The 55,816-nt window shown below is 59.7% G+C and carries 55 protein-coding genes and 3 pseudogenes (1 of these 58 cut by a window edge); 29 read left to right on the forward strand and 29 right to left on the reverse strand.

The genetic code is table 11. The annotated features are described in order from the left end of the window. Positions 1 to 295: 295 nt before the first annotated feature. The gene (locus FHX10_RS30450) at positions 296 to 1,354 is read right to left on the reverse strand and encodes a LacI family DNA-binding transcriptional regulator (RefSeq protein ID WP_063473986.1); all 1,059 of its coding nucleotides are present in this window, start codon (positions 1,352 to 1,354) and stop codon (positions 296 to 298) included. 244 nt (positions 1,355 to 1,598) lie between these two features. On the opposite strand from FHX10_RS30450, the gene FHX10_RS30455 reads away from it, so the two are divergent. From FHX10_RS30455 to fhuB, 8 genes are all read left to right on the forward strand, one after another. After that, positions 1,599 to 2,582 (forward strand): autoinducer 2 ABC transporter substrate-binding protein, encoded by a 984-nt coding sequence (locus FHX10_RS30455; RefSeq protein ID WP_063473987.1) that lies wholly within the window; start codon positions 1,599 to 1,601, stop codon positions 2,580 to 2,582. A gap of 128 nt (positions 2,583 to 2,710) precedes the next feature. Further along, positions 2,711 to 4,225 carry a sugar ABC transporter ATP-binding protein gene (locus FHX10_RS30460; protein ID WP_063473988.1) on the forward strand — a complete coding sequence of 505 codons (1,515 nt, stop codon included), beginning with the start codon at positions 2,711 to 2,713 and terminating at the stop codon, positions 4,223 to 4,225. Continuing rightward, positions 4,218 to 5,246: an ABC transporter permease gene (locus FHX10_RS30465; protein WP_047613842.1), complete on the forward strand. Its 1,029-nt coding sequence runs from the start codon at positions 4,218 to 4,220 to the stop codon at positions 5,244 to 5,246. Before FHX10_RS30460 ends, FHX10_RS30465 begins: the two co-directional genes overlap by 8 nt. Then, the gene (locus tag FHX10_RS30470; RefSeq protein WP_063473989.1) at positions 5,246 to 6,232 is read left to right on the forward strand and encodes an ABC transporter permease; all 987 of its coding nucleotides are present in this window, start codon (positions 5,246 to 5,248) and stop codon (positions 6,230 to 6,232) included. Before FHX10_RS30465 ends, FHX10_RS30470 begins: the two co-directional genes overlap by 1 nt. An 11-nt stretch (positions 6,233 to 6,243) precedes the next feature. Continuing rightward, the gene (locus FHX10_RS30475; RefSeq protein WP_063473990.1) at positions 6,244 to 7,092 is read left to right on the forward strand and encodes a sugar phosphate isomerase/epimerase family protein; all 849 of its coding nucleotides are present in this window, start codon (positions 6,244 to 6,246) and stop codon (positions 7,090 to 7,092) included. A 292-nt stretch (positions 7,093 to 7,384) separates the two neighbouring features. Beyond that, on the forward strand, positions 7,385 to 8,179 hold the full coding sequence (locus tag FHX10_RS30480; protein ID WP_063473991.1) for an ABC transporter ATP-binding protein: 795 nt from the start codon (positions 7,385 to 7,387) through the stop codon (positions 8,177 to 8,179). A 13-nt stretch (positions 8,180 to 8,192) separates the two neighbouring features. Then, the gene (locus FHX10_RS30485; RefSeq protein ID WP_183845248.1) at positions 8,193 to 9,071 is read left to right on the forward strand and encodes an iron-siderophore ABC transporter substrate-binding protein; all 879 of its coding nucleotides are present in this window, start codon (positions 8,193 to 8,195) and stop codon (positions 9,069 to 9,071) included. Then, positions 9,071 to 11,041 carry a Fe(3+)-hydroxamate ABC transporter permease FhuB gene (fhuB, locus tag FHX10_RS30490; protein ID WP_183845281.1) on the forward strand — a complete coding sequence of 657 codons (1,971 nt, stop codon included), beginning with the start codon at positions 9,071 to 9,073 and terminating at the stop codon, positions 11,039 to 11,041. The genes FHX10_RS30485 and fhuB overlap by 1 nt, the downstream gene beginning before the upstream one ends. A 259-nt stretch (positions 11,042 to 11,300) precedes the next feature. Here fhuB and gcvA read toward each other — a convergent pair whose 3' ends face one another. Continuing rightward, positions 11,301 to 12,272: a transcriptional regulator GcvA gene (gene gcvA / locus FHX10_RS30495; RefSeq protein WP_183845249.1), complete on the reverse strand. Its 972-nt coding sequence runs from the start codon at positions 12,270 to 12,272 to the stop codon at positions 11,301 to 11,303. Between the two features lie 163 nt (positions 12,273 to 12,435). After that, positions 12,436 to 12,744 carry a hypothetical protein gene (locus FHX10_RS30500; RefSeq protein ID WP_183845250.1) on the reverse strand — a complete coding sequence of 103 codons (309 nt, stop codon included), beginning with the start codon at positions 12,742 to 12,744 and terminating at the stop codon, positions 12,436 to 12,438. 268 nt (positions 12,745 to 13,012) lie between these two features. On the opposite strand from FHX10_RS30500, the gene FHX10_RS30505 reads away from it, so the two are divergent. Further along, complete coding sequence (locus FHX10_RS30505; RefSeq protein ID WP_183845251.1) at positions 13,013 to 13,183, forward strand: hypothetical protein; 171 nt, start codon at positions 13,013 to 13,015, stop codon at positions 13,181 to 13,183. Positions 13,184 to 13,429: 246 nt separating this feature from the next. Here the strand turns inward: FHX10_RS30505 and FHX10_RS30510 are convergent, their stop codons facing one another. Further along, positions 13,430 to 15,574, reverse strand: coding sequence for a TonB-dependent siderophore receptor (locus tag FHX10_RS30510; protein WP_183845252.1), 2,145 nt, complete (start codon positions 15,572 to 15,574; stop codon positions 13,430 to 13,432). A gap of 264 nt (positions 15,575 to 15,838) precedes the next feature. Here FHX10_RS30510 and FHX10_RS30515 point away from each other — a divergent pair, with 264 nt between their 5' ends. Genes FHX10_RS30515 through FHX10_RS30535 form a run of 5 tightly spaced genes read left to right on the forward strand, consistent with a single transcriptional unit; the run spans position 15,839 to position 20,008 of the window. Further along, positions 15,839 to 16,744: a transketolase gene (locus tag FHX10_RS30515; RefSeq protein WP_244604821.1), complete on the forward strand. Its 906-nt coding sequence runs from the start codon at positions 15,839 to 15,841 to the stop codon at positions 16,742 to 16,744. Next, on the forward strand, positions 16,737 to 17,711 hold the full coding sequence (locus FHX10_RS30520) for a transketolase family protein (RefSeq protein WP_183845253.1): 975 nt from the start codon (positions 16,737 to 16,739) through the stop codon (positions 17,709 to 17,711). The genes FHX10_RS30515 and FHX10_RS30520 overlap by 8 nt, the downstream gene beginning before the upstream one ends. A gap of 11 nt (positions 17,712 to 17,722) precedes the next feature. After that, on the forward strand, positions 17,723 to 18,376 hold the full coding sequence (locus FHX10_RS30525; RefSeq protein WP_183845254.1) for an acyl-ACP--UDP-N- acetylglucosamine O-acyltransferase: 654 nt from the start codon (positions 17,723 to 17,725) through the stop codon (positions 18,374 to 18,376). A 9-nt stretch (positions 18,377 to 18,385) separates the two neighbouring features. Then, positions 18,386 to 18,625, forward strand: a complete 240-nt coding sequence (locus FHX10_RS30530) for a hypothetical protein (RefSeq protein ID WP_007637453.1) — start codon at positions 18,386 to 18,388, stop codon at positions 18,623 to 18,625. Next, positions 18,626 to 20,008, forward strand: coding sequence for an AMP-binding protein (locus tag FHX10_RS30535; RefSeq protein WP_183845255.1), 1,383 nt, complete (start codon positions 18,626 to 18,628; stop codon positions 20,006 to 20,008). It begins immediately after the preceding gene. A 60-nt stretch (positions 20,009 to 20,068) separates the two neighbouring features. On the opposite strand, the gene FHX10_RS30540 is transcribed toward FHX10_RS30535, so the two are convergent. Next, entirely contained in the window at positions 20,069 to 20,953 is an 885-nt protein-coding gene (locus FHX10_RS30540; protein ID WP_028758662.1) for a glycosyltransferase family 2 protein, read from the reverse strand. A 492-nt stretch (positions 20,954 to 21,445) separates the two neighbouring features. On the opposite strand from FHX10_RS30540, the gene FHX10_RS30545 reads away from it, so the two are divergent. From FHX10_RS30545 to FHX10_RS30555, 3 genes are read left to right on the forward strand one after another with little or no spacing between them, the layout of a single operon-like run. After that, entirely contained in the window at positions 21,446 to 22,642 is a 1,197-nt protein-coding gene (locus FHX10_RS30545; RefSeq protein WP_183845256.1) for a DegT/DnrJ/EryC1/StrS family aminotransferase, read from the forward strand. A gap of 6 nt (positions 22,643 to 22,648) precedes the next feature. Then, the gene (locus FHX10_RS30550) at positions 22,649 to 23,689 is read left to right on the forward strand and encodes a long-chain fatty acid--CoA ligase (protein WP_183845257.1); all 1,041 of its coding nucleotides are present in this window, start codon (positions 22,649 to 22,651) and stop codon (positions 23,687 to 23,689) included. Next, positions 23,673 to 24,926 carry an acyl-CoA reductase gene (locus tag FHX10_RS30555; protein WP_183845258.1) on the forward strand — a complete coding sequence of 418 codons (1,254 nt, stop codon included), beginning with the start codon at positions 23,673 to 23,675 and terminating at the stop codon, positions 24,924 to 24,926. The genes FHX10_RS30550 and FHX10_RS30555 overlap by 17 nt, the downstream gene beginning before the upstream one ends. A gap of 17 nt (positions 24,927 to 24,943) precedes the next feature. On the opposite strand, the gene FHX10_RS30560 is transcribed toward FHX10_RS30555, so the two are convergent. The 7 genes and pseudogenes from FHX10_RS30560 to FHX10_RS30585 form a co-directional block, all read right to left on the reverse strand. After that, positions 24,944 to 25,669, reverse strand: a complete 726-nt coding sequence (locus tag FHX10_RS30560; RefSeq protein ID WP_183845259.1) for an SDR family NAD(P)-dependent oxidoreductase — start codon at positions 25,667 to 25,669, stop codon at positions 24,944 to 24,946. After that, positions 25,653 to 25,958: a hypothetical protein gene (locus tag FHX10_RS30565; RefSeq protein ID WP_246781270.1), complete on the reverse strand. Its 306-nt coding sequence runs from the start codon at positions 25,956 to 25,958 to the stop codon at positions 25,653 to 25,655. Before FHX10_RS30565 ends, FHX10_RS30560 begins: the two co-directional genes overlap by 17 nt. Positions 25,959 to 26,031: 73 nt before the next feature. Further along, positions 26,032 to 27,300 (reverse strand): GMC oxidoreductase, encoded by a 1,269-nt coding sequence (locus tag FHX10_RS30570; RefSeq protein ID WP_244604824.1) that lies wholly within the window; start codon positions 27,298 to 27,300, stop codon positions 26,032 to 26,034. Positions 27,301 to 27,498: 198 nt separating this feature from the next. Continuing rightward, positions 27,499 to 27,624 (reverse strand): annotated as a pseudogene (locus FHX10_RS35515) (FAD-dependent oxidoreductase); the annotation flags it as partial. Next, the gene (fabZ, locus tag FHX10_RS30575; RefSeq protein ID WP_174824469.1) at positions 27,624 to 28,070 is read right to left on the reverse strand and encodes a 3-hydroxyacyl-ACP dehydratase FabZ; all 447 of its coding nucleotides are present in this window, start codon (positions 28,068 to 28,070) and stop codon (positions 27,624 to 27,626) included. The gene fabZ and the pseudogene FHX10_RS35515, both read right to left, overlap by 1 nt. Before the next feature lie 465 nt (positions 28,071 to 28,535). Then, positions 28,536 to 29,201: a class I SAM-dependent methyltransferase gene (locus FHX10_RS30580; RefSeq protein WP_063474007.1), complete on the reverse strand. Its 666-nt coding sequence runs from the start codon at positions 29,199 to 29,201 to the stop codon at positions 28,536 to 28,538. Positions 29,202 to 29,328: 127 nt separating this feature from the next. Then, positions 29,329 to 30,210, reverse strand: a complete 882-nt coding sequence (locus tag FHX10_RS30585) for an alpha/beta hydrolase (RefSeq protein ID WP_132574771.1) — start codon at positions 30,208 to 30,210, stop codon at positions 29,329 to 29,331. 48 nt (positions 30,211 to 30,258) lie between these two features. On the opposite strand from FHX10_RS30585, the gene FHX10_RS30590 reads away from it, so the two are divergent. After that, positions 30,259 to 30,432, forward strand: coding sequence for a hypothetical protein (locus tag FHX10_RS30590; protein WP_244604819.1), 174 nt, complete (start codon positions 30,259 to 30,261; stop codon positions 30,430 to 30,432). A 70-nt stretch (positions 30,433 to 30,502) separates the two neighbouring features. Here the strand turns inward: FHX10_RS30590 and FHX10_RS30595 are convergent, their stop codons facing one another. From FHX10_RS30595 to FHX10_RS30615, 5 genes are all read right to left on the reverse strand, one after another. Next, positions 30,503 to 31,228, reverse strand: a complete 726-nt coding sequence (locus FHX10_RS30595) for an amino acid ABC transporter ATP-binding protein (protein ID WP_047613813.1) — start codon at positions 31,226 to 31,228, stop codon at positions 30,503 to 30,505. Next, entirely contained in the window at positions 31,206 to 31,865 is a 660-nt protein-coding gene (locus FHX10_RS30600) for an amino acid ABC transporter permease (RefSeq protein WP_063474010.1), read from the reverse strand. Before FHX10_RS30600 ends, FHX10_RS30595 begins: the two co-directional genes overlap by 23 nt. Continuing rightward, positions 31,862 to 32,533: an amino acid ABC transporter permease gene (locus FHX10_RS30605; protein WP_047616948.1), complete on the reverse strand. Its 672-nt coding sequence runs from the start codon at positions 32,531 to 32,533 to the stop codon at positions 31,862 to 31,864. The genes FHX10_RS30600 and FHX10_RS30605 overlap by 4 nt, the downstream gene beginning before the upstream one ends. Positions 32,534 to 32,613: 80 nt before the next feature. Further along, entirely contained in the window at positions 32,614 to 33,399 is a 786-nt protein-coding gene (locus FHX10_RS30610) for a transporter substrate-binding domain-containing protein (RefSeq protein WP_132574773.1), read from the reverse strand. 3 nt (positions 33,400 to 33,402) lie between these two features. Further along, positions 33,403 to 34,146, reverse strand: coding sequence for a GntR family transcriptional regulator (locus FHX10_RS30615; RefSeq protein WP_063474012.1), 744 nt, complete (start codon positions 34,144 to 34,146; stop codon positions 33,403 to 33,405). 210 nt (positions 34,147 to 34,356) lie between these two features. Between FHX10_RS30615 and FHX10_RS35330 the strand changes: the two are divergent. Both FHX10_RS35330 and FHX10_RS30620 read left to right on the forward strand, forming a co-directional pair. Next, a pseudogene (locus FHX10_RS35330) lies at positions 34,357 to 34,488 on the forward strand (prevent-host-death protein); the annotation flags it as partial. After that, positions 34,485 to 34,915 (forward strand): annotated as a pseudogene (locus FHX10_RS30620) (type II toxin-antitoxin system VapC family toxin). The pseudogenes FHX10_RS35330 and FHX10_RS30620, both read left to right, overlap by 4 nt. A gap of 189 nt (positions 34,916 to 35,104) precedes the next feature. On the opposite strand, the gene FHX10_RS30625 reads toward FHX10_RS30620, so the two are convergent. From FHX10_RS30625 to FHX10_RS30645, 5 genes are all read right to left on the reverse strand, one after another. Continuing rightward, positions 35,105 to 35,875: an amino acid ABC transporter ATP-binding protein gene (locus tag FHX10_RS30625; RefSeq protein ID WP_132574775.1), complete on the reverse strand. Its 771-nt coding sequence runs from the start codon at positions 35,873 to 35,875 to the stop codon at positions 35,105 to 35,107. A 12-nt stretch (positions 35,876 to 35,887) separates the two neighbouring features. Continuing rightward, positions 35,888 to 36,547 carry an amino acid ABC transporter permease gene (locus FHX10_RS30630; protein WP_132574777.1) on the reverse strand — a complete coding sequence of 220 codons (660 nt, stop codon included), beginning with the start codon at positions 36,545 to 36,547 and terminating at the stop codon, positions 35,888 to 35,890. A 6-nt stretch (positions 36,548 to 36,553) separates the two neighbouring features. Next, entirely contained in the window at positions 36,554 to 37,216 is a 663-nt protein-coding gene (locus FHX10_RS30635; RefSeq protein WP_047613797.1) for an amino acid ABC transporter permease, read from the reverse strand. Between the two features lie 118 nt (positions 37,217 to 37,334). Beyond that, complete coding sequence (locus FHX10_RS30640) at positions 37,335 to 38,174, reverse strand: transporter substrate-binding domain-containing protein (protein WP_132574779.1); 840 nt, start codon at positions 38,172 to 38,174, stop codon at positions 37,335 to 37,337. Between the two features lie 490 nt (positions 38,175 to 38,664). Next, a complete protein-coding gene (locus FHX10_RS30645) occupies positions 38,665 to 40,089 on the reverse strand; it encodes an FAD/NAD(P)-binding protein (protein WP_246781271.1) in 1,425 nt (474 codons plus the stop codon). Positions 40,090 to 40,457: 368 nt separating this feature from the next. On the opposite strand from FHX10_RS30645, the gene cysE reads away from it, so the two are divergent. The 6 genes from cysE (at position 40,458) to FHX10_RS30675 (ending at position 47,960) form a co-directional block, all read left to right on the forward strand. Next, complete coding sequence (gene cysE, locus FHX10_RS30650; RefSeq protein WP_097543291.1) at positions 40,458 to 41,306, forward strand: serine O-acetyltransferase; 849 nt, start codon at positions 40,458 to 40,460, stop codon at positions 41,304 to 41,306. A gap of 394 nt (positions 41,307 to 41,700) precedes the next feature. Further along, positions 41,701 to 42,612, forward strand: a complete 912-nt coding sequence (locus FHX10_RS30655) for a protein-L-isoaspartate O-methyltransferase family protein (protein ID WP_063474017.1) — start codon at positions 41,701 to 41,703, stop codon at positions 42,610 to 42,612. A gap of 1,044 nt (positions 42,613 to 43,656) precedes the next feature. After that, entirely contained in the window at positions 43,657 to 43,926 is a 270-nt protein-coding gene (locus tag FHX10_RS30660) for a hypothetical protein (RefSeq protein WP_125853677.1), read from the forward strand. Positions 43,927 to 43,967: 41 nt separating this feature from the next. Beyond that, on the forward strand, positions 43,968 to 44,264 hold the full coding sequence (locus tag FHX10_RS30665) for a hypothetical protein (protein ID WP_125853679.1): 297 nt from the start codon (positions 43,968 to 43,970) through the stop codon (positions 44,262 to 44,264). A gap of 1,259 nt (positions 44,265 to 45,523) precedes the next feature. Continuing rightward, positions 45,524 to 46,603 carry a YihY/virulence factor BrkB family protein gene (locus tag FHX10_RS30670; protein WP_063474018.1) on the forward strand — a complete coding sequence of 360 codons (1,080 nt, stop codon included), beginning with the start codon at positions 45,524 to 45,526 and terminating at the stop codon, positions 46,601 to 46,603. 73 nt (positions 46,604 to 46,676) lie between these two features. Then, positions 46,677 to 47,960, forward strand: a complete 1,284-nt coding sequence (locus FHX10_RS30675) for a cystathionine gamma-synthase family protein (protein ID WP_063474019.1) — start codon at positions 46,677 to 46,679, stop codon at positions 47,958 to 47,960. A 49-nt stretch (positions 47,961 to 48,009) separates the two neighbouring features. Here FHX10_RS30675 and FHX10_RS30680 read toward each other — a convergent pair whose 3' ends face one another. Both FHX10_RS30680 and FHX10_RS30685 read right to left on the reverse strand, forming a co-directional pair. After that, positions 48,010 to 48,423: a cupin domain-containing protein gene (locus FHX10_RS30680; RefSeq protein ID WP_063474020.1), complete on the reverse strand. Its 414-nt coding sequence runs from the start codon at positions 48,421 to 48,423 to the stop codon at positions 48,010 to 48,012. A gap of 43 nt (positions 48,424 to 48,466) precedes the next feature. Then, positions 48,467 to 49,231: an SDR family oxidoreductase gene (locus tag FHX10_RS30685; protein WP_063474021.1), complete on the reverse strand. Its 765-nt coding sequence runs from the start codon at positions 49,229 to 49,231 to the stop codon at positions 48,467 to 48,469. Between the two features lie 397 nt (positions 49,232 to 49,628). Between FHX10_RS30685 and FHX10_RS30690 the strand changes: the two genes are divergently transcribed. Continuing rightward, positions 49,629 to 50,087: a carboxymuconolactone decarboxylase family protein gene (locus tag FHX10_RS30690; protein WP_047616642.1), complete on the forward strand. Its 459-nt coding sequence runs from the start codon at positions 49,629 to 49,631 to the stop codon at positions 50,085 to 50,087. A gap of 99 nt (positions 50,088 to 50,186) precedes the next feature. On the opposite strand, the gene FHX10_RS30695 is transcribed toward FHX10_RS30690, so the two are convergent. Genes FHX10_RS30695 through FHX10_RS30710 form a run of 4 tightly spaced genes read right to left on the reverse strand, consistent with a single transcriptional unit; the run spans position 50,187 to position 54,241 of the window. Further along, on the reverse strand, positions 50,187 to 51,110 hold the full coding sequence (locus tag FHX10_RS30695; RefSeq protein ID WP_245294545.1) for a sensor histidine kinase: 924 nt from the start codon (positions 51,108 to 51,110) through the stop codon (positions 50,187 to 50,189). Continuing rightward, positions 51,088 to 52,293 carry a thiolase family protein gene (locus FHX10_RS30700; protein ID WP_063474023.1) on the reverse strand — a complete coding sequence of 402 codons (1,206 nt, stop codon included), beginning with the start codon at positions 52,291 to 52,293 and terminating at the stop codon, positions 51,088 to 51,090. Before FHX10_RS30700 ends, FHX10_RS30695 begins: the two co-directional genes overlap by 23 nt. Further along, a complete protein-coding gene (locus FHX10_RS30705; RefSeq protein ID WP_063474024.1) occupies positions 52,271 to 53,794 on the reverse strand; it encodes a class I adenylate-forming enzyme family protein in 1,524 nt (507 codons plus the stop codon). The genes FHX10_RS30700 and FHX10_RS30705 overlap by 23 nt, the downstream gene beginning before the upstream one ends. 30 nt (positions 53,795 to 53,824) lie before the next feature. Next, the gene (locus FHX10_RS30710) at positions 53,825 to 54,241 is read right to left on the reverse strand and encodes an acyl-CoA thioesterase (RefSeq protein ID WP_047616650.1); all 417 of its coding nucleotides are present in this window, start codon (positions 54,239 to 54,241) and stop codon (positions 53,825 to 53,827) included. Positions 54,242 to 54,294: 53 nt separating this feature from the next. On the opposite strand from FHX10_RS30710, the gene FHX10_RS30715 reads away from it, so the two are divergent. Then, positions 54,295 to 55,263, forward strand: a complete 969-nt coding sequence (locus tag FHX10_RS30715) for a zinc-dependent alcohol dehydrogenase family protein (RefSeq protein ID WP_063474025.1) — start codon at positions 54,295 to 54,297, stop codon at positions 55,261 to 55,263. 13 nt (positions 55,264 to 55,276) lie between these two features. Here the strand turns inward: FHX10_RS30715 and FHX10_RS30720 are convergent, their stop codons facing one another. Further along, on the reverse strand, positions 55,277 to 55,648 hold the full coding sequence (locus FHX10_RS30720; protein ID WP_063474026.1) for a winged helix-turn-helix transcriptional regulator: 372 nt from the start codon (positions 55,646 to 55,648) through the stop codon (positions 55,277 to 55,279). A gap of 137 nt (positions 55,649 to 55,785) precedes the next feature. On the opposite strand from FHX10_RS30720, the gene FHX10_RS30725 reads away from it, so the two are divergent. Then, on the forward strand, positions 55,786 to 55,816 hold the 5' portion of the coding sequence (locus FHX10_RS30725; RefSeq protein WP_063474027.1) for a nuclear transport factor 2 family protein. 437 nt of this gene lie beyond the right edge of the window; 31 of the gene's 468 nt are visible here — the first part of the coding sequence; its start codon is at positions 55,786 to 55,788; its stop codon lies off the right edge, out of view.

Genomic DNA, 55,816 nt, shown 5'->3' on the forward strand with positions numbered 1-55,816 from the left:
CGGTCGGATCGGGGGCTGCCGTCAGCGCCAGCGGCAATGCTGAGTGTCGCATCTCTAAATGGCTGGCAACGTCGCGCCTCTAATCAGCTTTGACAATTGTTGTAGCCGGGGTGGGTTCAAGGATGAAGCGTCCTGTTTCTGCAAAAGTTGGAATGTCACTCTCCCCGAGTCTGAACGAGATCTGGGAGACGAGCGGATGGGATTGATAGCGACTTGAATACGTGATGACGGCGTCGTGTCTGGCGATCAGGCATCAAAGAATTCAGGGCCGTCACCTCGAACGAGACAGGACGCATTACTCGATATCCTTCAACGCATCGAGTGGGCCGATCAGCGCCGTGCGCGGCGGCACGAGTGTCGGCTGCACCAGATGCGTGATTGCCGGGCCGCGGTCCGCATCGAGGATCGCAAACCCCTTGGTGATCATCGCCTCGCTGTCCTGCCGGATCATGAAGACAGGGAAAGGCAGGAAGGAGCCGAAGGGATCGTAGTCGTAGCAGCCGACGATGATATCGGCGAAGGTCTCGTGCGGATGCAGCGCGAGGAAGCGCATCAGCCCTTCGAGATTGATCGAGGAATTGACGAAAAAAGTGCGCGGCAGCTTGCCGTGGCCTTCGTAGAAGGCTTCGAAGGCGCGGGCAGTCATGGCGGGGGAATAGCCGGTCGGCTGGATGCAGATGTCCGGATCCGCGCCCAGCAGGGCGCGCTTTACGTCGCGGAAACCGCGAATTCGCTCATGGCTGGCATGGTCGTTGCGGCCGCCGAACAGGTACAGATCGTCGGGCGAAAGCGGGCCATCCTCCTGCGCGCGCTCGATGATCGCCTGTGTCAGCATGCGCGCGCCTTCATAATTGTCGCTGATGATCGACGGCGCCAGCGTGCCCGGCAGATCGATGTTGACGTGCTTCAGCCCCGCCTTTTCGCAGACCTTGTGCACGCCATCCGGATCGGTCGCGCCGGCGATGAACAGCTCGTCGATAGAATAGGAGATCAGCGTCTCGACGACCTGGCGCTCCTCCTCTGGGTCGCGACAGGCGCTGACGACGAGCGGGCACTGGCCGCGGCTTCGGACCTGCGCCTCGAAAGACTGCGCCATAGAGGAGAAATAGCGGTTGTCGTGCACCGGCAGGAGAAGACCGACGAGGCCGGAGCGGGACGACCGCAGGCCACGCGCCTGCAGATTTGCCTTATAGCCGTGCTCGTTCGCCAGCTTCTGAATGAGCTGGGCTGTCGCCTCTTTGATACGCCGCTTCCGCCAGCTTCCGTTCAGCACGGCGCTCACGGTGGAAGGCGACGCGCCCGATAGGATCGAGAGATCGTAGATTGTCGCCTTTTTCTTGCTGATGTCCGTCATTCCCAGCCTTTCCTCTATCGTTCCCTTAGAAACAAACCCCTCTTGACGAAAGCCCCACCTTGATCGATAGTTATTGCACCATCGATTGTGCAAAAAAGAAAGATCGATTGTGCAGGATGGTTCGCCGGAGGAGGCGAGACGGGAGGCAAGGGTATTCCCTCGCCATAAAACAACCAGGAGCAACCTGCCGTGAAGCCGGCCGGTGGTCGTCGTTCGCATGAGCGACCTTTGAGGAGGAGTGAGGATGAGGAGCCTTATCGTAGCGGCATTTGCCGCATCGCTGTCGCTTGCCGGGGCGGTGGTCGCGGTTGCACAGGACGCGCCGAAGGTCGGCGTTGTCGTCAAGATCGGCGGCATTCCCTGGTTCAACGCGATGGAAGCCGGCATCAAGGAACAGGGCCAGAAGTTAGGGGTCGATGCCTTCATGATCGGCCCGACCAGTGCCGACCCGGCGCTGCAGGTGCGCGCCATCGAGGATCTGATCGCCCAGGGCGTCAAGGTCATCGGCGTGGTCCCGAACGATGCCAAGGTGCTCGAGCCCGTGCTCACCAAGGCGCAAGCCGCCGGCATCAAGGTCATTACGCATGAATCGCCCTCGCAGAAGGGCGCCGACTGGAATTTCGAGCTCGCATCGTCGACCGGATTTGGTGAGGCCCATGGCAAGCTGCTCGCCGAAAAGATGGGCGGCAAGGGCGAATATGCCGTCTTCGTCGGTTCGCTGACCGTCCCGCTGCACAATGCCTGGGCGGACGCCGCAATCGCCTATATCAAGGCGAACTATCCGGACATGAAACTCGTCGGCGATCGCTATGGCGTCGCGGAAGACGTCGACAAGAGCCGCTCGACGGCGCTCGACCTTATTGCCGCCCATCCGGATCTGAAAGGCTTCCTTGCCTTCGGCAGCCAGGGTCCAATCGGCGCCGGGCGCGCTGTCGAAGAACGCCGCAAGACGGGCAAAATCTTCGTGCTCGGTCCGTTCTCGCCCGGCCAGGGCCAGAAGCTGATCAAGTCCGACGCGATATCGGGCGGCTTCATGTGGAATCCGAAGCAGGCCGGCGAAGTCTTCGTCACGCTCGCCGATCGCCTGATCAAGGGCGAGAGCGTCAAGGAAGGTGATGACATTCCGGGTCTCGGCGTGATCAAGCCGGTTGGCAACGACATCATCGTCGATCAACTGCTGCCGATCAACAAGGATACGGTCGACGACCTGGCCGCAATGGGCCTCTGAAGAGGCCCCCTCCCCGGGTGTCGGGCCGGTCGACATGGACCGGCCCGACGTTCGGGAAAAGAGCGGTATCCGGCCATGGCTGGACCATTGACCTCCTTTCATGGCATTCGACTGGACAGGCAACCGGCATGAGCATGGCAACGGATGATGGTGTGAAGGCCCCGCCGCTTCTTTCGCTTCGCGGCATCAACATGACATTCGGCGGTGTGAAGGCGCTGAAAAACGTCTCCTTCGAAGTCTTGCCCGGCGAAGTGCATTGCCTGGCCGGCGAGAACGGTTCCGGCAAGAGCACCCTTATCAAGGTGATATCAGGCGTCTATCGGCCTGCAGACGGCGCCGAGATCGTCTTTGACGGCGAGACGATATCCCACATGAAGCCAGGCATGGCCCAGTCCCGCGGCATTCAGATCATCTGGCAGGACCTCGCGCTCTTTCCGGAAATGAGCGTGGCGGAAAACATCGCCTTCCAGACCCTTTCCGGTTCGCGCCCGCGCCTCGTCAACTATGCCGCGATCCGCAGGATCGCCGAGGACGCACTGGCGGGGCTCGGCGTCACCCTCGACGTCGACAGGCCGCTCAAGGACTTCGCCATCGCGCAGCGCCAGATCGTCGCCATTGCCCGCGCGCTGGTCGGAGAGGCCCGGATCGTCTTCATGGACGAGCCGACCGCCTCGCTCACCCAGTCTGAGACCGATCATCTGTTGGCGATCGTGCGCACGCTGTCGGCTTCGGGTGTTGCCGTGGTCTTCGTCAGCCATCGCCTTGCGGAAGTGCTGGATATCTCCTCGCGCATCACGGTGCTGCGCGATGGCGCGCTGGTCGGGGTCTATCCGGTGGAGGGCATGACCCAGTCTAAGATCACCGAGCTGATGACCGGGCGCACCTTCGACCAGAATGTTCTCGCCCGCGACGTATCGCAGAACCCGGTGGTGCTCTCGGTCAGCAAGCTTTCCCGGCCTGGCGAGTTCGACGACATCTCCTTTGATCTGCGCCGTGGCGAGACGCTCGGGATAACCGGCCTGCTTGGCTCGGGGCGCACCGAACTTGCGCTTACGCTGTTCGGCATGCGCCGGCCCGCTGCCGGAACGATCGTGTTGGAGGGAAAGCCGGTGCGCTTTGCCTCCAACCGCGAGGCGATCACATCAGGTGTCGCCTATCTCTCCGAAGACCGCCTTTCGCTCGGTCTCAACCAGCCGCAATCCATCGCCGACAATCTGGTCATGGCCTCGCTCAACCGCATCCTGGGCCGGCGGCTCATTTCGCCGGAAAAGAAGCGCTCGCTCGTCGCTCGCTGGATCGCTGATCTCGGCGTCAGGATCGGCAAGCATGACGATGCGATCTCGACGCTTTCGGGCGGCAACCAGCAGCGCGTCGCGATCGCCAAATGGCTCGCCACCGATCCCAAGGTGCTGATCCTCGATGCGCCCACGGTCGGCGTCGATGTCGGCGCACGCGCCGGTATCTTCGAAATCGTTGCGCGTCTCGCCGAGGCGGGGCTGGCGATCATCCTGATTTCGGACGAGGTGCCGGAGGTCTATTTCAACGCCGATCGGATCATCCATATGGAAAAGGGCCGCATCGCCGGCTGGCATGATCCGCGCGCGACCACACTGAAGGACCTGGAGGCGGCGGTCTATGCGTAAGCTGTTCCTGTCCCATACGACTGAATTCGTGCTCATCGCCGTCATCATCGCGATGAGCATTGTCCTGGCTTTCATGACCGACCGTTTCTTGACGCTCGGCAATGTCTTCGACCTGCTCAATATCAGCGCGGTCAACATTATCTTTGCCGTTGGCCTGCTCGTGGTGCTGATATCAGGCGGGATCGACATCTCCTTCGCCGTCGCCGCCTCGATCGTGCAATACGTCACTGCACTTGCGCTCGAGAGGATCGGCGGGGGTGGATGGATATCCGGCTTCCTGATTGCGGCCGGCATCGGCATCGTGCTCGGCGTGATCAACGCCTTCCTGATCCACCGCTTTCGCATCATCTCGATCGTCGCGACGATCGCAACCTTCAACGTCTATTTCGGCTTGCTGATGTTCTTCACCAAGGGTGTGTCGATCTACAATCTGCCCGACTGGCTGACGAGCCGCGTCATCATCTACGAGCGCGAAATGGCCGATGGGAGCTGGGCTGAGATCACGTTGCCTGTTGTGGTCATGGTCGTCTGCACGCTCGCCACCTGGTTCTTCATTACCCGCACGACGACCGGCCGGCAGCTCTATGCCTTCGGTGACAATCCGGAAGGCGCGCGCCGCTTCGGCATCAATATCGGCGCCATGCAGTTCATCGCCTTCGGCTGGCTTGGATTGATGGCAGGCATCGCCGGGCTGATGCAGGCGCATTATGCGCAGGAGGTCGTTCCGAACGCACTCTATGGCCGCGAGCTCGATGTCCTGGCCGCAGTGGTGCTCGGCGGTGCGCGGCTGGGCGGCGGCAAGGGCTCCGTGCTCGGTTGCGTGTTGGGCGTGCTGCTCGTCTCGATCACCCAGAACGGCCTCAACCTGATGGGCGTCTCGCCCTTCGCCTTCAAGATGATCGTCGGCGCGATCATCCTCGTTGCGATCACTTTGTCGAGCGCTCGCATCGGCAATCTGGTGCCGGTGTTTGCGACCCGCAAATCGACCGGTGACAGACCTGCGGAAAGGGGAGAGAGCTGATGAACGCGCTCGCCGCCCGCTTCAACGCCATCTTCGGCGCCGACATGGCCGGTCCCCTCGCCGCGCTGGCGGCGGTGCTTGTCGTCTTCGGTTTCGCTTCGCCCCATTTCCTGACGGGCGCGACCTTCGGATCGGTCGCCTTTCAGCTTCCGGAGCTGGGCGTCTTGACGCTTGCGATGCTGATGCCGATCCTGACCGGCGGCCTCAACCTTGCGATCACCTTCACCGCCAACATCGCCGGCCTGACGCTCGCCTGGACGCTGCAGGCCAATGGCGGCATCGACGCCGGTCCGGGCGCCTTTCTGCTCGGCTCGGTTCTGGCGCTTGCCGTCGGCGCGGCAAGCGGCCTGGTCATGGGCCTCGTCATCGCCTTTACCCGCGCCCATCCGATCCTCGTTTCGCTGTCGATGATGATCTTCCTGCGCGGCCTCGGTGAGTTCCTGACGCGCGGCGGCGATATCTCGGGCTTCCCCACCTTCATCGCTCCCATCGGCCACGGCAGCATTCTCGGCATCCCGGTACCTTTGTTGATCCTGATTGCCTGCGTGATCGCCAGCCACGTCCTGCTCTCGCGCTCCAAGCTCGGCTTTTCAACCTACATGATCGGCTCCAATATCGAGTCTGCCCGCTATTCCGGCATCAACACCCGCAAGATCCTGGTGCTGGTCTATATGCTCTCCGGGGTGATGGCTGCAGTTGCCGGCATCATCATGCTTGCGCGCTTCAATTCGGTGCGCGTCGGCCACGGCGAATCCTATCTGCTGATCACCGTGCTCGCCTGCTTCCTCGGCGGCATCAATCCCTTTGGCGGCTTCGGCCGAGTCCTGCCCGTCTTCGTGGCGCTCATCGTGCTGCAGCTTCTCTCTTCGGGGCTCAACCTGCTCGGCGCCAACCAGCATCTCACCACTGCCGTCTGGGGCATCCTGCTCATCGTCGTGATGGTGCTGCGGTGGTTCTCGGCCAAGTTCATCAGAATCATGAAATAGGAGATACGACCATGGAAGGTTTCGGCGTTCACACCAGCATGTGGACCATGAACTGGGACCGCGCAGGCGCCGAGAAGGCGATTGCCGGAGCCGTGCACTACAAGATGGATTTCATCGAGATCGCGCTGCTCAACGCGCCTGCCGTCGATGCCAAACACACCCGCGACCTGCTTGAAAAGAACAAGCTGCGCGCCGTCTGCTCGCTCGGCCTGCCGGAGCATGCCTGGGCCTCCATCCGCCCGGATGCAGCAATCGAGCATCTGAAGGTTGCGATCGAAAAGACCGCGGAAATGAGTGCCGAAGCCCTGTCCGGCGTCATCTTCGGCGGCATCGGCGAACGCACCGGCGTGCCGCCGACGCAGGGCGAATACGACAACATCGCCAAGGTGCTCGAGGCTGCGGCAAAACACGCCAGGAAGTACGGCATCCAGCTCGGCGTCGAGGCCGTGAACCGCTACGAGAACCACCTGATCAACTCGGCGCAGCAGGCCGTCGACATGGTGGAGCGTGTCGGCGCGGATAACATCTTCGTCCACCTCGACACCTACCACATGAATATCGAGGAGAAGGGCGCGGCCAACGGCATCCTCATCGCCCGCGATCACCTGAAGTACATCCATCTTTCCGAAAGCGACCGCGGCACGCCGGGTTACGGCAACATTCCGTGGGATGTGATCTATGCCGCGCTCGCTGCAATCGGTTTCAAGGGCGGACTTGCCATGGAGAGCTTCATCAATATGCCGCCTGAGGTAGCCTATGGCCTGGCTGTCTGGCGCCCAGTCGCCCGCGATATGGAGGAGGTCATGGGCAATGGCCTGCCATTCCTGCGCAACAAGGCGGAACAATACGGTCTGATCTGAGCGGAATTGCCGGGTCACTTGAACACTCCGATGGTGACCCTTACCGTTGTCGTAGCCCACCTGCCGTTCAAGTGCCGCGGACCCTTGCACGGCGTCGCAAAGGTCATCTTGTCAGCCTGGTTCTTCCCTCGAAAAACCGGCTGATCAAGTGGCGAAAAGCGTGCGGCCGCATGCTGGTGGCGAGCAGCAGGGCAGCCGCGTCGAAAGAAGCGAAAATAGTTGATTGCTGCTCTCATCTTTAGTACCGACCTATCACCCGGTTAAAGGATGTCACGTGGCCATACTCCCCCCGATGCAAGATCCGCCTCGAGCGGCCGAAACTTTTGTCGCCGAAAATATAGGTCTTTCGATCGAGGGGAACGCAATTCTCTCCGCCGTAAGCCTGACATTTCCGGCAGGAGAAGTCGTGGCCCTGGTCGGCCACAACGGCTCCGGCAAATCCAGCCTTCTCAAAATGCTGGCGCGCCAGCTCGTGCCGAGCGCCGGATCGATCTCTTACGGAAACCGCGATCTAAGGACGTATAGCGAACGCGCCTTCGCGCGTTCGGTCGCGTACCTGCCCCAGGACGTCACGACCGGAGCGGACATGACGGTCCGCGAGCTTGTGGGATGCGGCCGCTATCCGTGGCACGGCGCGCTTGGCCGCTTCACCAAGGACGATGAAGGGAAAGTCGAGGAGGCCCTTCAAGCAACGCATATCGAGAAGTTCGCCAACCGCATCGTGGGCACACTGTCGGGCGGTGAGCGGCAACGGGCCTGGATCGCCATGCTGATTGCTCAGGATGCCCGCTGCCTGTTGCTCGACGAACCGACTGCGGCACTCGATGTTGCCCACCAGATTGAGGTGCTCTCACTTGTGCGACGCTTGGCGCATGAGGGTGGAAGGAGTGTCGTCATCGTTCTTCACGACATCAACATGGCCGCGCGCTTCTGCGATCGGATCCACGCATTGAAACGCGGTGGCGTGGTTGCCAGCGGAACACCGAGCGCGATCCTCGCGCCGAAGACGCTGCAGGAGATCTATGGGATCGATATGGATGTGATCTCCGCGCCCACCCTGCCCTATCCGCTCGCCTATGTTTGCTGAGGTTGGGCGTTCAATGGGCGTTTCGCGGCGCTTCCTTCTGCAGTTCGCGGCGGCCTCGGCCATTCCGGCTCCGCTGTTTGCGCAGTCGATCGGCCAAAGGGTCGTCAGCCTCGACTACGGTCTTGCGTCCACGCTTTTATCCCTTGGATTGCCTCCGGTCGGGATCTCGGACCTCGCCGATTGGGACAGATGGGTTGTCGAGCCGCGAATGCCAGAATCCGTCGTCGATATCGGCAGTGCGTTCGAGGTCAATTTTGAAATTCTCGTTGCGCTGAAGCCCGATATCATATTGACCACACCCTACCTCGATGAGCTGTTACCCAAGCTGCAGTCGGTGGCGAAAGTCGTTCGGCTGGAAATCTTCGTGCCGGGCATTGGGCCTATTCTTCCCGCCGCCATTGCGGCGACGCGCAAATTGGCCGTTGAGCTTGGTCGTCAGAATGAGGCGGAGCAGTTCCTCGCGCGCGCCGACGCCTTCTTCGAGCGATGCCGCAGCCGCCTGGCGGACAAGAACCTGCCGCCGGTCGCCCTGGTGAATTTCATGGATGCCCGCCATGTCCGCATCTATTCGAGTCCCGGGCTGTTCCACAATGTGCTCGAGCGCATCGGTGTCCGGAACGCCTGGACCAGAGAGTCGAATTATTGGGGTTTTGAAACGATCGGCATTGAGGAGCTCTCCAAGATCACCGATCCAGATGCGCGTCTGATCGCCTTCGACCCCGTTCCTCCGGACGTTCTTCCGAAACTTGCTCAGAGCCCGCTGTGGAACAGGTTGGCCTTTGCGCGTCCCGGCCACCTGTCGATTCTGCCGCCGGCCCTGATGTTTGGCATGGTGAACGAGGCCATGCGCTTCGCGGGCCTTTTGACAGATCTTCTGGAAAAAGAAGCATGATGATATCCCGCCGCGACAATATCGGGCCAGCATTAGTCTTCCTCCTCCTGATTGGCGGTGGAGGCGTGGCTTCGTGGTTTCTTGCTGCTCCTGCGCTGTCTGAAATTGCGCTACCGAATTACGATGTCACACGAATGGTATTGTACTATTCGACGCTTCCCCGCCTTGCGACGGCGCTCATTGCCGGCGCTATGCTTGCCTTGTCTGGTGCGCTGTTTCAGCAGGTTTTGCGAAACCCGCTCGCCGACCCTACCACCCTCGGCGTGTCGGCCGGAGCAAACCTGGCGCTGGTGGTAACATCGCTGTTTCTCCCGGACCTGCTCGGGGCCGGCCGTGATCTTGTCGCTCTGACCGGCAGTGCGACCGCGGCCGTGATCGTCGTCAGCCTTGGCGCGCGCCGCGGTTTTTCGCCTTATTCGCTTGTTCTGTCGGGGCTGGTTCTCAGTCTGTGGTGTGGCGGCCTCTCTGCGATCCTGATCTATTTGAACCAGCGCTACCTCTCGAGCCTGTTCATCTGGGGCGCCGGCTCGCTGGCCCAGCAAAGTTGGGTCATTCCCGTGTCGCTTCTTTGGAAGTTGGGCGTCGTTGCCATCGTCTGCACTTTCGTGATCAGACCGCTTTCGCTGCTCGATCTTGGCGAGAGCAGTTCCACGGCACTCGGCGTCCGATTGGTCCGTCTGCGTTTCATTGTCGTCGCCCTTGCTGTCGCGCTTGCTGCATTTGTCACCAGCGCTGTCGGGGTCATTGGTTTCATTGGACTGGTCGCGCCGACGATTGCGCGATTGTCCGGAGCACGACGTCCCGCGCAGCTCATCTTCTGGTCTCCCCTGATCGGCGCCGGGCTGCTTCTCTTCGCCGACTCTGTTCTGCAACTGGTCGCAGGCGGGCTTGGTGATTTCTTGCCGACGGGAGCGGTAACGGCCATCTTCGGTTCGCCGCTGCTCCTCGCGCTCCTGCCGCGGCTGAAGATCCGTCATCGATTGCAGCAATCGCCGGCGTTCGGACGGTCACGTCGATGGGATGGAACCGCACCGGTCGTCATCGCCGCTGCCGGTCTGCTTATGCTGTTGATGGTCAGCGTTTTTCTCGGACGTGACGTCAATGGCGGCTGGGCCTTCGCTTCCGGCGAATTCTCGTACGATGTCCTTGCCATCAGGATACCTAAAATCCTCGCCGCTCTGGCATCGGGCGCGATGCTTGCGGTCGCGGGCTCGATCCTTCAGCGGTTGACCGGAAATGAAATGGCAAGTCCCGAAGTTCTCGGGATCAGTGCCGGCGCGACCTTCGGCGTTGCGATTGCCCTCTTTGCCGTCGCTCCCGGATTTTCCGGTCAATTTGCCTTTGCCGTGGCCGGTGCGATCAGTGTGCTTGCCATCATCTTCGCCAGTTCCCGGCGATCGGCCTTCGCTCCCGAGCGGGTCCTGCTTGCGGGCATTGCCTTAAGCGCGATGGTCGATGCCGTCGTCGGCGTGTTGAGCTCGACGGGAGATCCGAGAGCCGTTCTGCTGATGCGGTGGATGAGCGGGTCCACCTACCTCATCGAAGGGTCGACCGCGGCAACGGAGGCAGCGCTCGGCGCTGTGCTGATTGCCGTTGCGCTCGCCGCCCGCCGCTGGCTTGACATACTTCCCCTTGGGCCGTCGCCTTCGGCGGCGGTCGGCGTACCATTGGCGAAATCGCGTTTTGCGCTTTTTGGCCTCGCAGGATTGTTGACGGCCGCCGCGACGCTGACGGTCGGCCCCTTATCATTTATCGGCCTCATGGGACCTCACCTGGCACGGGAGGCGGGACTGACACGCGCGCTGCCGCAAATGGTTGGTGCCGCTCTGATCGGCGGGGGGCTTATGGTTGCCGCCGATTTTGTCGGCCGCACGATCGTATCGCCCTATCAGATCCCGGCCGGTCTTGTTTCCGCACTCATCGGAGCACCGTTCCTGATGCTGATGATGCGCAAGCGCGGTGTCGGCTGAGGGTTGCCACAGGAAGGCCCGGCATTAGGTAGCAAAGACCACCAAAAGCGCCTTACGCCTCTGAATCAAAACAGAATTTCAGGCCGGCATTCCCATGAATGCGGCTGACGTTGATTGGGTTATTGACAACGTTGCCACGGAGCCTACATCGGCGGAACGGCAATGCGATTGCGGAGGGTGACGCTTTTCAGAGTAGAGGGTGTGAATACTTCGGACATGTTGCCTCTGGTTGGGCAATTCGATGCACGGCTTGGGCTGCCTAAGCCTCCCTGGTCCCGCGCCCCTTTTCATCGGATGCAGGTGTTCGCGATTCCTGACCCGGCATCTGTTCCGCCTCGTCAAGAATCCATTCGCGAAAGGCGACGACACGGGGATCGGAAGCCGTTTCCTGCGGATACACGAGGAAATAGGCGAGTTCGGACGGAATCGGGATGCCAAGATCGAAAAGCCGGACAAGCCGCCCCTCGGCCAGATCGTTTGCGACAGTGGTGAGGTCCACAAGTGCCACAGCATCCCCGCTGATCGCGGCTTGAAGCATTTCCGATGACGTGGCGAGCGCAACCGTACGACTGTCGTCGAAGGCGTCGATACCGGCAGCCGCCATCCACGTCGACCAGTTCGGCCACGCGACACCCTGTCGCTCCCATTCGATATGGACCAAGCTGTGATCAAGCAGATCAGTCGGCGTTCGAATGGGCCTCTCGGACGCGAGTAGCCGAGGACTGCATACGGGCACGACAACGTCATCAAACAATCGATCAGCGCAAAGGCCGGGATAGTTTCCCGTGCCAAAGCGAATGCCGATATCGATGTCGTCCAGCTCGAAGTCGCGCACCTCGGGGGAGATATCAAAGCGCAGGTCGATTTCCGGCCAAGCGCCACGGAAGCGTTTCAGCCGCTGCATCAGCCATTTGACGGCAAAGTCCGGATCGACGGTGATTTTCAGGTGGCGGGAGCCGCGCTCGCTCCTGCGGGCCTGTGCGACGGCACGCTTCATGAGTTCGAGCGCGTCACCGGATGCGCGGCAAAGGATCAATCCAGCCTCCGTCGTGCGGATCGAGCGATTGGTGCGCTTGAAAAGCGACAGGCCGAGCTGGTCCTCGATTTCCTTGATCTGGTAGCTGACCGCCGCCGGGGTCAGGCCAAGTTCGTCGGCCGCTCGACTGAAGTTCAGATGTCGCCCCGAGGCATCAAGCGCTCTTAGCGCCCGCATTCCAGGAATTATGCTCATTTTTGCTTCAAAGAAAGTTTGAAATTCTGAACGAGAATACTCGTTTCCCTGCTCGCATTCAATATGCGAGTATGTCAATTATTCGAGAAATATCAGGTAGCCGCGATAACGGCAAGGAATATGCCACATGAACTCGACAAAAATTACCATCAATTTTTTTAATTCAAAAATGCACGATCTGGTGCGTCGATTCAACGATGAAACGCGCCGGCGGCGGACACTGCATTACCTCAAGCGAGACCTGCGTCGTCTTACTGAGCAACGCCTGCGGGACATAGGCATCAACCCGCAGAACATTCCTCATCTGACGAAATGTGAATTCGAGTTTTGAAATCAGGCCCCAATGGGCTTCTGGGAAGAAAGCCCCGACATCTGGGCATTCATTTCCACATGCCTGCAATGGGCCGAAAGCAATCGCGGGTCGCACGGATATCCAGCAAAAGGCTTTCGATCTCTCGCCAAAATTAACCATTTAGACCTCCTTCGGTCGACCTCGACGCGAAGTCCAGATAAGAACCTGGATCATGTTCAGGATGATACAAATACAGCTCTGATCTCCCGCGGCCTTTTCGTCCGCCGATCTGCTGTGCCTGCCGTCGACCTCTGGAGTCTGAACATGACCCTCATCGCCACCGCTGCCATTGCCCATCGCTCCCGCGCCGAGGTGTCGACCGTCAGTGTGTTGGTCGATGGCTTGGAAATACGCCCAGCCGCCTTCCGGATGGCGGAGTGGTTGAGCCGTGGCGAACCCCGACGACACGCCCAAGGGCCAGCATTTCCTGCTCTCGCCAGAGTGCCGAACGCTGACGGTGCTCGATCTCGCCAAGATGCGGGATGCGACTGCCTCCAACTGGTTTAAGCGCCTGCGCTGGCACCAGACGGAGGGCAAGCCTTACTGCCCCCGGTCATGAGGCAGGCACCAGCAGGATACCGGTGCGATGTTCGGCTTCTTCCGACGATAGGGCGCTGGCAGCACCGATAGCGAATAGCTTCTATGGTCAAAGACGGTAAGGGCGGCCGTTCATCGAAAGATGAGCATTCACCATGGCGTTCGGTATAGATGCCTTGGAACACTGGCTACAGCGCAGCGATCCTTATAACTTCGACGTTCAGATTGCGGACGCCGCCTTGATCGGACAAGGCGGCGTCCGTCACCTTTACCAGGAATACTTCAGCGTGCCGACGACCTTGCGCCGATCGCCGTAGAACTCAGTTCCGTAGTAGCTGCTGGCGATATATTTGCGATCGAACAGGTTCGTCGCGTTGACGGCAAGCGTCACGTCCTCGGTCACCTTGTAGCTGACCGCGGCATCAAACAGTGTGTAGGCGGCAACCGACACGGTATTTGCATCGTCCCCATAGGACTGGCCGATATAACGCACACCGCCGCCGAGCGTCAGGTCGCCGCGCTTTCCGTCTCCGGGGATCGTGTAGTCGAGCCAGGCGGATGCCAAGTGCCGCGGCACGCGTGAAGGCCGGTTACCGATGTTGCCGCCGGTGCCGTCCTCGCGGATTTCGGCGTCCCAATAGGAATAAGCAAGCGTGAGATTAAGCCTGTCGTTGATTGCGGCTTTGCCTTCGAGTTCGATGCCGCGCACACCCACCTTGCCGATCTGCTCCTGAACCAGAGGGGTGACATAGCTCGGCACATTCGTTTGGGTAAGATCAAACAGCGCCAAGGTGAAGAGGCCATCAAACCCATCAGGGCGATATTTGAGGCCAATCTCGTATTGTTCACCTTCCTGTGGCTTCAGCGAGCCCGTCACGGTGTATCCGTTTGCGGTCTGCGCGACGAGCGGCTGGAAGCTTTCCGAATAGTTCGCATAGGCTGCGAGATTCGGCGTAAATTTATACGTCAGCCCGGCACGCTTGGTGAAGGCTGACGCCGTGTCGTCGTCGCTTGTCCCGCTGTCGAGATAATCCGCAGTCGTGTGGACATGGTCCCATCGTCCGCCCAGGGTAACGATCCATCGGTCGTCGAAGGTCAGTTGCTCCTGTGCGTAGATCCCGACCGCCTGCTGCTTGACGCGCCAGTTCACGTACGGGCCGAGATTGATGCAGGAGAGACCGCAATAGACGGGGTCGTTGATATCGATCGGTCCGGCCGTCCCGAACAGGATGTTCTCGCGCGTATTGTCGTTGGTGTAATCGACGCCGACCAGCGTCTTGCTGTCGATCCCGTTCCATGTCGCATCATATTGCAGCTGATTGTCGATGGCATAACGGTTGGACATGCCGTCGACCGAGAACGCCGTTCGATCGGCGGTCGGATCCAGTGATGCGCCATAGACTTCGGCATAGTCGAGCTCGAGATGCGTATAGCGGGCATTCGAGCGAAAGGTCAGATTTTCATTGATCTCGTGTTCGAACTGATAGCCGATGTCGGCCTGCTCCGTATTGAAGCGATTGAAGTCCGGCTCGCCGAGGAAGGTGTCGATATCGATATCGGCGTCCGTGGGAAATCCGCGCGCGCCCGTTCCATCGCGTTTGTAATAGTCGGTCAGGATGGTGAGCGAGGTCCCCTCTTCCGGTTTGATCGTCAGGGCCGGTGCAACGTAGGTGCGGTCGTCGTTCGAATGATCCCAGCCCTGATCACCGTCCTTGGCAAGTGCGGTAAGCCGGTAGCTCCACACGCCGTCGGGATCGATCGGCCCGCCGAAATCCGCGCCTACTTCCTTGGTGCCATCACCATAGGAGGTGTAGATTTCGCCATGCTTCTCATCCAAGGGCCGCTTGGTGATCGCATTGACCAGTCCTCCCGGACCGTTGAGACCGAAGAGGGTCGAAGTCGATCCCTTCAGGACCTCGACGCGCTGAAGACCATAGGGTTCAAGGCGGCTGGCCGTGAACCACGCGGGAATACGCGCCGCCAGACCATCCCGATAGGTGCCGAGCGCCGTCTGATCAAAGCCGCGAATTCTTATATAATCGTACCGGTCGTCGTTGCCGAACTCATCCGAAAAGACGCCGGCAGTATAAGCGACCGCCTGCTGAAGATTGTCCACATGACGCTCTTCCAACTCCTTTTGCGTCACCACCGATACGGAGGCCGGGACATCGATGACCGGAGTGTCTGTTTTGGTGCCGGTGGCGGTATTCTTGGCGACGATGGTGCGATCCGGGCCAACCACACGATCCGACTTGCCCGTTATGACGATCGGGGCCAATTGCGTCGCCTCTTCGGCCGAATTGTCCTGTGCCCAGCCGATGCCTGCCGATCCGAATGACACCGTTATCAACGCGCTGCTCGCAACCAATCGGCTTGTGAGCATGCGCAACTTTCCCTGTAGTCCCACTGTCATACTATCCCCTGTCAGACCAATATCGGGCAGTGTGACGGCCGCCCCTCCGGCCACTGCTAAGGTTGCGTTTACTCAAACAGGAGAATTGGAGTCAACTTAATAATCACGGTTTGTGACCATCTTTGCACCCAGTCGAACCTTGAGGTTTTGGAGCAACACGGGCCGCGCGCCCGGCAGTCTCGATCGGGCTTGGGGGCGGGCAACGAAGCGGCAACAGACCCGCACAAGCTTCAATTGGAAGGATCGGCAATGGGATGGTTTGAGATGGACCATTCCGATCTAAACCGCTTCCGAAAGATGCAAGCTAGCCTGATGATCAATACAAGCTTCGAGGAGTCCTGTGCGCGGGTTCGTCGTATAATCGTCGACACCGCGTTTCGGTGCGGACAGTCGGCGCACATCGGCGGTAGCCTGAGCATGGTAGAGCTGTTGAATACGCTCTTCGGCGACGTGCTTTCGCATCGCCCCCATGAACCTCAATGGGACGGTCGCGACATCTTCATTCTTAGCAAGGGGCATGCAGTGCTGGGCTATCTGGCGGTGCTGCATCACTTCGGCTATTTCGACGCCGAAAAGCTTGCGACCTTTCAGACAAACGGCAGCGATCTGATCGCTCACCCGGTAAAGAAGGTCGCGCTCGGCATCGAAAGCTCCAATGGCAGCTTGGGCCAGGGCCTTGCCTATGGCATGGGCATCGCCCTTGGTATGCGCAAGCGCAAACAAGACCGTCGTGTTTATGTGCTTCTCGGCGACGGCGAATGCAATGAAGGGTCCGTTTGGGAGAGCGCCGCTTCCGCTTCGGAAATGGGCGTCGGCAACCTTACCGCGATCATTGATGAGAACGGGTTCCGCAACGACGGGCCGAATGCCACCTATAGCAATAGAATTGCATTGACGAACATCTGGAAAGCTTTCGGCTGGAACGTCATCAATGTCGATGGCCACGATCACCATCAGATCCTGTCGGCACTCCAGCAGGCAAAGCAGGTCGCGGATATACCGACCGCCATCGTCGCCCGTACCGTGAAAGGCAAGGGATTGTCATTCATGGAGAATAACAACGATTGGCATCACAATCGCATCACGGGAACTGTCTATGAAGAGTGCCTGAAGGCGCTCGGCGAGAGCACTGGGTCGGAGCTGGAAACGGAAGGAGAATTCCGTGGTTGAGTTGTCGAGCCGTAATGCACGCACATGGTCGCGCATCGGGCCGCGGGCTGTTTATGGCCAGGCGCTGACAGCGCTCGCGACCGAAAACGAGAACATTATCGCGATGAGCGCCGATCTTGGGCGGTCTTCCGGTCTAGACCGATTCTCCAAGGAACATCCGGACCAATTCCTTAATACCGGTATTGCCGAGCAGAACATGGTGGGCTGCGCTGCCGGTCTCGCTCGCATGGGGTTCGACGTGTTCGCCTCGACGTTTGCGCCCTTTGCTTCAATGCGGGCAAGCGAACAGGTGCGCATGAACATGGGTTATATGGGCGAGCCGGTGAAGCTCGTCGCACTTGGTAGCGGTCTGGCGATGGCTTATCTCGGCAACTCCCATTTCGGCCTGGAGGATGTCGCGGTCATGCGTACTGTGCCGGGCCTGACGATCATATCGCCGGCCGACTGCTCGGAAATTTACAAGACGTTGGAGGCTTGTGTCGGCTTCGACCAACCGGTCTATATCCGCCTGACCGGCACGCCCAATGCACCGGTCGTCTATACGGAAGACTACACGTTCGAAATCGGCAAGGCCGTTTGGCTGACGCCGCCACGCGAGGTGATGCTGATCTCGAGCGGCACCACGGTCGGGCATTGCCTTCTGGCCGCTGAAAAGCTGAGTGAAGCCGGTCTGGAAGTCGGCGTCCTCAACATGCATACGATCAAGCCGCTGGATGCGGTCGCACTGGCTGACGTCGCTCGCCATGCCAGCACGGTTTTCGTCATCGAGGAGCACACGACGGTTGGCGGTCTCGGCAGCGCAATCCTTGATCACTACAATGCTTCGGGCATGCCGTTTCCGCGCATCGTGACGCACGGCATTCCGGATCGCTTCGTCGAGACTGGTGACTATGCCTTCATGCTGAAGGCTGCGCGCTTGGATGGCGAGGGTATCGCCGGTTTCCTGCAGGAAAAGTTGTTGCAATAGGAAATCGAAGCATGAGTCTGGATCATTGGTACATCTACGGGGCGGGCGGCCTCGGCATTGAAACCATGGACATACTGCAATCGGCAATCCGCCGAGGCCTGCAGAAACCGCATCATTGTGCATTCATCGTTGATCATCCGACGGCGACTGAGGTGCTTGGGTTTCCGGTCGTCGCCGTGGGGGATCACGTTCCCGGCGCCAAAGTAACGATCGCAGTCGGTGAACCTTTTGCCCGGAAAGCTCTTCTCGAGAAGGTGGAAGGGTTGGGCCTTGTGCTTCAATCGATCTTCTCCCCCGATGCCTTCATTTCCGAGTATGCGGAGATTGCCGACGGCGTGATCGTCGCGCCGCATGTCTCCATCCAGGCGACGGCAAAGATCGGTCGAAACGTTGCCGTCAATACAGCTTCGATCCTTGGCCACGACATTGTGGTAGGAGAAAACTGCGTCGTCTCATCCATGGTCAATCTGGGCGGCGGCACGCAAGTCGGGACGTTGAGTTATCTGGGCATGGGCGCACTCGTCAAGGAACGCGTGCAAATCGGACACTCGTCAATTGTCGGCATGGGCTCGGTCGTGCATATCGACATTCCGGATGAAGTCATTGCGCTGGGCAATCCCGCGCGCGTCGTTCGCAGGAACGAAGACAAAAAAGTGTTCAAGTAGGAGCAAGACATGAGCAACAAAGAAAAATACGATGCCGCTTTCATCGAAACGTTCGGTATTGGCGCCGAGGATTTGAGCGACGGCCTCCAGTATCAGAGCATCCGCGCTTGGGACTCGGTCGGTCACATGGCGCTTATCGCATCTCTTGAGGATACGTTCGACATCATGCTTGATATGGACGACGTGGTCGATTTCGGCTCGTACAAGACCGGCCTGAAGACGCTCGAGAAATACGGCGTGTCGTTCTGAATGTTCTGGCAAAGCCTCTCGGATGGCGCCGATGACAGGACGTTCCTGATCGCCGATGGACGCCGCTACAGCTACAACGACGTTTTCGGATTCGGAGATGCGCTATTCTCCAAGGCCGACAGGGCGATCGTACTGATTCTGTGCGATCGGTCGCCCGAAACCGTTGCGGCCTATCTGGGAGCCTTGCGGAAAGGCCTCGTGCCCATGTTGGTCGACGGTGAACTGACCCGTCACTCGCTGGAACGCACCGTGGGAGCCTATACCCCCCGTTACATCGTCGCTCCCGCAGAGATGGCGCTGGAAGACTATGCGCCAAACGGGCGATTGGGCACAAAGGCTCTGTTCGAGCGGTCGTCGGTCGTAAACACGACGCTGCATCAAGATCTTGCCTTGCTCATTCCCACCTCGGGTTCGACAGGCGACCCTAAATGCGTGCGACTGACGGCCAACAATATCGATGCCTGCACGCGTTCGATCGTCGAATATCTCGGCATGACCGGAGAACGCATTACGGTCAGCCTTCTGCCATTTCATTACTCCTACGGGCTTTCCGTTCTCCACAATACGATATTTGCGCGCGCCTGCATGGTGTTGACTGATAAGTCCATCCTCGACAGGAGCATTTGGCAAATGATCGAAGAGGAGAGAGTTACCGACCTTGCCGGCGTGCCCTTCACATTCGAAACATTGCGGCGCATTCGCCTGAGCGAGGCCTGCCTTGGCAATCTCGTCTGCGTGACGCAGGCCGGCGGGCGCCTGGCACCGGAACTGACTCGCCATTTCTGGCAGTATTTCGCCGATCATGGCGTGCGCTATTTCACCATGTATGGCCAGACCGAGGCTGCCCCGCGCATTTCCTATGTCCCCCCCGGCCAGGCGATCGAGAAGCTGGGAAGCGTCGGCATTCCGCTGCCCGGCGGTCGAGCTTTGATCGCGGAAACGGGCGAGCCGATCGGTGAAGGTGAGCTGCTCTATGTCGGCCAGAACGTGTCGATGGGGTATGCGACCTCCGCTCAAGACCTTGAAAAGGGCGACGAATTCCACGGTAAACTTTATACCGGAGACTATGCCAAAATCGATGAGGACGGGTTCATCACAATCGTGGGCCGTAAGAAGCGCTTCATCAAACTGCACGGAATTTCAGTCAATCTCGATCATGCGGAGTCCGTGCTGAAGTCCGGCGGGCTTGATTGCATCGTCATCGGTGCCGAAAACCGCCTGATGGTCTGCATCAGGGAGCCGGACGCGGAGCGAGCGCAGACGGCATTGAAGGATAACTTCAATTTCCACCCGTCTGTTGCAAGGGTGGTTGTCTCCGAAACCCTACCGCTCACCTCCGCCGGAAAGCCGGACTACGTTACGCTGTCCGAGCGTTTCCTGTAGACCTCTGCGAAATCAAAGGCGGCAGAGCCGCATCTGTCCTGCAGCAGCCTATCGGCAATATCAGAGCTTCGCCAGCATGGCCTGCAAGTCGACGATCCGGGCCCTCAACTGCGGATAAGCGTTCTGCCAGTAGCCGTAGTGCTCGAGCAGACGGCGCATGGAGGCCGGCAGATCCTCTCTTGTCATATAGCCCTTTTCGAAGGCCATCTTCATTACTTCCTCATAGTAAAGAATGCCGTTGATGAAGAGCGGATTGATCTCGTGATTTGAGGTCGAATTGGCATGCTGGCGGAAATAGGAAAGCGGATGCGGATGTCCGATGATCGGGCCGCGTTTGGCGAGATCGATCCATGCCGATAGATCAAGGATGCCGCGGAAGATCCCATCCTCATCGACGCGAAACAGGCGGAATGCGCCGTTCTCGTCGAAGCAATCTTCCTTTCGGAACATCACGCTCGAGAACTCGCCAATCAGGTTCATGTGATTGACAGCTGTCACACGGATGAAGGCGCCGCCGTCGATGACCTTTGCCTGGTCGGCGATGCCGAAGTGATTGACCAGCGACGTGATGCGGTTTTTCCCATCGATCAGGTAACGCGGCGAAAAGGCGAGCCTCGTGCCGAGATGGCGGCTCTCCTCCAGTGTCTCGAGCAGGAACTGAACGCAGAATGGGTTGATAATGTCATCATCGAACAGAAACTTGATGTATTCGCCGTTCGCAAGATTGGCCAGCCGGATGACATTGGAAAACTCGCTCGGCTTCGGATTTCGGCTATAGGAGAGATGCTGCTGATATCGCTCGCAGATATTTGCGATTGCATCCGTTGGGCAATCGTCTGAAACGATAATCTCCGTATCGCCATAGCTTTGCCCGATGGCACTCTTCAAGGCTTGCTCAAAGAAATCCGGCTTGTAGGCGGGGATGCAGATCGATACTCGGGGCATTGCTGGTCCTTTTTGCGGTTGTCTCACCCGTGAGTGGTTGGAAGTGGCATGACGCTGGCGCGGCGCGCGCAGTTCCCCAGCACGAGATTCAATGTCGGATGAAGTCGATGCCTGGCGACTGTCGATGGGGCGGCACGGCCAGTGCCCTGATTTCCGGCAGTCGTTGTCTGCTCAAAACGCTTGTTGTCGAAGAGCAGCTCGCTGCGGCATGTTCCACGGGCGCCTCATTGACGACGATACGGCGACCACTCGAAGCGTGTGAGATCATCAGGCGGACTGCACTTTCGGAAGCGGTTTCTGCGCGGAAACGGCCCATCTCAAACCATCTCGCCGCCGATTTTTCCAATTTAACCTTGTGCGAGTCTTTTGCCCTCTTGCTGACCGTCCGGCATCCCGCGCGCAAGCCACGAGAAAGCTAACCCCCCTAGTCTGCGGAGACAATCAAGGCCCGGTTTCCGCCTTGTGGCATATATCGTGATATGGAGCAGTGAAATGACGGCGAACGAACTACCCATTGTTCCAGTAACGAAGCCGCTCCTTCCCGATCTCGCAACGGTCAACCGTACCCTCGCCGACATCTGGGCTACCGCCTGGCTGACCAACATGGGTGCTCAGCACCGTGAACTGGAATCACGGCTTGCCCACTTTCTCGACGTTCCCTTCGTTAGCCTGTTCAATAACGGCACCGTCGCCCTGCAGATCGCGCTGAAAAGCCTCGACCTGCCTGCCGGCGGCGAGGTCATCGTCACGCCCTTCACCTTTCCGGCGAGTGTACACGTCATCGATGCCTGCGGACTGACGCCGGTATTTTGCGATATCGATCCCGTCACGCTGACCATCGACCCGGTTCGGATCGAAAGCCTTATCACGGACCGCACCTGCGCCATCCTCGGCGTTCATGTCTACGGCATTGCATGCGACGTGAAGGCCATTGATGCGCTCGCGGCAAAGCACGGCATCAAAGTCATCTACGACGCTGCTCACGCCTTTGCCACGCGTGTCGACGGGAAGCCGATCAGCCTCTTCGGCGACATCACGATGCACAGCTTTCACGCAACGAAGCTTTTTCATACCGTCGAAGGCGGTGCGCTGATTTCACCGCATGCGGAACTTCAGCGCACGATCTACCTTCAGCGGAATTTTGGCATTGCCAACGAAGAAACAATCCTGCTCGCCGGCCTCAACGGCAAAATGAACGAACTGCAAGCGGGCGTCGGCCTTGCCGTACTCGACATGGTGAAGGATGAATGGGAACGTCGCCGGTCATTGCTCGAGCAATACCGCACGTTGATCTCCGCCATGCGCGGCGTCACCATCCTCGAGCCACAGGCCGGTGTCACGCCGAGCTATCAATATCTGCCGGTACGCATCGATCCCGATCAATCCGGCTTCACACGCGACATCCTCTACAGCAGATTCCGCGAAAAGAACGTGCTCGCGCGCAAATATTTCTACCCGCTTTGCAGCGATGCCCCGCACTATAAGAACCAGCCTTCCGCGCAGGCTTCCAACCTGCCGGTAGCGACTCAGGCGGCGAAGGAGGTCCTTTGCCTGCCGTTCTTCGGCGCGCTGACCGCCAGCGATCTGGCACGGATATTCAACGTCATGATCGCCACCTACGAGGAATATCACTCGGCGTCGCTGCCCACGGTCGGCCTTGCTACGGCAGCCATGGGACGAAGAGGCTGAAACGCCATGGCTATCGACGACCAACTCGCCAATGATCCTGTTGTGTTCCTGAACGAAATCAATTTGTTGACCGAGCACCACAAGGCTTATTGCGATCTTTACGGTCATTATGTGCACACGATGTTCGGCGACCGCGCGGCGACGTCGCTCGCCGAAACACCCTATCTGCCAGTCCGGGCCTTCAAGAACTTCGACCTCAAAAGCGTCCCCGATAGTGAGGTCGTCAAAATCATGACCTCGTCCGGCACGACCGGACAGGTTTCCAGGATCTATCTCGACAAGGAAACGTCACAGGCACAATCGCGCAAGCTCGTCGAGGTCTTCTCGATCGCCTTCTCGAAAAGCCGCTTCCCGATGCTTGTCATCGATGCGGAGAACACTGTTGCCGATCGTCGGAAATTTTCCGCGCGCACGGCAGCGATCAATGGTTTCAGCATGTTCTCAAGAGGACGCGATTTCGCGCTCGACGACGAACTTTCCGTCGACCTCGATCGCGTGCAGGCCTTCGCCGAAAGCAATCGCGACAACCGCATCTTCATCTTCGGTTTCACTTCTATCGTCTGGTTGAACTTTGTTCAGATGCTGCGCCGCCAGAATGTGCGGCTCAACCTGTCAAACAGTTTCCTGCTGCACGGCGGCGGATGGAAGAAACTCGCCGATCAGAAGATCTCGGATGCGATGTTCAAGGACGAGGTCCGCGAATGGACCGGCTGTAGCGACATACGGAATTATTACGGCATGGTCGAGCAAACGGGTACGATCTTCATGGAGTGCGAACACGGCAATATGCATGCCGCACCCGGCTCCGATGCCCTCATTCGCGATACTTCGTCGCTCGATGCGCTCCCGCACGGCCGGGAAGGCCTTATCCAGGTCTTCTCCTCCATCCAGAAGAGCTATCCGGGCCACTCGTTGCTGACTGAGGATGTCGGCTTCACGCTCGACGGCGCATCCTGCTCCTGCGGCAATCGAAACACGATCGTCAAAATCAACGGCCGACTGCAGAAGGCGGAAATTCGAGGATGCAGCGATGCCTATAATTCGTGACGACAGGTTCGAAGCGGGCGACTGGCTGAAGCAATTCGATCTTTCGTCACGCCACGCTTTCTTCGATGAGCGGGTTGTCGATTTTCTGCATGAGCTTTCCCGTCGTCTGATGAAGGACAACGATGCCCGGCATTATCCGGACCTCGTTACCTTCGCCTATTTCTGCCGCAAGGCGAATCTGCGGACACTCTCGCAGCAATATCGAGATGCAGAATATCGCAGTGGATGGGGTACTGTGGCCCATATCGCGCCATCCAATATTCCCGTCAATTTCGCCTTCTCGTTGGTCTTCGGCATGCTGTCCGGCAATTCGAACATTGTGCGCATGCCGAGCAAGGCGTTTCCACAGAACGATATCTTCTTGCGGGCATTCGACGGCGCTGCAGAGTCGGAAACATTCCGATCGATCGCAGTTGGCAATGTATTCATCCAGACGGCGCGGGGAAGTGCCAAGCTCAAGGAGATCGTTGCAGCGGTTGATGGCCTGACAGTTTGGGGAGGCGACGCGACCGTCGCCGAATTCCGCTCGCTGCCGAAGAAGCCTCGATCCGTCGAGCTTTATTTTCCGGACCGGACATCATCGGCCGCGATCGACGCCAGCGCCTATTCCGCGCTTGAGACGGAACAGAAGACGAAACTGGCGCGAGATTTCTTCAACGACACCTATCTGGTCGACCAGAATGCCTGCTCCTCGCCAAGTCAGATCTTCTGGCTTGGGGAACCGGCCGCGATCGCCAAAGCCAAGGTCGATTTCTGGCATCATCTCGACGAAGAGCTGCATCGCCAGGACTTTCGTCTGGATACGGTCGCACGACTGGACAAGTTTCTCGACCTGATGAATGCAATACGCACGACCGGGGGAACCCTGGCGCTCAACCGCTATTCGCCGGATATCTGGTGTATCGGCCAATCCTTGCCGAAGGAAACGCGGCTGCGCTTCGGCCAGTTTGCAGAAATTGACGTACAGGCGCCTTCCGACATCGCAGCGTTTCTTCGCCCGCAGGAACAGACACTGACCTATTTCGGACTGCAACCGCAGGCGCTCTTCCTCGCTCTCCAGTCGGGTTCTGCCAATCACGCGATCGACCGCATCGTCCCTATCGGCAAGGCGCTCGATATCAACCCCTTCTGGGATGGCAAGGACATTCTGTCGCTTCTATCCCGGCGCGTCGAAATAGTGGAAGGGCGCGAGAATGCAGCAATATCCGCAACGGCTTTAGCGAGTTTCCAGAACTGAGCGGTTCAGCTCGCGATTCAATGCAGCCCCCTGTCCAGCCGCAGGATCTGTCCGGTCATCTTTGATGATGCATCGGACACCAGATAGGCGACAAGTTCGGCCACGTCGGCCACTTCGACCACTCCCTCCAATGCCGAACGCTCATCCAACGCTGTTCTTGCTTTTTCGTCCATCTGAAGAGCCATGTCGGTTTCGACCACCGCGGGCGCAATGGCATTGACGCGAATCCCGAATGGCCCCAGCTCGGTCGCCATCACCTTTGTGGCGTGGATCAGCGCAGCTTTGCTGCCCCCATAAGCGAGCGTTCCCGCGTCTGAAAGCAGTCCGGCGGTCGATGCGATATTGACGATGGAGCCTGCCTTCGCGCGTACCATTCTCTTCGCCACATATTGAGAAAACAGAATTTGGTTGAAGTAATTAACGTCGAATATCCGTTTCAGATCCTGGATCGAAACCATCGAAAACAGCCCGCCGGCAGCGACACCAGCGCAATTCACCAGCGCATCGATGCGCTGGTATTGCCGGTGAAGTGCCTGCGCACATTCCTTCACCGAATTCGGGTCGGCGAGATCGAGCTGGAAGAAGCGGACATCGCCTTCATCCCCCGTCGGAAGTGCGGGAGACGGATGGCGGCTGCAGGCAGCGACTGAAAAACCGTCCCCGACCAGCTTCCGAACAACGGCGAGACCTATACCTCTGCTGCCGCCTGTTACGACCGCAACGCGTTCAGGATCGTTCGGCATCTGCAAGCCCTCCGCAATTGGCGATCACCGGTTCCAGGAGATCATAGTCGATATCGTCCATAACGGTCCGGTTCGGGAAAAGCGGAACCGGTTTGCCGGTGAGAGCCTTGGAGACGGCCGGCGTCGAAAAATAGAGGACCACCGCTTGCTCTGTGAAATGATCGACCAGATCCGGTGCGCCACTTCGCAGCGCCTTGAGCAGGACATTGACGTCCTCCGGCCATGCGGCCTCCGTCTCCTTCAGAATCAATGCATCAATCTCGGCCAGACCGGCAAACCGCTCTTCCAAGCGCGCGGCCGCAATTGCATCGAATGCCGGGACCGACCTTTCTGGTTCACCGGGAAACATCCTTGCCAGCAGTTTATAGAATGGTCTGTCTGACACGTTCATCGATACGATCCGAAAGGAGAAGGGCAACTGCCTGAATGGTATTGGCAGGATTAACGCAGGAACCGGTGACGAAGACGCTGGAGTCGATCACGTAGAGGTTGTCGGTATCGTGAACTTTTCCCGATGGATCGACGACGGAGTGCTGCGGATCGTCGCCCATCCGCGCGGTTCCGAGCAGATGCCATCCGGTGTTGCGGACCGGGCCATAGGCCGAGCTTCTCACGGCTCCCGCCGCCGCCATGAGTTCGCGCCCGCGGGTCATGCCGCGCACCATCATCTTTTTCGTATTTTCGTGCAGCTTGTAGTGAACCTTGATGCCCGGATCTCCGAAACGATCCTGTCGTGTTTCGTCCAGCTCGATCCTATTCTCCACCTCCGGCAGATCTTCGCAGATGATCGCCACAACGAGTTGCTTGCCGTAGAGCGCATCGAAATCGCCATAGATATCGCTCCCGAAACGCAGCTTGCGTTTGCCGAGCGCAGACATCGCCGTCTCGACAGGGCCTGTCCCCCGCAATGCATGCATCATATAACCAAGCTTATGCCCCGCCTCTTGCGAACGGTAAAACTGCAGGCTGTAAAGCATGCACCCCTGCGGGCCGGCGTCCGTGTCCATCCGCTCGGCAAAGATGCCTTCCACATAACCAAGCGGATGGATCATCAGATTGCGGCCGACGAGACCCATCGTATTGCCGATCCCTGTCGGGCGCTCGGCATTCCTCGAGTTGAGGAGAATGCGCGGCGTACCGATAGCGCTTGAAGCAAGGATGATGTTGTCGGCGTGAAACGCATGGCGCTCGCCGTTCGCATCAAAACCCTCGACACCATAGGCCACACCGTCCTTGACAAGGACGCGCGACACAGCGAATTCGGGAACAATCGTTAGTCCTTGCCTCAACGCATCCGTCAGATAGGTATTGTCGGCACTCGCCTTGGCCCCTTGCGGGCAGCCCGTGTTGCAAGGGCCAAGGTTGAGACAGGCACTGCGCCCGCCCTTGTCCCGCGTGGCGATTGCGGCAAAGCTTGGCCACCAGTGCCAGCGTTTTTCATTGAACGCCCGAGCGAGCCGGGCACCCGCCACGCCAAGCGGCACAGGCGGAAGCGCCTCCTCGATGTGCGGATAATAGGGATCGCCGACGAGACCGGACATGCCCATCTGCCGTTCGTTCAATGCGAAATACGGCATCAGTTCGGCATAGCTCAGCGGCCAGTCCTCACCGAGGCCCTCATTGGTCTTCAACGAGAAATCAGGCTCAAGAAACCGTGGAAAATGACCGGAATACAACACCGTTGAACCACCAACAGCGTTGAAGTTGCACACCGCAATCGGGGAATCTGCGTCATCAACCGGGTAATCGAAACGGTTCTGCCGTTCTGCAATTGCTGGGTTGAACTCCGCCCTCTTTCGGATCTCCCAGTCCGGGCCTGTGGATGGGTAACTGGAGGGCTCCATCCGCGGGCCGCGGTCAAGGCACAGCACCCGATATCCCTTCGACGTCAACCGCCAGGCCGCTGCCGCTCCCGCGGCCCCGGCTCCGACAATGATGAAGTGGAAACGGTCCATTACTTCGGAAGAAACTGCTCTAGGATTTCCGGTATCGTAATCAACATATCGGCCTCGCAAGCGATCGTGCCGTTGGTATAGCCCGTCGCGTGACCCTTACATATGCCGCGTCGCCAGCTGTCCACGTAAGCTTCGATCTGCAGGCACTCTCCCGGCAGAACTTCCTTGCGAAACCGCACCGTGTGCTGAAGCGCATGAGTGACCATCCCCTTCAGCCCTTCCTGCGTGGTGATCGCGACGGTGAGCATCTGCGCCATCGCCTCAAGCTGCAGCGCGCCGGGCATGTTCGGACGGCCGGGAAAGTGGATGGGAAAATACCACTCGTTGTTGGAGAGGTTCTTGTAGCCCTTTGCATATTTACCTGGCTCGACATCGGTGACGCAGTCGATCATCAGGAAAGGATATCGATTTGGCTGATAATCCTTCAGCGCTTCCGCGTTCAACATGAATCCCAATGTTCTTACTCCTGTCTGACAGCTAAATTCAGCATATGCGGCAGCACGATCCTGGATAAGCAATGTTCATGGATCTGACTCGCGAAGTGAAGGCGTACTGCGACTTAGCAAGCCAACCCTGCCGCAGGCTTGCGCAGAAACCCCGCCCAACTTGCGCTGCAAAGGCGCCTATAGGCTGGTTTCACCAGCCAGTGTGGCTCTCATTGAGAACGAGAACAACGGCTTATCAAAGCAAACGAACTCATGCTTCCGGAGTGCCGTCAGCTATACCGAAAATGCGATAACCGTCGATGTCATGGATTGCAATGGTGCGCCTACCAGCGCATCGGCCCGAAAATCGGAATCGATTTTCGGGCCGATGCGAGGATTGAAAGTGTTAAGGCGTCTTAGGCAGCTCGCGAAAGCTGGCTGAGGGTAAAGACAGAATGCTCGCCGGCGTTCGAGAAGCGGGGAATTTCACTCGCCCTTTCGCTTTCGCAGGACATAGCTGCTCTCGTACTCCGGCAATTGACCCAAAACATCATAATTTTCGAAAAGGCCCGCTGCACCTATTCTATCTACGGCGGGTCCTACTTCTGGTGAATGGGCAAAATCGCCATAGTCGTCGAAGACGATATACCCACCAGGTACGACAAATCGCTCATAAAGAAGGAAATCTGCCCATACATTCTCGCTCGCATGACCGCCATCGATATGCAAAATCTTGAACCGTTTGGTGGCCTGAAGCGTGCGCTCGATGGCATTTTGCGAGTAGCCTCTTACCAAAATGCAGGTTCTATAAAGAACATTGCGAAAATAATCGACTTCTTGAAGTTGTCCTGGCAATTCGAATGGATCGATTCCAACGAGTTTTGTCGAAGGCGACGAAAGCCTTTGCATAAAGGCGAGAGACTTGCCTTTCCAGACGCCGATCTCAACGATGTCTCCCTCGAGTGAGGCCACGTCGATACTGAGAAATCCCAAAAGCTTCACGTAGGAATGAAAGGACAATTCTGTTCGGGACATGTACTTGACTGGCATCGCGGCATAAGCTGCGGCAAAATCTGTCTCCAGCTTATCCCATTCGTTGTCGACGCGTGCCCGCACTGCAGGGTCCGTCATCAGCGTTATTAGACTATCCATTACCCAGTCCCCTGCCAGATTTTTACCATTTCTTCGATGTGTTATTGCTCTGATTCTGTCAATATGGAGTGCCCCCACCAACTCCCGAGGGGAGGCCATTTCGCCGATGAAGCCTTTGCAGAGAGCGTTATCTGTCGGCCAAATCCTGGACGGCGAACGCAATGCTCACCGCGCGATTGACGGCCGCCGCAAGAACCGACATATGGGTCTCGCCGGCATACAGCTCGAATTCGGTACGCAATCCGTCGGCGGTGCCGTTTAATCGCTCCGCCATCTCCCGCGCCAGGAGGACGGTCCGCTCGATCTTCCTCTTCTCCAGACGTGTCGCGGCATCCTCGTTCCGGTACTGGAAGGGTGCCAGCTCATCGCCTTCGTGTTCTCCGGCGGACAAATGCAGGAAGGATGCCTTTCCCGGTATGACTTGGCGGTTCGCCTCATTCTTGAGAATTTCACTGTTCTCCCAATAGATGGTTGGGCTGGCGGCAATCCAATTGGCAAACAGACTTGGACGCTCGAACAGGCCATAGAGAGTAAAGAGGCCGCCGAAGGAATGTCCGAAAAGCGATCGGCGCATGGGATCCAGGATCACCATCTCTGCAATCCGCGGTATAAGCTCGTGCTCGATGAAATCGAGCAGCTTGCCGGTCCCTCCGATGACAACCGGCGGACCGCCCTCAACGAAGGGCGGATAGGATTTGACCGGCGGAGGCCCTAGATCCCAAGACCGGCGGAGTGGATCATAGGGCGCGTCGCACGGATAGCCGATCGCCGCGATCACCCCCCAGCCGACATTCGTTCCCGTGGGATAAGGTGCCTGCGTGACCAAGCTGGCGACCGCGAAGGGGAAAGTGGCGTTGCCGTCGGTCAACACGAGAAACGGCCATCCTTCCGCTGGTGGTCTCTCTGCCGGAATGGACAGGAATATGCGATAGGGCTCGCCGCCCGCGACAGGAGTCAGATCGAAAAAACACGTTCCGGGCATTGAATAGACGCTGGAAGGAATGGTCATGAGAATCGCCTTGTCGATATGCGCGCCAACGGGAAGAGCCAGTACACGATGCCGAGTGAATATCTGGACGCCCTTATTCGCGAAGATATGGCACGCGAAGAAGATGGCCGCTATGCCCTATGCTCGCTGTTGCGGGCGGAAGAGGAATCCCGGCGCGGAGAAATGCTGCCCTTTTCGGCTCTGGATGCCGTCGACGCGGAACTGGATGAAGAGCTACGCTAGTGGCTCAGTGCGTTCTCATCCTGCCGGCCGACGACGCCGGCCGGCATAAGCGAGAGCATGTCGTCGTTTCTTAACTGACACCGAGGAACTGCTTCAGCTCTGCCGTCTGCGGATTGGCGAAGACTTCCTCCGGCCGGCCTGCTTCGTGGACCCGGCCCTGATGCATGAAGACGACACGGTTGCAGACGTCGCGGGCGAACTTCATCTCGTGGGTTACCATCAGCAGTGTCATGCCCTCGGCGGCAAGCTCGCGCACGACGGCCAGAACTTCGGCGACCAGTTCCGGATCGAGCGCGGAAGTGATTTCGTCACAGAGAAGGGCTGCAGGCTGCATGGCGAGCGCGCGGGCGATGGCGACGCGCTGCTGCTGGCCACCCGAGAGCTCGTCCGGATAGGCGTCGAACCTGTGGCCCAGCCCCACCCGCTCCAGCATCTTGCGGGCGGTGGCTTCGGCTTCGGCCTTCGGGGTTTTCTTGACCACGGTCTGCGACAGCATGACGTTGCCGCCGACCGTCAGGTGCGGGAAGAGGTTGAACTGCTGAAAGATCATGCCGACCTTGAGGCGCAAGGCCTTCAGATGCACTTCGTCATCGAGGAGCTGCGCGCCGGCCACGGAGATCGAGCCGTCGGTGATGGTCTCCAGGCCGTTGATGCAGCGAAGCAGGGTCGATTTTCCCGAGCCGCTCTTGCCGATAATGGCGATGACTTCGCCAGCCTCGACATCGAGATTGATGCCCTTCAGCACCTCGGTGGTTCCATAGCTCTTGCGGACTTCAGTGATTTCGATGAGCGACATTGAGCTTCCTTTCCAGGATCTGGCTGCTTTTCGACAAAGGCCAGCAGAGGGCGAAATAGATGAGGGCGACGAGCCCGTAGACGGTGAAGGGCTGGAAGGTGGCATTGGTGACCACGGTGCCGGCTTTCGACAGTTCGACGAAGCCGATGATCGAGGTCAGCGCCGTACCCTTGACGATTTGAACGGAGAAACCGACCGTGGGCGGTATGGCGACCCTCAGCGCTTGGGGCAAGATGACGTAGCGCATCTGCTGCAGCCGTCCCATGCCAAGGCTGGCAGAGGCTTCCCATTGCCCCTTGGCGACCGCTTCGACGCAGCCGCGCCAGATCTCGGCGAGGAAGGCAGCACTCCACAGGATGAGCGCCAAACCTGCGGCAAGCCAGGCCGGCACGTCGATCCCGAAGAGGCCGAGGCCGAAAAACGCGATGAAGAGCTGCATCAGCAGCGGCGTGCCCTGGAAGAGCTCGATATAATATTTCGCGATTGCCCTGAATGCCTTGCGCTTGCTGATGCGCAGGAACAGCAGCCCCAGTCCGACCACGCTGCCGCCGATGAACGAGACGAGCGAAAGCAGGATCGTCCAGCGGGTGGAGAGCAGCAGGTTGCGCAGGATGTCCCAGAGTGTGAACTCGATCATCGTGCCGCCCTCCTCGGGAAAATGAACCCGCCGACCACTCCCAGCAGCTGCCGGAGCAGGATTGCCAGGACGAGATAGATTGATGTCGAGACGATGTAGGCCTCGAAGGCGCGGAAGGTTCGTGATTGTATGAAGTTCGCCGCAAAGGTCAGATCCTCGGCGGCGATCTGCGACACGACCGATGAGCCGAGCATGACGATGACGACCTGCGACGATAGCGCCGGCCAGATGCGCTGCAGTGACGGCACGAGAACGACATGGCGGAAGGTTTCGAAGCGCGTCATGGCGAGGCTCTCGCCTGCCTCGAACTGGCCCTTCGGGGTCGCCTGGATGCCCGCACGGATAATTTCGCAGCTATAGGCGCCGAGGTTGATGACCATCGCGAGATTGGCGGCCGTCAGTTCGGGAAGCTGGAGGCCGAGCGACGGCAGACCGAAGAAGATGAAAAAGAGCTGGATCAGAAAGGGCGTGTTGCGGATCAGTTCGACATAGGTCGCAACGACAGGTTTCAGCCAGGCCGGGCCGAGTGCGCGCACCCAGGCGCAGAAGATGCCGAGGGCAATGCCGAGCACACCGCCGATCGCGATAAGCTCAAGGGTGACCAGTATGCCCTTGATGATCTCAGGGTAATATTGCAGCAGCCAGCCAAATTCGAAATGATAGCTCAAGGAATTGTCCCCTCTTGCGGTGACCGAGCGTCACGTCATCCCGCGTGCGGGCGCGGGATGACGTTGGTAAGACCGGGTCCTTAGAGATCCGACGGGAGATCAGCGCCGAGCCACTTCTGCGATATGGCGTTGAGCGATCCATCGGTTTTGGCGGCGGCGATAATGCCGTTCACCTTCTCCAGAAGCGCCGCCTGCTCCTTGTTGAGGCCGATGTAGCAGGGCGAATTCTTGATGAGGAACTTCAGCTCAGGGCGCTTGGGAGGATTTTTAGCGAGGATCGCAGCGGCCACGACGTTGCCGGTGGCGATGGTGTCGACCTGGCCGGACAGGAAGGCGGAGATGGTGCCGTTATTGTCCTCGTAGCGCTTGATCGTCGCATCGGCCGGCGCGATCTTCGTCAGTTCGAGGTCCTCCACGGCGCCGCGCGTGACGCCGATGCTCTTGCCCGCAAGATCCTCCGCCTTGGCGATCGAAAGATCGGCCGGCGCGAACACGCCATTGAAGAAGGGGGCATAGGCTGTCGAGAAATCGATCACCTTTTCGCGCTCCGCATTCTTGCCGAGGCTCGATATGACCAGATCGACTTTGTTCGTCTGCAGATAGGGGACGCGGTTGGCGCTGGTGACCGGCACGAGTTCGGTCTTGACGCCCAGCTTTTCGGCAATGAGATTGGCTACATCGATATCGTAGCCCATCGGCGCCATATCGGTGCCGACGCTACCGAAGGGCGGGAAATCCTGCGGGACGGCGACACGCAGCGTCCCGCGCGCCGTGATGTCGGCGAGAGCATCGGCATAGGACGCCGAGCCGAAGCCGAAGGTTGCAGCCAGGGTCGCGATTGCGAAGAAGAATCGTCTTGTCAGCATGTTTCAATTGCTCCTTTGAAGTTGTGATTTTTTGGGTCTGACGGTTGGGGATACGGCTCTGGGAGGAAGGGACAGGGAATTGCGCAGTTCCGAGAGCGGATCCGGACGCGCGGTGAGGTCGAGGCCCATTTCCACTTCGTCGAGATGTTCGACGGAGAGCTCCGCAGCTCTGCCGAAATCGCCCGCCTGCATCGCTTCGAAGATGCGGCAATGCCCGTCGTGAGACTGTGTCGCATGAAATTCAGACTGATAGAGCATCGAAATGAGGATCGTCCTCGCGGTGAGATCGCGCAGGATGTCGACGATGATGGCGTTCCCGCTCAATTCTGCGATGCGGATGTGAAAATCGCCCATCAAATAGGTCAGGCGCTGGCGGTCGCCGGCAGCCATGGCGCTTTTTTCCTCGTTCAAATGCGCGTCGAGAGCTTTATGTCCCTCGTCTGTCAGCACGCGCATGCTGCGCAGCAATCCGGCCTCGATGACGCGCCGCGCCTCATAGACCGCGATCGCCTCTTCGGCAGACGGCTCGACGACGAACCAGCCCCGTCTCGGACTGACATGTACGATGCCGCGTGTTTCCAGGCGCATCATGGCTTCGCGAACGCGGGTGCGGGACACGCCGAAAAGGGTTGCCAGCTGGTTTTCGCTGAGCCGCGTACCGGGCCGGATCTTGGCTGACAGAATCCCGGAAACGATCGTTTCCTCGATGGTCTTCTGCGTGGTCTCGGATGTCTGGCTATCTTGCATACAAGACAGAAAGCAAAGCGCGTGCCAAAATTCTGCGTTCAGGATTTCCAGGATATCTCGGATTCGGCGCCTGGAATTTGCACCCTGGGAATGCAGACTGAACGTAAATTGAGCGAGTGCCGGCAACTCGTTGTCAATCCGGATCGGCGCCGGCCGCCCAAAGCCCACAAAGCCCCTTCCTCTCGAAAAGCTGCTTGCGGCAAGACCGGTTCGGCCGAGGAATGGCAGCGGAAGACCGCGCGCAAGGGAACCCTTGCAGAGTTTCTGATGCAATCGCCTTTGCGTGGCGCCGATCTGGATGCCGAACGGCAGCGCGACGAACCGCGGGATCTCCAGCTGTGAGACTTCTGCCGGCCACGAACGTGCTTTCCGAGGTGACAAGGCCGCGTCCCGATACACATGCCTTACAATGGCTGGACAGCCTCGACGAGGATCGCTCGTTCATCAGCGTCGTGTCGATCGCGGAGATCCGGCGTGGCGGTGCACTGATGGCAAGCGGCCCCGGAAGCGCGACGCGCTGGCCGAATGGCTCACCCAGGACCTGCCGCAGCGCTTCGAGCAGCGCGTCATCCCTGTGGACGAGCCGGTTGCGATAGCCTGTGGCGACTTGATGGGGTTCGCAAAGCGAAGCGGACGCGGCTTGTCGTCAATGGACGGCCTGATTGCCGCCACTGCGATTGCTCACGATCTCACCCTCGCCATCCGCAATATAAAGGATTTCGAGGGCTTTGGGATCGAACTTGTCGATCCTTGGACCGAGCGCCCGTGACGATCCGCAAAGCGGAGCGCCGTGGGATTTTTCTTTGTTTATGCAAATCGTTTGCCCAAACCGCCGCGCACCTTTGGGTGACATGCATTAGAGCATTTCCGTTTTTCTCCGAATCATGGAAATGCTCTATCTCTTTGTTTTCACGCAATTCCGGACGCAAAACCGCTTCGCACTTTTGCTGGAATTGCACTAGTTGAAACTCGAGGTCTTGAGGAATTCCGCCAGCCGTTCGGTCTTCGGTTGCACGAACATCTCCTTCGGGTCGCCCTCCTCGCAAATGACGCCCTGGTTCATGAAGATGACGCGTGACGAAACGTCATAGGCAAAGCGCATCTCATGGGTGACGAGCAGCATGGTCATGCCGTCGGCGGCAAGCCCCTTGATGACCTGCAGCACTTCGCCCACCAGTTCCGGATCGAGTGCCGAGGTCACCTCATCGAACAGCATCAGCCTGGGCGACATGGCGATGGCGCGGGCGATCGCGACACGCTGCTGCTGGCCGCCGGAAAGCTGTCCGGGATAATGGTTCGCGCGGGCGGCAAGGCCGACACGGTCGAGCCATTTCTCCGCGATGGCGCGAGCGTCCGGCTTCGTCATTTTCTTGACCTTGACGAGGCCGAGCATGACGTTTTCGGCGGCGCTCATATGCGGGAAGAGATTGAACTGCTGAAACGCCATGCCGGTCAGCGCGCGCTGTCGAGCGATTTCCTTCTCGCTCTTGCGTCGCCGCGTTGTCCCTTCCGCGCGGTAGCCGATCTCCTCGCCATCGAGGCTGATCGTGCCGCCCTGGAATTCCTCCAGCATGTTGATGCAGCGCAGCAGGGTAGTCTTTCCGGAGCCGGACGAGCCGATGATGGAAATGACTTCGCCCTCCTCCACGGCGCAATCGACGCCCTTGAGGACTTCGTGGATGCCGTAAGTCTTGCGCAGACCCTTGATGTCGAGAATGGTCTTGGCCATCGGGGGAACTCCTCAGGACGGCAGGGCGGTCTTGCGCTCGACATATTTGCCGAAGTGCTCGATGCCGTAGTTGATGATGAAATAGAGACCGCCAGCCAGGAAATAGAACTGGAGACTCATGAAATTGCGGGAGATGATTTCCTGCGTGCGCAGGAGAAGCTCCGCAACGCCGATGACGGAAAGCAGCGTCGAGGCCTTCACCATCTCGGCCGCCGTATTCACCCAGGCCGGCAGGCACTGGCGCATGGCCTGCGGCCACAGCACCGAGGTGAAGGTCTGGGTAAAGGTCAGGCCGATCGCCTTGGCGGCTTCGGTTTGTCCCTTCGGGATCGCCTGAAGCGCTCCACGGACGATTTCGCCGACATGGGAGGAGCAGAAGATAGCAAGGGCGAGCACGCCTGCCGAGAACGGCCCGAGATCGAGGCCGACGGCGGCGGAGACGTAGTAGCTCGCCAGCACCAGCACGAGCACCGGCGTGCCGCGGATGATATCCGTATAGGCGCGCACGACCAGACGCAAAATGACGCCGCCGTAGACCAGCGCCAAGCCGACGAAAATGCCGAGCACGGAGCCCGCGAGGATGGCCAGCAGCGAGATCGACACGGTCACGCCGATGCCGTTCATGATGACGTAGCGGGCAATCCAGAGTTGTTCGAGAAAGGTGTAGGACATCAGGGTCTATCTCGGCAGGGCCAGACGGCGTTCGACGAAACGCATCACGGCGGCGATGAGGAAACAGGTCGCGACATAGAGGGCCGATGTGACCATCCAGGTTTCGATGACGCGGAAACTCTCGACATTGATCTTGCGGGCGGCAAAGGTCAGTTCCGGCACGGCGATGGCGGCGGCGAGCGAGGTGTCCTTGAAGAGCGAGATGATCGTCGAAGACAGCGATGGCAGCACGTTGCGCAGCATCAGCGGCGCGATGATGGAACTGCGGATCTGCATGCCCGTCAGGCCGATGGCAAGGCCCGCTTCCGTCAGTCCTCTGGGAATCGACAGCAGTCCGGCGCGGAACACCTCGGCCAGATAGGCGCCGGAATAGAGGGATAGAACCAGGACGAAGCTTTTTATCTTGTCGAGGCGCAGGCCCATCTGCGGCAGCGCAAAAAAGGCGAAAAGCACCAGGACGAGAATCGGCAGGTTGCGAATGACGGTGACATAGGCCCGGGCCGGCACGACCGCAAAGCGGCTCTTGGAGGTCAGTGCGAAGGCCACGACGAGACCGATCACGGCTCCGATCAGGATCGAGATCACCGCGAGGCCGAGACTGAGCGCAAGCCCGCTCAAAAGAAAATCGAAATTGCGCCAGACGGCCGCGAAATTCAAAGTGTAACCCATACGGGCTGCCCTTTCAGATCAGAGCGTGATGCCGAAAAGTGCGAACAGTTTTCGGACGACGTCACACTCTCACTCTTTAATCGAGCGGAGCGGGAGCAAGTCCCGCTCCGCATGGATGTTACTTGAACTCGACGGGAAAGCCGATCTGCGGCGGCGTCAGATCCTTGCCGAACCAGGTCTTGAAGGACTTGGCGTAAAAGTCGAACTCAACGCCGGTCATGGCTTCGTGCAGGGCGGTGTTGACGAAGTTCAGCCAATCCTGATCGCCGCGCTTGACGGCGCAGGCATAGGTCTGCGGGTTCCAGCCGTAGCCGGCATCCTTATAGCGGCCCGGATTCTGCGTCATGTACCAGGCGAGCGACGACTGGTCGGTGGCGACTGCATCGGCACGTCCCGACTCCAGCGCCTGGTAGATCAGGTCGACGGATTCGTACTGATCGACGGTCGCCTCCGGCAAGGCCGCATGCACCATGGCCTCGGCATAGACGTTCTGAAGGACGGAGATGGTGACGGAGGAGCCGGCGGCCTTGAGGGCGGCGTAATCGGCATACTTTCCGTCCGCTTTCAGCATCAGGCCCACGCCTTCGCGATAATAAGGAATGGTGAAGGCAACCTGCTGGGCGCGCTCGCCGGTAACGGTCATGAACTGGCAGGTGATGTCGACCTTGTCAGTGGTGATGTTCGGGATGCGGGCGTCGGAGGACTGGTTCACATAGTCGATCTTTTCAGGATCGCCGAAGAGGGCCTTGGCGATGATATGGCCCATGTCGACGTCGAAGCCCTGAAGCTTGTCGTCGGCGCTCTTGAAGTGCCAGGGCGCATTGGTGCTGCCCGTGCCGAGGACGAGGTGGCCGCGGGCCAGCACTTCATCGAGCTTGCTGCCTTCAGCCAGCGCAGGCGTGGACAACAGGGCGGCAGCGATCAGCGACAGCACGCCGGTGCGAAAGGAAATGGTCATGGCGTTCCCCTTAATGGATGTTTCCAGTTAATCCAATATACCGGACACATGTCTATTTTATTGGATGGACTTATCAAGTGCCATCAAGGAGAAATTGTCAATGGGGCATGCCGAAAAAACGCGCAGTGGCGCGCGTGGCGATTTTTTCGGCAGTGCAGCATTTCCCTCTTGTTTCAGAGGTTCACCGCCATGACCTTGCCGCCAGCGACTTGGCGGTCATTGGCGGGTTTCATTTTCGGGTTGAAGGAGGTCGAAGATGCAGCCCTTGGAGCCGGCGCCTCGCGATCCGGCTGCCTTGCGCCTTCTCGCCATATGGTCGCGGCTAGATCGAGCTGGCCCGGAGGCTCCCGCCCTTCCCCAATGAATCCACGCCGCTGCCGCTCGCAAGGCACGTTGATTTTGGAAAGATGCTGCCGAGCCGGAGGAATGTTATGAGCGCCGCCGAGTTCATCGAGATCGTCACGCGCTCTATGATGCCAATCGATACCAATTATGTCGGAGAGGATTTCCGCTCCAATCCGGAGCTGCCGCCGCTTGCGTCACCGACAGCCATCCAGGCATCGCGAACGGCCGTTTCGCCGATCCGGCTGTTGAGCAACGACGCAGCCGCATGGCTCTGCAAGACGATCTGAGGCACCAGATCGATATCCGGAAGGCTGCCCAGGCCGAGCGGCCCCATCGCAAACAGCCCGTGCAACGCGCTCGCCTTGGTCCGCCCGCATTCGTCAACGACGATACCGATCTCGAGTTCGTCCCGCGTTGCAAGGCCTGCAACGATAAGCGAGCGAACCAGCGGGCTATCGGTCCCGGACGGCCGGAACCGGCAGTCTATCGTCAGATCCGCGGGAAGGACCTCGAGCCCGGTCGGCGCTGAAAACAGCACGCCGTTGGTGGCGATGCAATTCACTTTGCCCTTCCTGACGGCGATCGCGCCGCTGGCGATCGCATGATGCAGGCGCTGATAGTGCTCCGGCGGCAAGCGGTTGCGATGGCTGTCGTAGATGGCCTTCACGTGGCGTTTGAACCGCGCTCGCTCTTCCGGCGTCAATCCCGCCCAAAGATCGCGCGCACGTGAACGAAAGCCGTTCATAATGCCTTGCCATCCCGAACCTTCCAGATCGGCTTTGCTGGCGGCCTCACGCAGGAAACGGAACGCGCCGCGCAGCGTCCGCGGCATGGGTTGGTCGGTGACAACAGCTCCGACGGCGGCGGGAGCATGCGACTGAGGCAGGAAGCCCGATTCCGAGATCAACGTGACATGGGAAATCTTGGCATCCGCCAGCAAGCCGAGCGCCCTGTCGACCGCGTGGATGCCGCCGCCGATCACGACGGCGCTTCGCACTCCGCCGGCAGGCGCCACGTCTGTATTGTCCCGCATGCCGTAACCGGTCGCGAGAAACACGGCATCGAAGCGGGTTCGTTGCTCTCCTCCAAGGCAAACGGAATATCCCCCGTCCAGATGCCTGTCGATCGCCGTGACCGCATCCGAGCCAAACTGGACGATCACATCAGGCCGAAGCGTCAGGGCTTCGGAAAAGCGTTTATACACATAGGTGCTGAAAATATCTCCGGGTACAAAGGCGTGTTCGAGACCGGCAGGATCCGAGATCAGGCGATCGCGCCATGTGTCATTCGTTTCCAGCCAGCGGCGAAAATCGTCCGGGAGTCCGGGATCGACGGAAAGGTCGCGAACGCGGCTGGTCAGCACCGTCGATGCGGGCTGACTGATGCCCTCGCCGATATCGATCTTCGCGCGCGGATCGAACATCACCAGATGGAAGGGCCGATCGACTCTCTTGAAAAGAGCGATTGCGGTCATGATCCCGGTAAAGCCCCGGCCGATGATCGCAATCCTTGCGAGATGGTCGGCATCTCGGCTCTCCGAATTCGAAGAACGTGACGAGAGAAGAGTCATTCATCGGCTCCTTCTGCGTTGGATCGCTCCGTTCGGTATCCATCAGAACCGACCGGCTGCATAATTCTCTACTAAAACCATAGAAATTTATATCCGGAACGCAAGCACTATTCGACTTCAAGTGATGACGGCCCGGCTTTGGCGTCTGGCGAGCCTTGGCTTTCTTGCGGCTGCTCGCTTCAAGCCTTCCGGAGCACCGGTGACGGGTGATGCGGCAACTTGGAAATAATTTCCCGTTTCTGACGAAAAAAGAGAGGAATTTTGGAGCTGCTGCGAAGATCCACGTAATTATAGACCATCTATCGAGGGCCGGATTCACCTAACCTCATGCCGGACGTCACGACGTTCGCCTGTAGAAGGAAGGTGCTATGACGGTTCCACTGGTCAGCTTGAGCAATCTGTCGACCGAGCCATCCCCCTCGCCTCAGGTTGCCGCCATATGGGAGGCTCTTTGCGCGGAGGCCGTCAATGCTTCGGCCAAGGATGCAGCACTCACGCGCGCCATGAATTCCGCCGTGCTTTATCATGCGAGTTTCGCCCAGGCGCTGGCCCAGCGGGTCGCGATCAAACTGGCCAATCACGACCTCGACCATGACGAGCTGCTGGCGGTGATTGCCCAGGCGTTCATCGGCAATCGCAATATTGTCGCCGATGCCGCGGCGGACCTGACGGCAATCAAGGAGCGTGATCCGTCGAACACGGAAATCCTGACGCCATTCCTGTATTTCAAAGGCTTTGTGGCTCTGCAGGGCCAACGCGTTGCCCACTGGCTATGGCACCATGACCGCCTCCATTTGGCGCGCCATATTCAAAGCCGCATTTCCGAAGTTTTCGGCGTCGACATTCATCCCGCCGCAAAGATGGGCCGGAGCATCATGCTCGATCATGGGAGCGGCCTGGTCATCGGCGAGACGGCTGTCGTCGAAGACGATGTATCGATCCTCCAGAACGTCACATTGGGAGGAACGGGTAAGGAAACCGGTGACCGGCACCCGAAGGTGCGGCGCGGCGCTCTGATCGGAGCGGGAGCCAAGATCCTCGGCAATATCGAAATTGGCATCGGCGCCAAGGTGGGTGCAGGCAGCGTGGTCGTGAATGCCGTTGCCGATTACACATCGGTCGCAGGCATTCCGGCAAAGCAGGTGGGCAGGCGTCACTTCAACCTGCCGGGTATCACCATGGACCAAACCGTGTCCGAACCGGAGTATATGATCTAAGGGCGCGGTGCGGATATACGCTGTCCTGGATCGAGCATCCCTACTGCGCGGCGGTCCGAAAGGGATTCGACGGGAGATCGCGAAGGCGGAGGTCCCAAAGGGCATCGGCCGTCATTGTCTCCCCTGCCCCGGATTGACCGATAAATAAAAGCGCAGAGCGACTATCAACCGCATTGTCTCTACGGCCAGTTCGGCGACGGCGCATAAATATCCCGCATCTCTGCAGTTCACTGAAAATATAATTAATTTATCGGTATAATGAACGTAATTAGCCAATTAGTTCCGCTACTGCGGAATGGGATGGAAGTGCCTCCCTCACGCTATAGCTAGGGGTCCAATACCGCTAGTGATGGATCTGGCGCCGCAAAGACGTAAAACAGAACAGATCGGAGCCATGTCCGGAGATTTGCCCATGCCCAGTGCAATGTTCACGGCCGACGACCTTGCGGTGATCCGCCGCGCTTATGCCCATCAGGTGGCGGCGACCGCCGGGATGACGAACCCGCGGATCGAAGCTGCCTTTGCCGCTGTGCCACGCGAGAAATTTCTCGGTGCTCCGCCATGGCAGATCGCCAATCTGGGTGGCGGATATCGCCCCCTCCCCTCCTCCGATTTGGTTCTGGCCTATCAGGATGTGTTATTCGCCCTGCAGCCCGACAAGGGCGTCAACAACGGCAGTCCCTCACTGCATGCCCGGCTCCTGGGCGAACTCGACGTCAAGGTCGGTGATCGTATCGTCCATATCGGTGCCGGCACCGGTTATTATAGCGCCATCCTCGCGGAGCTGGTCGGTGCTGCCGGTCATGTCTATGCCGTCGAGATGGACGCCGATCTGGCCGGCCACGCTCAAACGGCGCTTGCCGACCGAGCCAATGTCAGCGTCATCATCGCCGACGGCACTCAATGGCCGCAGCAAGAGGTGGATGCGATCTATGTGAATTTCGCCGTCACGCGTCCCGCGGCATCATGGATCGAAGGGCTGCGGCCCGGAGGGCGCCTAGTGCTGCCGCTTGGCGTGCCGCGCCAGGGCCGACCGTCGAATGGCGGCCGTCACGCATCCCACGGCGCCGCGCTTCGCATCGAGCGCGGCGAGAATGGATTTGCGGCGCGGTGGATCAGCACGGCTTATTTCGTCTGCGCCGAGGGCGGTTTGACGATCGACGAGAACGAAATCGAAGCGCTGACGGCCGCCTTCAAGCGCGGCGGTATCGAGTTCGTCAAAAGCCTGCTGTGGAAGGCGGATCCGCGTCTTGGACGCTGCTGGTATATCGGCGACCAATGGGCGCTTTGTTATGACGACGTTTGAAACATCCGTTCCGCCCGAGTCGACCGCTCCATCTTCGTGAGGAATGGGAGCGATGCAGCACATCGCCGTGCCGGGAGATAAACGCCCTCGATGCCGCCCTGCCCTTCGGCGGCGCAATCAGCCGGTCACACTTCTGGCCGGCAATGGTATCGCCACACCCAAACACTCTGCCCAGGACGGCATGGGTGATGACAAAGCTTGGAGTGCCGACGTCTGACTCACCCTCCCTAAGCTGAGTGCAGGCGCGTCACGGTCTCCCCTGCCCTGGCGCCGGAATGCTTGCCGGTGAGATTTTACTGCCGGTGCCTTTGAGATTGGCCAAGTGCGCCGAGGTGTCCGAGCCACGGCCGTGTCCGCGGAGGACGAAGCGGGATTGCTCTGGTCCGTATGGATCTGGATACGGCGCGTCCACGGACGAGCTGCTGGCCGATCCGAGCGCGCGCGGTCTCGCCGAGGCATTCGAGGCTCCTCTGGGAAGGCGGCGTTCAGATGCCAGTGAAGATCAGCAGGCGACGGGTACTAAGTCGCTTCCGCCGGCTTCACCGGTTCACGGCCTATCGCTTGAGGAGCGTCCACAAGAATGGAGAAATTGGGAAGCGTTGCTGACTGGCCGGCGACGGAAGGCGGCCAAAACGACAAAAGCCCGGCGCGGGAGAGATGCGCCGGGCTTCGATTGTGACCGACAGCCGGGGAGGAGAGATGCTGTCCGTCGGACCGAAGCTGCTCGGAGGGGTTAAGCGCTTCAGTCCGTCACGAGGTAGTGCCGCAATGCGGCAAATTCAAGCCTGGCGGTTGCGCCGCTCTTTATGTGGATCACGCTGCGGACGAAGGCGGTCGGGCAGGTGCAGCTTTTCTCGCAGGTGATGGGGCTGGCATGGTGTTGTCCGCGGACAACCAGCCGAGGTGCGATGCCGGAGGAAGGGCTGCGCTTCGCTGCGAGACGACGGAGGTCGGCTCGGTCCGGGGTGAAGCGATCGGTGAGAGCATCAGTGATCGCATTGCTGCGCCTCAAGCGCCGGGGTGCGCGAAGGTGAGGGCGGCTCGGTGGTCGACGATGACGATCCTCTCTTGGTCTGTCTTGGTTGGGCCTTTCGCTCGGTCGAGCGCGTGACCTTACGCATCGCCGTCCAGCTGATGGGTGCATTGATCGAATATTCGACAAGCGGTCGCCAAACTGACCACCTTACACTGGTCATTTGCGGCAGGGACCGGCCCATCGGCTTCCACCGCATGCGGATGCTGCCGCTGTCATCAAGCCACTTTCGCTTCGGCCTTGTTAATTGGTCCAGTGGCTTCCCACCGCGCGGTGGATGAGTTCGTTTCCGCCTCGTCGCTGAGCCAGCCGACGATCATCCGTGGAAGCTTTCGGCGAGAAAAATCACTACGCCGGCAACTGCGCGGCTTTTCGAATGGGCCGCATTCCGTCCCTTGTGGAACGAGCGGGCAGATCTGCCGGCTGGTCCGATCTTTACCAAATTCTTTGCGCACATTCACGAAGCTGTTCGACAAGGCGCCGCTCTGCGATGGCTGGCGGCGCCGCCACGGCGGTCATGGTGCTGCGCGTCCAGGATGCCGGCTGGCAAGGTGACATCAGGGGTATCTCGTCGGTCGCGCCATCAATTGCTGTGGGGCCGTTCGCGCAAATGATCTGATTGGAATCACGTTGATCATCCCGTTGTCCGCGGACAACGGGGTCCATCAGGCAGTTGTCCGGGCGCAGGGATTGCCGTCCCGCCATTGAGGCTGCCGTCTCGGTGTGATGCGGTCCAGCGGCGCAGCTGTCATCTGCAGTCGGGTCCTTATGTGATTGAGTGGAAGGATTGCGGGGCAGGGGATCGGCAGTTCGCGGATGAGACCTTCGTTAGCGCACATGAAGCTGCGGTGACGTTCAGCGATTTGCCCGCGGTGGCGAGCCGAATGCATGTGTGAAACGGCAGCCCCCGGTTCATTCTCGTGGGATAGGCATATGTGGCGCTAAGGCCGCGCCGCCATGGCAGATGGAGCAGCGCCCGACAGTGGTGCGCGTATTGATGGGGAAGTCCCTTGCTCTCAGGCAGTCTGGGGAAGACCTGCGTCAATCCCGGCCACTATACCTCGAGATGATCCTGCGCCGTGCGAAGGGGGTGCCCACGGGCGCCTGATACTGAACTGCCGGAGCAGCGCCGCCGGCGACGGTCGGGGCGCCGATGGCTGAATGAGGCCAGGCTGCGAACTGCTCGCCATCCTGAGTGGGCAGCTGGCTTCGCCTTCTTGCTGCGCAGATGCTTGCGTGTTCGTCGATCGCTGGGCGTATTCTGTCAATTGCCGACAATCTGGTACGCGACAACGAGGCCTTCAAGATCGTGTCCGTGAGCAGGCAGCGTCTCGGTCTCGACGACGCTTGGTCGTGAGCTGTGCCGGGGGAAAGCAATCGGTCGTGGATGCTCTGACCCGATATTTGTCGGGTGAAAACGCAAGCGGCTATTGCAGGCCATCGTCGCCGGCGCTATTCTTTTGCCAGGCTTGTGATCAACGCTTCATCTGCGGATGCCGGTCGCCGAAAGGTGCCGGAATCGGGATGGTGGCGAGTGGATTTTGGATCCAAATTGCGCTCCGGATGTGAGCCGAGCGCCAATCTATGGCCTCGTGGCCGCCAAGAAACCCTAGTTGGCAGCCCTTTCGGACAGGCAGCCGGCAACGCGGTAACGAAACCAAAGTCCGATTTTGCTTCCGTAGTCTTATGTGATTGAAGCGATATCAATGACTTATGGCTTTCCGAATTGCTCCCGCTTTCGTGTCCATTCCCCTGCAGCCTGACCCGCCTGGGAACAGACTGACGTCGCCCCCGCATCAAATGTCCGTAGGAAAGCAACGGCTTGCATCCTTTAGCGGCGGCCTGCGTTATGTCAGCACCAGACCGGAGAACATCCTCATGTCCGATGTGCTTCACCTCAAGAGGCTCTCCATTGCCGCGACAGTGATGGCCGCGGGGATCGGCGCGCTTGTCTTGATGCAGGCAAAAGAGCGCAGTTCGGTCGCCCCGTCTGCGAATACCGGCCACCGGGGTGACGATCATGGCCGCAGTGCCAGTGTGCCCGAGGCCATTCCTCTCAGCGGTCTGCGCGACGTGTTCTGGCGTGTCTTCCACGAAGTCCTCGCCGACCGAGTGACGTTGATTGCGGCGGGCGTGACCTTTTATCTGTTGCTGGCGCTGTTTCCAGCCATGGCGGCCTTGGTCTCTCTTTACGGGCTGGTTGCCGATCCGATCATCATATCCGAACACCTTCGCGAATTGGCCGCGCTTTTGCCGCCCGGCGCGTTCGATCTTCTTGCCGACCAGATCAAGGAACTGGTCAACCGGCGCGACGCCACGCTCGGCATGACCTTCTTCGTCGGTCTCGGCATCGCCCTGTGGAGCACGCATAGCGGCACGCTGGCGATCTTCGACGCGATGAACGTCGCCTATGAGGAGGAGGAGAAGCGGGGGCTTGTCCGGTTGAACCTGATAGGTCTCTGCTTCACCTTGTGCGCGATGCTTTTGATGGTGGTCATGGTGGCGCTCGTCGGGGTCATGCCGGTGGTCCTCTCCTATCTCTGGCTCGATCAATTCAAGGAGCATATGGCGCTTCTCATGCGATGGCCGCTGCTTCTGCTGGTCGTCGCGGTGGCGGTCACATCGGTCTACCGCTTCGGCCCCAGCCGCGAGCCTGCCACGCTCCGGTGGATGACGTGGGGCGCGGTTCTGACCACGGTCGCCTGGGCTGCCATGTCCCTCGGTTTCTCCTTCTATCTGGATCATTTTGCCAATTACAACGCGACATACGGCACGCTCGGCGCGCTGATCGGCTTCCTCATCTGGATCTGGCTTTCCGTCGTCATTCTTATCGTCGGAGGGGAGCTTAACGCCGAACTGGAGCATCAGACCGCAAAGGACACGACGACGGGCACGCCGCTGCCGATGGGAGCGCGTGGCGCCTATGTCGCGGACACTCTGGGCGAGACCATGAGCTGACCGCGATGATTGCTCCTCTCATATAGTTTTGATGTATTCTGCCGTTTCTGCAGTCCCGAAACAGGAGACGATGATGACCGCCCCGCATCCTTCCAAAACCCATATCGGCAATCATGCCTTGCATCCCGAAACACAGATGCTGAACTACGGCTACGATCCGGAACTCTCGGAAGGGGCGGTCAAGCCGCCGGTGTTCCTCACCTCCACCTTCGTGTTCAATACCGCGGAGGATGGCCGCGACTTCTTCGATTATGTGTCGGGCCGCCGCGAGCCGCCCGAGGGGAAAGGGGCCGGCCTCGTCTACTCGCGTTTCAACCATCCAAACAGCGAGATCGTCGAGGACAGGCTTGCCGTCTACGAACGGACGGAAAGCGGCGTGCTGTTTTCATCCGGCATGGCGGCGATCGCCACCACTCTGCTTGCCTTCGTCCGGCCTGGCGATGCGATCTTGCATTCGCAACCGCTCTATGGGGGAACGGAAACATTGCTGGCGAAGACCTTCCTCAACCTCGGCACCGCCGCCGTTGGATTTGCCGACGGCGTCAGCGAAGGATCGGTGCAGAAGGCGGCGGAAGAGGCGATGGGCAAAGGCCGCGTCTCCGTCATCCTGATTGAGACGCCTGCCAATCCGACCAACAGCCTGGTCGATGTCGCGATGATCCGGCGGGTGGCCGACATGATCGGTGCAAGACAGGGCCATATGCCGATCATCGTCTGCGACAATACCCTGCTCGGACCGGTCTTCCAGCGGCCGATCGAGCACGGCGCCGATATCTCGCTCTATTCGCTGACCAAATATGTCGGCGGTCATTCCGATCTGATCGCCGGCGCCGTTCTTGGTCGCAAGGCAGTGATCAAGCAGATCAAGGCCCTGCGCGGCGCGATCGGCACGCAGCTCGATCCACATTCCTGCTGGATGCTCGGCCGTTCGCTGGAGACGCTGCAGCTGCGCATGGAGCGGGCAAACAGCAACGCGCGGGCCGTTGCCGATTTTCTGCGTGATCATCCGAAGGTTGAGAGGGTCCACTACCTGCCCTACCACGATCCGGAATCGCCGGCCGGCCGGACCTTCAGGGCGCAATGCACCGGCGCCGGCTCCACCTTCTCTTTCGATATTCGCGGCGGTCAGCCCGCTTCGTTCAAATTCCTGAACGCGCTACAGATCTTCAAGCTCGCGGTCAGCCTCGGCGGCACGGAATCGCTTGCGAGCCATCCGGCCGCCATGACGCATTCCGGTGTGCCTGCCGATGTCCGCCAGCGCATCGGTGTGTTGGAATCGACGATCCGCCTGTCGATCGGCATCGAACATCCGGATGATCTGATTGCCGACCTGGAACTGGCGCTGCAGGCGGCCTGAGACACGGCGAGGAAGTGATGCCCGGCGCCGCCGGGCATCACGCATGGCGTCACTTGTCGTCGATCGTCAGCTCCGTCTCGTCGGTGTTCAGCACGAAGACCGCAAGCAGGCGCGCCGGCTTTGTCTTGCTGGCGTTTTTGCTGACGCTGTGATGATCGCCGGGAAATTCGGGAAAGCTTTCGCCGGCCTTGTAGACTTTTTCCGGCCCGTCATTCACCTTGCTGGTGATCGCTCCTTCGAGAACGGTGGCATAGATGAAGGCCGAAGCCGGATGCGTATGGCCGGGCGAGGAGCCGCCTGGCCCATATTCGACAAGCACCGCCCGCACGCTCTTGCCGGGAACATTGGGGAGCTTCTGGTCGTAAACGACGCTTACCTTCGCGTCGCCGCCTGCCGCGTGAGCCTGAGTGCCTGTGGTAAGGACAACGGCGAGCGCCGCCGCCGAGATCATTTTGGTGAGCATGTCTGGTCTCCTACGTTGATGGGAATGGGTCGGACGCCCGGTATCAGGCGCTCTTTTTCTGGGCCGGCTGACGGCTGAGCCAGTCGTCGAAGCGGATCCGGCCGAGCCGCGCCTTGGGGCCGGTCACGAGCGAATTGTCCTCGAGCTCCACGCCGAAGTAGCGGGCGTGCGGATCGGCGATCACCTGGCGCGGATCGTTCGTCGCCTTGAACAGACGCGTTACGATGTCGGTAAGGCGGATTTTCTCCGGCCCGCCGATTTCGATCGTGCCGTTGACAGGCGGGGCGAGCGCCACCTCGGCCATGACGTCGGCGACGTCGTCAGAGGCGATCGGCTGCAGATAGGCCGGCGACAGATGCGCCGCCTGGCCGACGGTGTTCGACTGAGCGATGCCAGCCATGAATTCATGGAACTGTGTGGAGTGCACGATGGTGTAGGGTAGCCCGGAGCTCTTGATCAGCTCTTCCTGGGCCATCTTGGCGCGCATATAGCCGCTGCCCTGCAGCCGTTCCATGCCGACGATCGACAGAGCGATGTGATGCTTCACGCCGGCAGCAGCCCCCGCCTTGAGCAGGTTGCGGCCCGAGGTCTGGAAGAATTCCAGAACGGCCTTGTCCTCGAAGGAGGGTGAATTTGCGAGATCGAGCACCACCTGTGCGCCTGCGAGCGCTTCCGTCAGGCCTTTGCCGGTGATCGTGTCGACGCCCGAATTCGGCGAAGCCGCCAACACCTCGTGCCCTTTGTTGCGCAATCTTTCCACGGTCTTCGAGCCGATCAGGCCGGTGCCGCCGATAACGACGATTTTCATGGGTAGTCTCCTTGTCCTTGGTGAGGATAATCCTCTGGTGACTTGAAGGTGAGCAGGCAGCTGCTCGGCGTGCCCACCGCGTCCTCGATGAGCGAAGCGACTTCGTCGGCGCCGTCGCACGCAAGATCTCCGGTGCGGCCGGTAAACCGATGGATTGGAGAATGCGCCTGATCGCAGTCCCAAACCATTCTCCCTCGGTCGCTGTCACCCTATGCGAACGCAGTAGGGCAGCTGGCTCTGCGGTCCATGCATCCGGCCGAAATGGAGGAACGTGTCACGTCGACAGGCATCGGCCGAACTTACCGTCGGGGCAGCTAGCCGACCTGGAGGGCAAGGCGTATTCACTGGCCTGCAAACCTTGGCTTGCACCATCAATCCTCTCACGATGGAGACAAGAATGATCAAGCGTCTGAACTTCATGGCTTATAGAAATAGCGGCATCGATGGTCTCGTGGCGGTTGAAGCCTGGATTGCCAAGAGCTTCGATCCGAAGTTGCTCGAGCTCGTCAAAGTGCGCGTGTCCCAAATGAACGGATGCGCTCACTGCCTGCATATGCACCGCCAAGACGCGCTGAAGCTCGGCGAAACGGACGACCGGCTGCTGCTTCTGAACGCCTGGCGGGAGTCGCAGCTCTTCACCACTCGGGAGCGGGCCGCGCTCGTCTGGGCCGAGGCTCTCACCGAGATCACCAAAAGCCATGCGCCGGATGATATTTATGAAGAGGCGCACGCCAACTTCTCGGATGACGAGTTTCTGGCGCTTTCGATCGGCGTCGCGATGATCAATGCCTGGAATAGGCTGGCGATCGGCTTCCGGCTTCAGCATCCGGCGGATCACAAACGCGCCGCCGCCTGATAGCAGCTGAACGACGAATGAGCCGGGCGAAAGACTTCGTCCGGCTATTTGACTGGTTTCTTTCCAGCTCGCCGGGATCTGCCGGAATAAAGTGATGGATCAGCGTTCGACGGGCAATCGCAGCGTCACGACCGTGCCTCGGCCTGGCTCGCTTTCCAGATGGAGATTTCCCCGTGCTTCCTGGGCGAAGCGTTTGACCATCGGCAGGCCGAAGCCTCCAAGCCCCGATGCTTTCGTCGTGAAGAAAGGATCGGTCGCCCGGTGCAGCACATCTTCTGTCATCCCGAGACCGTTGTCCGAAATCCGCAATTCAATCCCGGCGCCTTCGCCTTCGCCGTCGATGGCGGCGGCTGCGATCGAAATCACACCGCCATCCGGCATGGCGTCGCGCGCGTTGAGCAGCAGGTTCATGATGGCGCTTTGCAACCCCACGCGGCTGCATCTGAGCATGGGAAGTGTCTCGCTCGCATATATCTCGAACGCGATATCACGGTCCCAGGTGGCTCTCGCCAGGGCTTCGATTTCCATCAGGCAAGCCCGGATGTCGATTGGCTCGGCCGCGGCATTGCCGTCACTCGCAAGGCGCATCGTCTGCTGAACGAGCGTTCCCGCCCGCTGAAGCGAGATCCTGGCACTGGCGAAGACCGGCACCAGGGTCGAGCCCATCTCGATGTCGGGACTGCGCGACATCATGTTCAGCGCGGAGGTGGCGACCTGGATCAGGTTACCCAAGTCGTGGACGATGCCGAGTATCGCATCCGCAGGATTTGCATTGAGGGAGATCGCTTCCGGTCGCGTGTGAGAAAAGTAAGCTTCACCGGCGAGGATATTCGTATCTGAATCCGACATGCTTTTGCTCCTCATCCGCTCCATCGACAGACATGTCGTTCCCGAGCAGATGGAGGCTATGATACGAGCCGGGCTGTAGTCGATTGGTTCAAGGGTGAGGGCAGGCAATACCGTCGTATGGTCTCGCGCCGGACGCTGTTGCCCCTTGGGTTCAGGAAAGCTCGACAGCCTCAAACATGGCAGTCAGTCCGATGCCGCCGCCAATACCGATCATCGCAAGCCCGGTCGCGCCTGTCATCAAGGTTCCCCCGGTGTCGCGGATCATCTGGCTGTATAGACGGGTCACGAGGACGGCGCCGGAGGCCCCGAATGGATGGCCCAAGGCAATGGCGCCGCCGCTCCTGTTGACCGCGTCGGCCGGGATTTCGAGCTGATCCAGCGACGCCAGAACCTGGGCCGCGAAGGCCTCGTTGAATTCGATGGCATCGATGCCCGCGAGCAAGAGCCCGGGCTGACGCTGCATGAGTTTCCTGGTCGAGGCGACCGGCCCGATGCCGAGCAGATTGGGATCCACACCGGCAGCGGCACTGTCGATGAAGGCCAGGCCCTCGTCGATGCCCATGCTTCTTGCCATTCCGCGGCTCATCACAAGCACCAGGCAGGCGCCGTCGTTCAGCGGACAGGCATTGCCTGCCGTCACCGAACCATCCGGCAGGAAGACTGGCCGGAGGTTTGCAAGCGCCTCAGGAGATGTCGCGGCGCGGGGGCACTCGTCCCGTTCTATCAGGCCGTGGCTGGTGGAAATTTCAACGATCTCGGGTCGAAAGATGCCCGCCTCGGCCGCCTGCACGGCGAGCCGGTGGCTGCGCAGGGCGAATTCATCCTGTCGCTGGCGCGATATGCCGAACTGACGTGCGACGTTTTCGGCGGCAATTCCCATTTCCGGGTCGCCGATCGTTTCAGGCGAAAACCGGGCGCGGCCGTAAAAGCGCGGCAGCGCCCCATTCGCCTTTGGTCTTTCGACGCGCCATGGCGCGGTGCTGACGCTCTCCACGCCGCCGGCCAGAAAACACGAGCCCGCTTTCGCCTGGATCAGCCGGGCTGCCATGATGATCGCTTCCAGGCCCGAGCCGCATTGCCGGTCGATCGTCATACCCGGAACCACCATGGGCAGGCCGGCGGTGAGGGCTGCCAGCCGCGCGATGTTTCCGCCGCCGCCTGCGGCATTGCCGACCAGCACGTCGTCTATGGTTTCGGGCGCAATTCCCGTTTCGGCAACAATGCGACGGATGATCGGCGCAAGCAGGTCTTCCGCCGCGACGGTCGCAAGCGATCCGAAAGCCCGGCCGATCGGGGTGCGGTAAGCGGCAACCACGACCGGCTGCCAATCATCGTCAGGCTGATAGGCGTAAGACAAGATCGCCTCCAGAAACCACTGATGTCTCCACTTGCCCCCTCGAGATCTTGCCGCTGCTCGTCATCGGCCAGGTTCCGATATGGTAGAATTGCTTGGGGATCTTGTACCTGGCGAGCTCTCGCGCGCAATGATCGGCCAGGATTTTCGCGTCCTTCATCTCTCCCGAGACGACAGCAATGATCCGCTGACCCAGATAGGCGTCCGGTAGCGCGAAGACAACGGCATCTTCGACCCCTGGGCAGGCTTTCAACGCGCTCTCGACTTCGGCAGGATAAACGTTGTTGCCGCCTGATATCATCATGCCGCCCGCCCGGCCGATCACCCGCAACATGCCGTTTGCATCGAGTTCGCCGAGATCTCCGACCGTCGCTCCGGCTTCCGTGACCCGGAACGCCTGACCGTCGTCGCCCCAGAGATAGCCATCGGCGATCAGGTCGCTTCTGACGAAAATGGTGCCCGGCACGTCGCTCCCGACGTCGTTTTCATTCGGATCACGAATGGAGATTTCGACGCCGGGATAGGCTTGTCCAACCCGGTCGATCGGAAAATCGACTGCGCCGCCAACGAGGGTCGAGACCGTCATGAAGCCGATCTCGGAGGCGCCGTAATATTCGCGAATGCGCGCCTTCGGAAAGAGGCGGCGCATGGAGTCGACGCCGTTCACATCGAGTTTTGCGCCGGCGGTCAGCACGTCGCGCAGCGATGTCAAAGCGGGCTCCGTCGACCAGGCCCGAGCGATGCCCGCTATATGCGTCGGCACGGCAACCATCCGTTCTATCTGCGCGGAAGAGAGAATACGCGCGACCGTGCCGGGTTCCCATTTCCTGACCGAATGGAAGGTCGCCCCGGCATCCAAGGCTTCGACCAGGGCGTAAAGCGCCAGCCCATGCGCGAGGGCTCCCGGGCACATGGTGGAGGGTGCGTCTTCCAGTTGGAAAACGACGCGCCCCCGGTCGAGGCTTCGGCGCCACTGCTCGCGTGAGCGATAATAGGCTTTCGGCTCGGCGGTGGTGCCCGAGGTAAAACCGATCAGGAAGATTCCGTCGGTATCGACAGGCAGGTCGTCTCCCGTCGCGGCGAGGTCGAAGGGCTCCGCACTGGCCGTGATCACCGGTATGCCGAACCTGCGGCCGATTTCGGCGCTTGGGCCTGCAGCATCGTCGACAACAAGCACGTCCGGCGCCAGGCGCTCGACAATGCGTTCGATCCTTTCCGGCGGCATCATCGGATCGATCACCGCGCAAGCAGTCGGGAAGGCGGTAGCAGCTGCAAAATATTCGGCAAAGCCGATATGGTTGCCGAGGCTGAGAGCGGCAAGCTTGTCCACACCGGGTAGATCGAGCATGCGGCGGTTCGAGCGGGGGAGCTTCTGGAGAAACCGATAGATTGCCTTGGCGCGGGAATAAAGCTCGCCGTAGCTCAGGGAATGCCCGTCAATCACCAGCGCCGGCTTGTCCGGTGTCTCCGTTACATGTCGAAGAAGCTGCGCATGGATCGGCATAAATACCCACTGGGCTTGATTGATCGGCGACTAACCCAGAGACAAAGCGGTTTTGGTCGCGTCCGGTATTGGTGTCGGGCGGCTGTCGGAAAGACTGACGCATACCCAGACGAGGCAAGCCGATGCGCAATGGGCGCCGTCGCGCTGGCGAAAGAGTTCGATTGCAAATGAGAGGCTCGATCGCCCGATTTTCTCGATGCTGACCTTCGCTTCGACGACGTCATCGACGTCGATCGGGTTGTGGAAGGTGATCTCCGCCTTCTTCACGTGATAGGCAACGCCGGAGGAGGTATGGCGGAAATGGCTGAGAATTTGCCGGTGCCGCAGGAACTCGACGACCGCATCCTCGCAATAATCGAGATAGACGGAGTTGTGGACATGGCCATAAATGTCGATGTCTCGCATCGAGACCCGGAAGGATGCTAAAGGCCTGTCGTCAACACTCATTCGATCACCCAAATTCGAAGGCGTGATCTAACCGGGAGTGTGTGGGGGATGCAATGCAATATCAGGCGGTCGTGCGAAAATTCGGGCCGGCTCAGGAGGTCGTTGAGCTCGAGCGGGTAGCACTGGCGCCGCTGCGGCGCGACCAGGTCCGGGTGCGCCTGCTGGCGCGGTCGATCAATCCCTCCGATATCATCACCATCTCAGGCGCTTATGCCGGGCGCACGACCTTGCCCTTCATTCCGGGCTTCGAGGCGTTCGGGGTGGTCGAACAGTGCGGCGAGGAGGTTCATGGGCTTTCACCGGGAACACGCGTGCTGCCGGTTCGCAGCGCCGGCGGATGGCAGGAGTTCAAGGATACCGATTCCGGCTGGTGCCTTCGCGTTCCGGATGAGCTCACCGACTTCGAGGCGGCGACCAGCTACGTCAACCCGATGACGGCCTGGCTGATGCTGCACAATAAGATCGGGCTGAGATCCGGCATGCGCATCGCCATCAATGCCGCCGCCTCTTCGATCGGATCGGTATTGATCGGGCTCGCCAATGCCGCGGGCGTGGAGCCGGTGGCAATCGTTCGCAGCGAAGCCTCGCTCTCGCGCCTGCGCGGCCGCCTCGAGACGGTCATCGTCGACAGGGCGGACAGCGACCTCGCTGCCGGTCTCACCGGTCGACACGGGCTCGACGCGGTGCTCGATTGCGTCGGCGGCGCGCGCGCCTCCCTCCTCGCCGATGCGCTGAGGCCGGGCGGGCATTTCGTGCATTACGGCCTGCTTTCGGGCCAGAGCATCCCAGCTTCCTTCTGGGCCTCCCATCCCGATATCGTCTTTTCCTATTGTCATCTGCGGGAATGGGTCCATTCCGAAGCGATGAGCGAGGTCCAGCGCGCCTATTCCGAGATCGCTGCGCAGATCGCCTCGAAGGTCATCGCGACCGAGGTGCGGGAGGTGTTTCCTCTGGAAAAGGTCGGCCAGGCGCTGCAATCCGCCCTTCCGTTCCGGACCGGCGGAAAGGTTCTGCTCGCCTGACAGGATTTCCCCGCTAAGGGGTTTCGTATCGCTGCCGCGCGCTCTTGATTGCCGTGCGGTTCTGCTCAGCCCATCCGATCAGGGCTTTCATGGGGATGAGAAAGGATTGCCCCAGCTCCGTCAGCTCATATTCCACGCGCGGCGGCACCTCCGGATAGACGGTGCGCCTGATGAAGCCGTCCTGCTCCAGATGCCTCAACGTCTTGGAGAGCATCTGTTTCGAGATGTCCCCGATCTCACGCAGCAGCTGGTTGAAACGCTTCTTCTCGTCTTCCAACGCCTCGAGGGTGAGCAGGCTCCATTGATCGCCGATACGATCGAGCACGCCTCTGATCGGGCATCCCGCCCCAGGCCGCTGTTTCGGCTCGTCCGTTTCCCTGGGCATGCTGCCTCCTCGGTCACTATCGGCTGACCTTGCCACCAAAACCTGCCTCCTTGCTCGACATGTCGAGGTTTCATAGACCAGTTCTCATAGTCTGCTTTCTAGACCAGATCGCCGATCCATACCAAGGAGCTTGATACATGACACTCGGGAAATTGCTTTTCGCACTCG

It is taken from the genome of Rhizobium sp. BK591, from assembly GCF_014195045.1.
In the GTDB taxonomy this organism is placed as follows: Bacteria; Pseudomonadota; Alphaproteobacteria; order Rhizobiales; family Rhizobiaceae; genus Rhizobium; species Rhizobium anhuiense.

Excerpts from the sequence above, each read along its gene's own strand:
- FHX10_RS30450 (WP_063473986.1), bottom strand. The coding sequence starts at position 1,354 with ATGACGGACATCAGCAAGAAAAAGGCGACAATCTACGATCTCTCGATC.
- FHX10_RS30455 (WP_063473987.1), top strand. The coding sequence starts at position 1,599 with ATGAGGAGCCTTATCGTAGCGGCATTTGCCGCATCGCTGTCGCTTGCC.
- FHX10_RS30460 (WP_063473988.1), top strand. The coding sequence starts at position 2,711 with ATGAGCATGGCAACGGATGATGGTGTGAAGGCCCCGCCGCTTCTTTCG.
- FHX10_RS30465 (WP_047613842.1), top strand. The coding sequence starts at position 4,218 with ATGCGTAAGCTGTTCCTGTCCCATACGACTGAATTCGTGCTCATCGCC.
- FHX10_RS30470 (WP_063473989.1), top strand. The coding sequence starts at position 5,246 with ATGAACGCGCTCGCCGCCCGCTTCAACGCCATCTTCGGCGCCGACATG.
- FHX10_RS30475 (WP_063473990.1), top strand. The coding sequence starts at position 6,244 with ATGGAAGGTTTCGGCGTTCACACCAGCATGTGGACCATGAACTGGGAC.
- FHX10_RS30480 (WP_063473991.1), top strand. The coding sequence starts at position 7,385 with ATGCAAGATCCGCCTCGAGCGGCCGAAACTTTTGTCGCCGAAAATATA.
- FHX10_RS30485 (WP_183845248.1), top strand. The coding sequence starts at position 8,193 with ATGGGCGTTTCGCGGCGCTTCCTTCTGCAGTTCGCGGCGGCCTCGGCC.
- fhuB (WP_183845281.1), top strand. The coding sequence starts at position 9,071 with ATGATATCCCGCCGCGACAATATCGGGCCAGCATTAGTCTTCCTCCTC.
- gcvA (WP_183845249.1), bottom strand. The coding sequence starts at position 12,272 with ATGAGCATAATTCCTGGAATGCGGGCGCTAAGAGCGCTTGATGCCTCG.
- FHX10_RS30500 (WP_183845250.1), bottom strand. The coding sequence starts at position 12,744 with ATGGTTAATTTTGGCGAGAGATCGAAAGCCTTTTGCTGGATATCCGTG.
- FHX10_RS30510 (WP_183845252.1), bottom strand. The coding sequence starts at position 15,574 with ATGACAGTGGGACTACAGGGAAAGTTGCGCATGCTCACAAGCCGATTG.
- FHX10_RS30515 (WP_244604821.1), top strand. The coding sequence starts at position 15,839 with ATGGACCATTCCGATCTAAACCGCTTCCGAAAGATGCAAGCTAGCCTG.
- FHX10_RS30525 (WP_183845254.1), top strand. The coding sequence starts at position 17,723 with ATGAGTCTGGATCATTGGTACATCTACGGGGCGGGCGGCCTCGGCATT.
- FHX10_RS30530 (WP_007637453.1), top strand. The coding sequence starts at position 18,386 with ATGAGCAACAAAGAAAAATACGATGCCGCTTTCATCGAAACGTTCGGT.
- FHX10_RS30535 (WP_183845255.1), top strand. The coding sequence starts at position 18,626 with ATGTTCTGGCAAAGCCTCTCGGATGGCGCCGATGACAGGACGTTCCTG.
- FHX10_RS30540 (WP_028758662.1), bottom strand. The coding sequence starts at position 20,953 with ATGCCCCGAGTATCGATCTGCATCCCCGCCTACAAGCCGGATTTCTTT.
- FHX10_RS30545 (WP_183845256.1), top strand. The coding sequence starts at position 21,446 with ATGACGGCGAACGAACTACCCATTGTTCCAGTAACGAAGCCGCTCCTT.
- FHX10_RS30550 (WP_183845257.1), top strand. The coding sequence starts at position 22,649 with ATGGCTATCGACGACCAACTCGCCAATGATCCTGTTGTGTTCCTGAAC.
- FHX10_RS30555 (WP_183845258.1), top strand. The coding sequence starts at position 23,673 with ATGCCTATAATTCGTGACGACAGGTTCGAAGCGGGCGACTGGCTGAAG.
- FHX10_RS30560 (WP_183845259.1), bottom strand. The coding sequence starts at position 25,669 with ATGCCGAACGATCCTGAACGCGTTGCGGTCGTAACAGGCGGCAGCAGA.
- fabZ (WP_174824469.1), bottom strand. The coding sequence starts at position 28,070 with ATGTTGAACGCGGAAGCGCTGAAGGATTATCAGCCAAATCGATATCCT.
- FHX10_RS30580 (WP_063474007.1), bottom strand. The coding sequence starts at position 29,201 with ATGGATAGTCTAATAACGCTGATGACGGACCCTGCAGTGCGGGCACGC.
- FHX10_RS30585 (WP_132574771.1), bottom strand. The coding sequence starts at position 30,210 with ATGACCATTCCTTCCAGCGTCTATTCAATGCCCGGAACGTGTTTTTTC.
- FHX10_RS30590 (WP_244604819.1), top strand. The coding sequence starts at position 30,259 with ATGCCGAGTGAATATCTGGACGCCCTTATTCGCGAAGATATGGCACGC.
- FHX10_RS30595 (WP_047613813.1), bottom strand. The coding sequence starts at position 31,228 with ATGTCGCTCATCGAAATCACTGAAGTCCGCAAGAGCTATGGAACCACC.
- FHX10_RS30600 (WP_063474010.1), bottom strand. The coding sequence starts at position 31,865 with ATGATCGAGTTCACACTCTGGGACATCCTGCGCAACCTGCTGCTCTCC.
- FHX10_RS30610 (WP_132574773.1), bottom strand. The coding sequence starts at position 33,399 with ATGCTGACAAGACGATTCTTCTTCGCAATCGCGACCCTGGCTGCAACC.
- FHX10_RS30615 (WP_063474012.1), bottom strand. The coding sequence starts at position 34,146 with ATGCAAGATAGCCAGACATCCGAGACCACGCAGAAGACCATCGAGGAA.
- FHX10_RS30625 (WP_132574775.1), bottom strand. The coding sequence starts at position 35,875 with ATGGCCAAGACCATTCTCGACATCAAGGGTCTGCGCAAGACTTACGGC.
- FHX10_RS30630 (WP_132574777.1), bottom strand. The coding sequence starts at position 36,547 with ATGTCCTACACCTTTCTCGAACAACTCTGGATTGCCCGCTACGTCATC.
- FHX10_RS30635 (WP_047613797.1), bottom strand. The coding sequence starts at position 37,216 with ATGGGTTACACTTTGAATTTCGCGGCCGTCTGGCGCAATTTCGATTTT.
- FHX10_RS30640 (WP_132574779.1), bottom strand. The coding sequence starts at position 38,174 with ATGACCATTTCCTTTCGCACCGGCGTGCTGTCGCTGATCGCTGCCGCC.
- FHX10_RS30645 (WP_246781271.1), bottom strand. The coding sequence starts at position 40,089 with ATGACTCTTCTCTCGTCACGTTCTTCGAATTCGGAGAGCCGAGATGCC.
- cysE (WP_097543291.1), top strand. The coding sequence starts at position 40,458 with ATGACGGTTCCACTGGTCAGCTTGAGCAATCTGTCGACCGAGCCATCC.
- FHX10_RS30655 (WP_063474017.1), top strand. The coding sequence starts at position 41,701 with ATGTCCGGAGATTTGCCCATGCCCAGTGCAATGTTCACGGCCGACGAC.
- FHX10_RS30670 (WP_063474018.1), top strand. The coding sequence starts at position 45,524 with ATGTCCGATGTGCTTCACCTCAAGAGGCTCTCCATTGCCGCGACAGTG.
- FHX10_RS30675 (WP_063474019.1), top strand. The coding sequence starts at position 46,677 with ATGACCGCCCCGCATCCTTCCAAAACCCATATCGGCAATCATGCCTTG.
- FHX10_RS30680 (WP_063474020.1), bottom strand. The coding sequence starts at position 48,423 with ATGCTCACCAAAATGATCTCGGCGGCGGCGCTCGCCGTTGTCCTTACC.
- FHX10_RS30685 (WP_063474021.1), bottom strand. The coding sequence starts at position 49,231 with ATGAAAATCGTCGTTATCGGCGGCACCGGCCTGATCGGCTCGAAGACC.
- FHX10_RS30690 (WP_047616642.1), top strand. The coding sequence starts at position 49,629 with ATGATCAAGCGTCTGAACTTCATGGCTTATAGAAATAGCGGCATCGAT.
- FHX10_RS30705 (WP_063474024.1), bottom strand. The coding sequence starts at position 53,794 with ATGCCGATCCATGCGCAGCTTCTTCGACATGTAACGGAGACACCGGAC.
- FHX10_RS30710 (WP_047616650.1), bottom strand. The coding sequence starts at position 54,241 with ATGAGTGTTGACGACAGGCCTTTAGCATCCTTCCGGGTCTCGATGCGA.
- FHX10_RS30715 (WP_063474025.1), top strand. The coding sequence starts at position 54,295 with ATGCAATATCAGGCGGTCGTGCGAAAATTCGGGCCGGCTCAGGAGGTC.
- FHX10_RS30720 (WP_063474026.1), bottom strand. The coding sequence starts at position 55,648 with ATGCCCAGGGAAACGGACGAGCCGAAACAGCGGCCTGGGGCGGGATGC.